Origin of the sequence: Mesorhizobium sp. M7A.F.Ce.TU.012.03.2.1 (assembly GCF_004006095.1) — a bacterium.
In the GTDB taxonomy this organism is placed as follows: Bacteria; Pseudomonadota; Alphaproteobacteria; order Rhizobiales; family Rhizobiaceae; genus Mesorhizobium.
Window position 1 is genome coordinate 778460 of record NZ_CP034779.1, and the last position, 57195, is coordinate 835654.

The following is a 57195-nucleotide window of genomic DNA, read 5'->3' on the forward strand; positions in this document are numbered from 1 at the left end:
GCCGCGAACCCATCATAAGGGGGAAAACTGTTACCTATGTATCCGGTTCAAACTGTTACCCATCTATCGGCTGGACAGCTGTCATTTATGATTTCGCCAATCACCAACGTTACAGAAATTACGCCTAGGTTGCGGCRAGCCACTTCTCCCCGTCACTATACGGGGAGAAGTGGCCGGCAGGGCGATGAGGGGCGGCGCTGACTTCGGCGATTGGGCCCTCTCCGCCGCTGGTTACAAACTTGGCCCCAAGCGACACCCTGCGATCCTAACGTGGCGCGCGCTTGGCCAGTATGCGCTGCAAGGTGCGGCGGTGCATGTTGAGCCGGCGCGCTGTCTCGGAGACGTTGCGCTCGCACATCTCATAGACGCGCTGGATATGCTCCCAACGGACGCGGTCGGCCGACATCGGGTTTTCAGGCGGCGCCGCGCGCTCGCCGGCGGTGCGGGTGAGTGCAGCGAAGATATCATCGGCGTCGGCGGGCTTGGAGAGATAATCGACCGCACCGAGCTTCACCGCGGTCACCGCGGTGGCGATGTTGCCATAGCCGGTCAGGATGATGGTGCGGGAATCCTCGCGCTTTTCGCGGATGGCCGCGACCACGTCGAGGCCGTTGCCGTCGCCCAGCCGCATGTCGACCACGGCGTAGGCGGGTGGATTGGCGCGCGCCTTGGCAACCGCCTCCTCGACGCTCTCGGCCGTCTCGACCACGAAGCCCCTGGCTTCCATGGCGCGGGCCAGACGCGTGAGGAACGGCTTGTCGTCATCGACGACAAGCAGCGAGGTGTCCTCGCCTTCAACCATTGCGCCAATATTCTCGTCGCCTGTCATAGTCTCAAAATTCCTGCTGCCTTAATTTTACGCAAATATAGTTCCTGAGCCCGATTGTCCAATTTTTAGAGGTCCTTCAAGGCTCTCAAGCGGTGTCGAACATGCTGGCCGAAGTGATTTCCGGATTGAGGAACACACCACGCGGCCACGATATCTGTACCATGGCGCCCTCGCCCAGGCCGCTCGAATTGCGGAAATCGAGCACGGCACCGGAGCGTTCGAGCAGGGTCTTGGCGATGAAAAGGCCGAGGCCCAGACCGCCGCCGGTTTCATTGCCCTGGCGCGTCGACATATAGGGCTCGCCGATGCGGTCGATGATCTCGGCCGGAAAGCCGGGGCCGTCATCTATGATCGAGAAGGTGACGGTGGCCTCGTCCCAGCTCCAGTGCACGGTGACGCTTTTGCGGGCGAAATCGACGGCGTTCTCGACCAAATTGCCGAGGCCGTAGATGACGCCCGGATTGCGTCGCCCGACCGGCTCGGGGCCGATGCGTTCGCCGGGCCGAAGCTGGATCGAGATGCCGAAGTCCCGGTGCGGCGCGGTGACCTCCTCGACCAGCGAGGTCAATGGCAATCGCGAAAGATGCGCTTCGCCCTCGGAGGACAGGCTGGTCAGCCGCTTGAGAATCTCGCGGCAACGCTCGCTCTGCGAACGCAACAGCGTTACGTCTTCCCCATATTTCGCATCCTTGCCGAGCGCCTTTTCCATCTCCTTGGCGACAAGCGCGATGGTGGCGAGCGGCGTGCCGAGCTCATGCGCGGCCGCGGCGGCCAGCCCGTCGAGTGCCGAAAGGTGCTGCTCGCGCTGCAGCACCAGCTCTGTTGCAGCGAGCGCATTGGCCAGAAGCCGGGCTTCGGCGGCCACCCGGAAGGCGTATATGGCGGTGAAGGCGATCGAGGACAGCACCGCCATCCACATGCCGGCGACATAGAGAAAAGGCATCGCCAGCGGCGCGTCCTCATGCCAGGGCAGCGGCAGATGGACAAAGACCAGAAAGGTCGCCGCCGACATGACCAGCCCGCCGAGGATGGCGGTCAGGCGCAGGGGCAGCGATGTCGCCGAAATGACGACAGGCACGGTCATCAGCAGCGAGAACGGGTTGGTGAGGCCGCCGGTCATGTAGAGCAGGCCGGCAAGCTGCAGGCTGTCGAAGATGAGGATGCCGAAGGCGGCAAGCGGCGTCAGCCGATGCGCCGCCGGAAAGCGGAAGGCGAGAAACAGGTTCATCCAGGCCGAACAGGCGATCAGGGCAAAGCAGAGGCTGACCGGCAGCGGAAACTTCAGCCCATAGGCGACGACGAGCACCGTCAGGCTCTGCCCGACAATGGCAAGCCAGCGCAACCGGATCAGCGTGTTGAGGCGCAGTCTCTGGCTCTGCTGGAAATCGGGCGAACGCAAAACGTTGATCATGGCCATGAATTACAGCCGCAGGAGGACAAGCGCTAGTAGCGGTGCGCAGTCGGCATTCGCGATTGACCGAAGCCCCCCGACGTCGTCATCCCTGGGCGAAGCAGGAGCGAAGCTCCGTCACAGAGACCCTGGAATGACGAAGTGGTCGATTTTTGCACCAAATTTTCAAGGGAATCCCTCCTGATCCAAGCGGTCCGCCCAAGCTTCCCGAGGCTAGGTGCCTCTGGGTTTTGCGCGGGCGGTGGCGGTCGCGAGCAGCGGGTTTTCCGGCCAGACATGCTTGGGATAGCGGCCGCGCATGTCGGCGCGCACATCGGCCCAGGAGCCGCGCCAGAAGCCGGGCAGGTCGCGCGTCGTCTGGATCGGCCGGTGCGCCGGCGACAGGAGTTCGAGCGTCAGCGGCACGGCGCCATTGGCGATCGAAGGATGGCGGTCGAGGCCGAACAGCTCCTGCACGCGAATCGCCAGCACCGGCCATTCGCCGTCATAGCGGATCGGCACATGGCTGCCCGACGGAGCATCGAAATGGGTCGGCGCCAGCGTATCGATCCTGCGCTGCAGATCGTGTGGCACGAGGCTGGCCAGCCCGGCCGAGACAACGCCCGCATCGATGGCGGCAAGCGATGCCGCGCCGGACAGGTAAGGCAGCAGCCAGTCGTCGAGGCACTCGATGAGGGCGTCATCCGCCATATCGGGCCAGGGCGCGCCAAGGCCGCGATGCAACCAGCCAAGCCGCTGGCGCAGCGTTTGCGCCTCCTTGCTCCAATTCAGCAGCGACAGCCCGTGCTGGCGCACCGCGTCGAGGACGGCGCGGTCGGCGTCAGCACCGATTGGCGGCGGCAGCATGCGTTCGGCAAGCGTGATGGCGCCAAGGCGCACGGTTTCGCGGACGCGCACGGCGCGCTTGTCGCGGTCGAAGCTCGTTTCACGGCGGACCTCGATCCTGTCCGCCAGCGCGGCGCGGACATCGTCCTCGCCGATCGCTGCCGCCGCCGTGATGCGCGCATTCTGTGCCTTGCCCTGCAGGTCGGCGACGACCAGAAACGGCTCGCCCGCCAGCGGATCGGCGGCGTCGAGCATGGCGCCGGAGCCGTTGGCCAGCACGAAACGGCCACGCTCGCCGCGCGCCTTCGCCACCCGATCCGGCCAGGCGTGGACGAGCAGGGGACCGGCTGCCGCAGCTTCGCTGCCCTTCGCCTCGCCAGCCTGCCTCGCCAGCCGTTCGGCGAGCTGCTTGGCGGCTGTAGCGCGTGGCGATTTTTCCCCACGAAAACGCATCAGCCGCCGCTCCAGATCGGCGCCGTCGCCACCAAGGCCGCGTTCGGTGAGCAGCACGGCAAGCATCGCCGCCTCGAAGGCATGGCCGCTGCCGGTTGCCTCGGCAACCATGTGCGCCAACCGCACCGGCAGGGCGAGCTTGCGCATCGCTGCACCCGCGTCCGTCAGGCGCCCCATGTCGTCGATGGCATCCAGCGCGCGTAGTAGCCCCCTTGCCTCATTAAGGGCCGGAACAGGCGGCGGATCGAGAAAAGCGAGCCCTGCCGGATCGGCAACGCCGAAGGCAGCGCAATCGAGCAGCAGTCCGGACAGATCGGCCTCAAGGATTTCCGGCGGCGTGAAGGCGGGGAGTGCAGCCGTCTGCTCGGCCCGCCACAACCGGATGGCGACGCCTGGCTGCGTGCGCCCGGCACGGCCGGCGCGCTGGTCGGCGGAAGCCTTGCTGACGCGCACGGTCTCCAACCGGGTGAGGCCGCTGGCCGGCTCATAGCGCGGCAGCCGCGACAGGCCCGAATCGATGACGACGCGCACGCCGTCGATGGTGATCGAGGTTTCGGCGATCGAGGTGGCCAGCACCACCTTGCGGCGGCCGGCCGGCTGCGGCTTGATCGCCGCGTCCTGCGCCTTGCCGTCGAGCATGCCGTAGAGCGGGACGATGTCGGTATCGGTGCCGACCTTGCCGGCCAGCCGTTCGGCGGTGCGCTCGATCTCGCGCTGGCCGGGCAGGAAAGCAAGCACGCTGCCGCTTTCGTCGGCGAGGGCGGCGCGGATCGCCTTTGCCATGGCGTCCTCGATGGCGATGCCGGCCGGCCTTTCGTCATAGCGGATTTCGACGGGAAAGGCGCGGCCCTCGCTCTCGATCACCGGCGCGCCCGACATGAGTTTGGCGACACGCGCGCCGTCGAGCGTCGCCGACATCACTGCCAAGCGCAGATCCGGCCTGAGCGCCCCTTGCACGTCGAGCGCCAGCGCGAGACCGAAATCGCCGTCAAGCGAGCGCTCGTGGAATTCGTCGAAGATGACAGCCGAAACACCGGGCAGTTCGGGATCGTCGAGGATCATGCGCGCCAGCACGCCTTCGGTGACGACCACGATCCTGGTCTTTGCCGAAATGCGGTTTTCCATGCGCATGGCATAGCCGACGGTGGCGCCAGGTTCCTCACCAAGCAATTCAGCCATCCGGCGGGCGGCGGCGCGGGCGGCGAGCCGGCGCGGTTCAAGCAGGATGATCTTGCCGGCGCCGAGCCAAGGCGCGTCAAGCAGCGCCAGCGGCACCAGCGTCGTCTTGCCGGCGCCCGGCGGCGCCACCAGCACGGCGCTGTTGCCATGGCCCAGCGCTTCCCTCAGCGCCGGCAGCACGGCGGATACAGGAAGCTCCGGCAGGGGTTTTGTGGTCATGGCGCCCGCATATCAGCGGTTACGGCCAAGGCGCAACCAGAGTCGGTTTAAAGCCGGGTGCGCGAAAACGGGTTCCAGCGCACGGTGCCCAGCCGCGCTTCCTCACGAACCATGGTCAAAAGGCCGGCGCCGCCAACGACCGCCAGGCCAACCAGCGACAGCCCGTCCGGATATTCCTGGAAGAACAACGCGCCGAGGATCACCGCCCAGGCGATCTGCGAATAATGCGTCGGCGCGACGCGGTTGGCGGGCGCGTATTTCATGGCCAGCAGCTGCAGGAATTGTCCACCCGCGGTGAAGGCACCGGCCATTGCCAGCCACAGCAACTGCTTTCCGCTGGGAACAGTGAAGGCGGTGGCGGCGGCACCGATGCCGTTGAACAGCAGGCCGCAACCGACCAGCACGCCGAGCATGGTGGTGCGCTTTTCCTGCTGCGCCAGCGAGCGCATCAGGATGACGCTGGTGGCCGCGAGGAAAGCAACGCCGAAGGCGGCAAGATGGCCGAGATTGAGTTCGCGAAAGCCAGGCCGCACCACCAGCATGACGCCGGCAAAACCGGCGACCACCGCCAGCCAGCGCCAGGGGCCGACCTTCTCCTTGAGGATCACCGTGGAGAGAATGGTGACGCAGAGCGGCGCCAGGAAGATCAGCGCATAGGACTCGGCCAGAGGAATGGTGGTGAAGGCGTAGACGCTGAGCACGCCGGAAGCGATGCCCGCCCAGGCGCGCGCCTGCACCGCCCATGGTCTTTTGGTGCGCCAGAAATCGCGCCAGCGTTCGCCCGCAGGTCGCGTGAAGAATAGGAAGAAGCCCGCGAACAAAGTTATGAAAAAGCCGATCTCGAAGATCGTGAGTTGACCGCCCAGGCTTTTGACAACGGCATCGCTGCCCGAATAGCTTGCGTAGGCGATCAGGGCGAGCAGGATTCCGTTCGTCACGTTGTTCCAGTTCCGGGGAGAGAGTGATTTGAAAATCCTGGCGCTCGGTGCCCATCCGGACGACATCGAGATCTTCATGTTCGGTACGATGGCCGCCTATGCCGCGCAAGGCGCAGAGCTCACTTTTGCCATGGCCACGGATGGTGCCAGGGGCGGCACGAGTGATCCCGCTGTTCTCGCTCGTGTCCGTCGCGATGAAGCAACGGCCGCGGCTGCGCTGGTAGGCGCAATGCCACGCTTCCTCGACTTTCCGGACGGCGAGTTGGTGGCCGATGCAGCGCTGATCGGAGCTCTGAAAGCACTGATTGGTCAAACCGGCCCGGATCTGGTGATCACGCATGCGCCCAACGACTATCATGCCGACCATCGCGCGCTGTCGGACGGCGTGCGCATCGCGGCGTCTTTCGCCGTCCCGGTGCTGCATGCCGACACGATGGGCGGCACCGGTTTTTCGCCGACGCACTATGTCGACATTTCCGCCCATGCCGACGTCAAGGCCGAAGCGATCCGAATGCATCAGTCGCAGGATCCCGACCGCTTCGTCGACATCGCGCGGACACAGAACGCCTTTCGCGCCGGCCAGTGCAACGGCGCGCAAGGCTCCTCGGCCGAAGCCTTCCGCTTCGAACCGTCGTTCCCGTTTGCCGATATCCGTATGCTGCTGCCGCCGGCACCGCCGATCCGGAAGGTGATGGTGAGCACCAGAAGGGTCGGTTGAGAAGCCGAGGCGACCCCACGTCCTGGTCACAATCGGCCTGAACAGCTTCGGTAAGCCGACCAGCGAGCCGCGCTTCTCCAACGTTTTCAGACATCGCGATAAGCATGCTGCGGCGCAGCAACGAATTCGCTTGCTTTGTTTAGTAAAAATTGCATCACTAAACAAATTACTAAACATCCGCAGCGTAACCGCGCAGCCATGTTTGGGCCCCTGAGGAGAGGGGTTGAGGGCTTTTTGAAACCGTCATCCGGGCGCGTTTCGCAAATGGGAGGAAGTCATGAAATCGAGCTTGAAACTGGCGTTGGGACTGACCTCGGCGATCACAGCGTCGACAGCCGTCTCGAACGTCGCGCACGCTGAAGACCTGACGCTGTGCTGGGCCGCCTGGGACCCGGCCAACGCGCTTGTCGAACTGTCCAAGGATTTTACCAAGGAAACCGGCATCGGCATGAAATTCGAGTTCGTGCCATGGACCAACTATGCCGACCGTTTCCTCAACGAGCTGAACTCGCACGGCAAATTGTGCGACCTGATCATCGGCGACAGCCAGTGGATCGGCGGCGCTGCCGAGAACGGCCATTACGTCAAGCTGAACGACTTCTTCGACAAGGAGAAGATCAGCATGGACGATTTCGTGCCGGCAACCGTCGTCGGCTATTCGGAATGGCCGAAGAACACGCCGAACTACTGGGCGCTGCCGGCCATGGGCGACGTCGTCGGCTGGACCTATCGCAAGGACTGGTTCTCCAAGCCGGAACTGCAGAAGGAATTCAAGGAGAAGTACGGTTGGGATCTCGGCCCGCCGACCACTTTCGACCAGTTGAAGCAGGTCGCCGAGTTCTTCCAGAAGCGTGAGATCGACGGCAAGACCGTCTACGGCGCCTCGATCTACACCGAGCGCGGCTCTGAAGGCATCACCATGGGCGCCATGGACGTGCTCTACAGCTATGGCTTCCAGTACGAAAACCCCAAAAAGCCCTACGAGATGGAAGGCTTCGTCAACTCCGACAAGTCGGTGAAGGGGCTGGAGTTCTACAAGGCGCTCTATGATTGCTGCACGCCTCCGGGTGCCTCGAACAGCTATATGGGCGAAGGCGTCGATGCCTTCAAATCCGGCCAGGTGGCGATGCACATGAACTTCGCCTTCACGTGGCCGGGCCTGCAGAAGGACGAGAATGTCGGCGGCGACAAGATCGGCTACTTCGTCAACCCGAAGGGGCCTGACGGCGAGCAGTTCGCCCAGCTCGGCGGCCAGGGCATCTCCGTGGTGTCCTATTCCGACAAGCAGGAAGCGGCGCTGAAATACATCAAATGGTTCGCCAACAAGGACGTGCAGGCCAAATGGTGGTCGCTCGGCGGTTATTCCTGCCTCAACGCGGTGGTCAAGGATCCGGGCTTCCCGGCCAGCCAGCCCTACGCGCAGACCTTCCTCGACTCGATGGCCATCGTGAAGGACTTCTGGGCCGAGCCGAGCTACGCCCCGCTGCTGCAGGCCTCGCAGAAGCGTTTCCACGACTATGTCGTCGCCGGCCAAGGTTCGGCCAAGGATGCGCTGGACGGCCTGGTCAAGGACTGGACGCAGGTCTTCCAGGACGACGGTAAGATGTAACTGGGGCAAGATGTAACCCGGCTCCTCCCGAGCTCGACCCATGCGTCCCGTGCCGCCCTTGGCACGGGACGCAGTTCAGATAAATTCCATGACAGAGACGACCAAGTGACCGAAGCAGGACTCACCATGCTCAATCGGACCGCGGAGAACGTTGCCCGGGCGACGCCGGAACCGTTGGCCCGCAAGGTCCGGGGCATCAGCGACAAGGGCCTCGCCTGGCTGTTCATCTCGCCGACGATCCTGTTGCTGCTGGCCATCAACATCTTCCCGCTGTTCTGGGCGATCTATCTGTCGTTCACCAACTACCGCGCCAACCGCCCGAACGAGGTGGTGAAGAACCTCGGCTTTGCCAACTACCAGCGCATCCTCGGCGACAAGGATATCTGGATCGCCATGCAGACGACGGCGCATTTCGTGTTCTGGACCATCCTGCTGCAGACGCTGATCGGCTTCACCCTGGCCTGGCTGATCGACAGGAAGTTCCGCGGCCACGCCTTCTGGACGACGCTGATCCTGGTGCCCATGATGCTGTCGCCGGCGGTGGTCGGTAATTTCTGGCGCTTCCTCTACGAGCCGCAGATCGGCCTGTTCGCCTACGCGATTTCCTTCGTCACGAGGATTCCGCCGACCGATATCCAGATGCTCTCCAACGTGTCGCTGGCGCCCTGGTCGATCATCATCGTCGACACCTGGATGTGGACACCCTACGTGATGCTGATCTGCCTCGCGGGCCTACGCTCCATCCCCGAATACATCTACGAGGCGGCCGAGGTCGACCGCGCCTCCAACTGGCGGCAATTCTGGTCGATCACGCTGCCGATGGCGCTGCCCTTCATCATGCTGGCTGTGCTGTTTCGCGGCATCGAGAACTTCAAGATGTTCGACATGGTCAATCTGTTGACCGGCGGCGGGCCGGGCTCGACCACCGAGGTCGCCTCGATAACGCTGAAGCGGCAGGCTTTCGAAAGCTGGCGCACCGGCTATTCCTCGGCCTTCGCAATCATTCTTTTCGTGGCGGTGTTCGGCCTCGCCAACATCTACGTCAAGGCGCTCAACAAGGTGAAGCAGAGATGAGCCTGACCACAGCCCATTCGGTCGTCGCACCGAGCAGCAACTCGAAACGGATCGCCGGCACGATCATCGTACTTTACGCACTGATCTCGATCGTGCCGCTGCTGTGGATCTTCGCCACCAGCTTCAAAACGCCGCCGGATTCGATCGCCTATCCGCCCAAGATCCTGTTCCAGCCAAGCCTTGAGGGCTACTGCAATCTGTTCACGACGCGGACCCGGCAGACGCCGGAATACATCAACTCGCTGGGCCCGGCGACAGGCTTCTGCGACGAGACCACGCGCAAGCGCAACATGGTGATCGCCGGCCCGTCCAACTTCCTGCCGCGCTTCGTCAATTCGCTGATCATCGCCTTCGGCTCGACTTTCTGCGCCGTCTTCCTCGGCACGCTGTCGGCCTACGGCTTCTCACGCTTCAAGGTGCCGCTCGCCGACGACCTTTTGTTCTTCATCCTGTCGACGCGCTTCATGCCGCCGATCGCCGTCGCCATTCCGATCTATCTGATGTACCGCGAGCTTGGCCTGTCGGACACGGCGCTCGGCATGATCCTGCTCTACACGGCGGTCAATGTTTCGCTGGCGGTGTGGCTGCTGAAAGGCTTCATCGACGAAATCCCGCGCGAGTACGAAGAGGCGGCGATGATCGACGGCTATACACGGCTGCAGGCCTTCTGGCGCACCGTGCTGCCGCAAGCGACGACCGGCATTGCAGCGACCGCGATCTTCTGCCTGATCTTCGCCTGGAACGAGTATGCGTTCGCGGCACTCCTGACCGCGGGCACCGCGCAGACCGCGCCGCCCTTCATCCCAACCATCATCGGCGAAGGCGGCCAGGACTGGCCGGCGGTCGCGGCCGGCACGACGATCTTCCTGGTGCCGATCCTGGTCTTCACCATTCTGCTCCGCAAGCAATTGCTGCGCGGCATCACCTTCGGCGCGGTGCGCAAATGAGCATGACCAAGCCTCAGAAACGCAAGTCGCGCTGGCCGGTCTGGGCCAGGCGCGGGCTGATGGAAAACATCGCCACGGCGCTGATCGCCATCGGCTTCCTGATGCTGTTCCAGCCCTTCGCGCTGTCGCTCTACACCTACTCCTTCATCACCATGCTCGCCGGCACCGTGATGTTCATCATCGTCTCGAAATTCCCGGAATAATCATGGCCGAAATCCGCGTCCAGCACCTGAGAAAGGCCTTCGGCGATTTCGTTGCCGTGCAGGATTCCAACTTCGTCGTCGAGGATGGCGAGTTCTTCGTCATGCTCGGGCCGTCGGGCTGTGGCAAGACGACGACCTTGCGCATGATCGCCGGGCTCGAACTGCCGACCGGCGGCCAGATCCTGCTCGGCGGCGACGACGTCACCATGCTGCGGGCACGCGAGCGCGACATCGCCTTCGTCTTCCAGCTGTTCGCGCTCTATCCGCACATGAACGTGCGCAAGAACATCGGCTTCCCGCTGTTGGCGCAAGGCATGCCTTCGGCCGAGATCCGCACCCGTGTCGAGGAAACAGCAAAACTGCTGCGCATCGATCACCTGCTCAACAAATCCGTCTCCGGACTTGCCGGTGGTGACCGCCAGCGGGTCGCGCTCGGCCGCGCCATCGTGCGGCGGCCAAAATGCTTCCTGATGGATGAGCCGCTCGGCACGCTCGACACCGAATTCCGCGATTTGATGGTCCATGAACTGCGCGAACTGCACAACCGCATCCGTGCCACGACGGTCTATGTCACGCACGACCAGATGGAAGCGATGTCGATGGCCGACAAGATCGCCGTGATGAACCATGGCGTCATCGAACAGTTCGGAAGCCCACGCGAAATCTACGACCGCCCGGCAACCATGTTCGTCGCCGACTTCATTGGCTCGCCGCCGATGAACTTTTTGGGATTTGGCGGCGGGGTCGCCAAGGGCGCCAGGGAGATCATCGTGCAAGGTGCGAAGGTCGCGGTGCCGGAGGTACGAGAGGACATCGCACCCAGCGACATGGCCCTTGGCATCCGCCCGGAGCACATACGCTTCGACGACGCCTCCAAGCTGCGCGGCGCCATCTACGGCACCGAATATCTCGGCACCACGCAGATCGTCGCGGTCGAAACGGCGGACGGTATCATCAAGGCACGCGTGCCGGCCGAAATCCGGCTGTCCACCGGCGACCATGTCGGCCTGACGCTGAGCAGCGCGCGGCTGTCGCTGTTCGAGAAGGGATCGGGCCGCGCAGTGAGAACCGCGATCCACGATGTCGCCTCGGAGCGGAGGACCCAGCATGGCTGAGGTGCACATCAAGAACGCGACCAAGAGTTTCGGCGATCATGCCGCCGTCAACGGCCTCGACCTGCACATAGCAGATGGCGAATTCGTCGTGCTGCTCGGGCCGACCGGGGCCGGTAAGACAACGACGCTGCGGCTCATCGCCGGGTTGGAACGGCCGGATACCGGCACGATCGAGATCGGTGGACACAACGCCACGACGCTGTCGCCGGCCGAGCGTGACACCGCCTTCGTCTTCCAGCAGTATTCGCTCTATCCGCATCTGTCGGTATTCGACAACCTCGCCTTCCCGCTGCGCTCGCCGGCGCGGAAAATGCCGGAGGACCAGATCCGCCGCCGGGTCGAGGAGGTGGCGAAGATGGTGCGCATCCATCACAAGCTCGCCAATCGCTCGACCAAGCTTTCGGGCGGCGAAATGCAGCGCGTTGCCATCGGTCGCGCGCTGGTGCGCAAGCCTTCGATCTATCTGATGGACGAGCCGCTGTCGTCGCTCGATGCCAAGCTGCGCGGCGATCTCAGGCTCGAGCTGAAGCGCATCCAGACCGAACTCGGCGCCACCATGCTTTATGTCACGCATGATCAGATCGAGGCGATGACGATGGCAGACCGCATCGGCATCCTCACCGAGGGCGTGCTGGTGCAGATCGGTTCGCCGCGCACCATCTATTCCGAGCCGGCAAACCTTCATGTCGCGGCAAGGCTCGGCCAACCGGCGATCAATCTTCTGCCGACCGGACTGCTGCCTGATGCCGGCGCGCCAGCCGGGACCAAGACGATCGGCGCGCGCACCGAACATCTTTCGATCGCGAAGGCTGCGAATGGTCATGCCGACGGCGTCGTCGACTGGGTCGAGCATCTCGGTGATCAGAACCATTTGCATGTGACGGTGGGGACCAAGAAACTGGTGACGCTGACCGATCCCGACACGGATCTGGCGCAGGGCGACAAAGTGGTGATCCGCTACCGGGCGCCGCTGTATTTCGGCGCCGATGGACAGCGATTGATGTGAGCGGTTTTCGGTGATTCAGCACCGGTTTTGACTTTGCCAGTATGGGACGAATTCGATGAAGCACTTTTTCAATCGCAGGGAAACGATCGTCACCGAGGCGCTCGACGGCCTGTTGCGGACCATCGGATCAGGCGATCTCGCGCGCCTCGACGGCTATCCCGAGATCAAGGTCATCCTGCGCGCCGACTGGGACAAGACGAAAGTCAGTGTCGTCTCCGGCGGCGGGGCCGGGCACGAGCCGTCCCATGCCGGCTTCGTCGGCAAAGGCATGCTGACGGCGGCGGTCTCAGGCGAGATCTTTGCCTCGCCGAGCGTCGAAGCCGTGCTGGCCGCCATTCGCGCAGTCACCGGCCCGGCCGGCTGTCTGTTGATCGTCAAGAACTACACCGGCGACCGCCTCAATTTCGGCCTGGCCGCCGAGAAGGCGCGCGCCGAAGGATTTCATGTAGAGATGGTGATCGTCGCCGACGACGTCGCGCTGCCTGATATCACCCAGCCGCGCGGCGTTGCCGGCACCTTGTTCGTGCACAAGATCGCAGGCCATCTGTCGGCGGCCGGCCACGATCTGGCATTCGTCGCAACGGCCGCTCGCGCGGCGGCGAAGGATATCGTTTCGCTCGGCATGTCGCTGTCGTCCTGCTCGATCCCCGGCCAGCCGCACGAAGACAGGTTTGGCGAGAACGATGGTGAACTCGGCCTCGGCATTCATGGCGAGCCGGGCGTCGAAAGGATTGCGGTGCAGAGTGCCGACAGACTGGTGGCGATCATGGTGGAGCGCCTCGCGGCACGGCTTGATCCCGAGGCCACCTACGCCTTGCTGATCAACAATCTCGGCTCCGTGCCGCCGCTCGAAATGTCTGTCGTCGCCAATGCGGTGCTTGCATCGCCGCTCGCCAAGACCATCAAGCTGACGATCGGCCCGGGCCCGCTGATGACGGCGCTCAACATGAACGGCTTCTCGCTGTCGCTGATCCGGCTGGATGCGGCGCGCGAAACCGCCTTGCAGGCGCCGGTCGGTCCGCACGCCTGGATGCCGGCAAAGCCGGTTGTTTCACCTGCCGTCGTGCCGATGGCGAAAGCGGCCGGACAGAGCGCGGCACGCAAGCCCAGCCAGGATGCGCGCACGAAGCGTCTAGTCGTCACGGTCTGCGAACGGCTGATCGCGCTCGAAGCGACTTTGAACGGATTGGACGCCAAAACAGGCGACGGCGACACCGGCTCGACGGTGGCGACCGGCGCGCGCAGTGTTCTCGAGCGGCTTGATGCGCTGCCGCTTGCCGAGCCGGCGGCGACCCTTGGCGCGATAGGTGACATTTTGAGCGCCTCGATGGGCGGCTCCAGCGGCGTGCTGCTGTCGATCTTCTTCACCGCCGCGGCGCAAGCTCTGGAGAGCGGCGCAAACCTGGCCAAGGCGCTGCTTGCCGGCCTCGAGCGAATGACTTTCTATGGCGGCGCAAGGATGGGGGATCGCACGATGGTCGATGCCCTGGAGCCCGCCCTCAGAGCGCTCGATGCCAGGAGCGTGGAAGAAGCGGCTGTGGCGGCCCGACGTGGCGCCGAGGCCACCGCTGCCATGGACAGGGCAAAATCCGGGCGGTCCGCCTATGTCGGCAGCAAGCTGCAAGGCGTGGCCGACCCCGGCGCCTATGCAGTGGCCGAGGTTTTCGCGGCGGCGGCCGCGCTGCATGAAGCGGCCTGATTCATGCTCCAGTTGTCGAATGAGCGTTCTTTCGATACTGCGGGCGGCATGGAAACCGGAAATGCGGGTGACATGGCGGCGTTGAACCTTGCCAGGCTGATCGCGGCCGCTGCGGATACCATTGCCGCTCACGCCCAGGAGTTGACGGCGCTCGACCAGGCGATCGGCGACGGCGACCACGGGCTGAACATGAAGCGCGGCTTCGAGGCCGTGCGCGCGGAAGCCGAAGCATTTTCGGCCAAACCGCTGCCCGATGCCTTGAAGGCGATCGGCACCAAGCTGGTGATGACGGTCGGCGGCGCCTCCGGCCCGCTATTCGGCACCCTTTTCCTGGCACTCGGCAAGGAGATTTCAGCGGCGCCTGATCGCGCCAATCTGACGGCGGCGTTCGGCAAGGCGATCGAAGCGGTGGCAGCACGGGGCAAGTCGCAGGTTGGACAAAAAACCATGCTCGACGTGCTGCAGCCGGTGCATGACGCGTTGCTGCAGGGAAAGACGGCGCCGGAAATCGCAGGTATCGCCGATGCGGCCGCCGAGGCGACCGTGCCGATGAAGGCCCGGCGCGGCCGTGCGTCGTTCCTTGGCGACCGGTCGATCGGCCACATGGATGCCGGTGCACGCTCGACCGCGCTTCTGGTGTGCACAATCGTCGAAACGCTGGAAGGTCAGCCATGAGCAATGTCGGCATCGTCATCGTTTCGCATTCGCCGCTGGTTGCCGAGGGCACGGCCGACATGGTGCGGCAGATGGTGGGCGACGAAGTGTCGCTTGCATGGTGCGGCGGAAACGGCCATGGCGGGCTCGGCACCAATGTCGAGGCGATCATGGGCGCCATCGACAAGGCCTGGTCGGAAGCCGGTGTCGCCATTCTGGTCGATCTCGGCGGTGCCGAGACCAACTCGGAAATGGCGGTGGAGATGATCGGCGAGCCACGCTCGCACAAGATCATCGTCTGCAACGCGCCGATCGTCGAAGGCGCGGTGATGGCGGCGACCGAGGCCTCCGGCGGCGCCTCGCTCCGGGAAGTGGTGGCGACGGCACATGAATTGTCGCCGTCGTGAGTGAACGGGAAGTTTGAAGACATGTCCGCATCCGCCGAAGCGACCGTTGTGATCACCCACGAGGTGGGCCTGCACGCGCGTCCTTCGGTGAAGTTCACCAAGCTGGCCAAGAGCTTTGCCGCCGAGGTGGAAATCGCGCTTGCCGCCAACGGCCCCTGGTTCGACGCCAAGAGCATCGTCAAGGTGATGGCGACCAAGGCGCCGAAGGGTACGCTGTTGCACATCAGGGCCAGCGGAGACGGCGCCAATGATGCCGTCGACGCGCTGGTCGAACTGGTGCGGCGCGATTTCGACGAAGGCGCGGACCATGCCCGAACCGCTTAGGATTAAAGGCATTTCGGCCTCGGCCGGTTATGCCGAAGGGCCGCTGTTCGACCTCGACCAGACTGTCGGCTCCTATGTCGGCAAAGAAACAGCCGACGATGAGAAGGCCGCGCTCGAAACCGCAATCGGCATTGCCACGGGCCGTCTCACTGCAATGATCGGGATGGCCGAGGGCGATGCCGCCGACATTCTCGAGTTTCAGATCGCCATGCTGCAAGACGATGCGCTGAGCAGCCCGGCCTTTACCGCGATCCGCTCCGGCCTGCCAGCGGACAAAGCATGGCGGCAAGCGCTTGATACTGAGACTGCCGGCTACGATGCTTCGGACCAGGATTATTTCCGCGCGCGCGCCGCCGACATCCGCGATATCAGGGACCAGGTGCTGCGGGCTCTGTCGGAGGTTGGCAACGTCGAGCCGCCCGCCGGCGCCATCCTCTATGGCGAGGATATCGCGCCGACGCGTTTTCTCGAAACCGACTGGAGCAGCGGCGGCGGCATCGCGCTGAGGGCGGGCAGCACCGCCAGCCATGTCGCCATGCTGGCGCGCTCGCGCGGCGTACCCATGATCGTCGGTCTCGGTGCTTCGCCGGCTCATCTCGCCGGCATCGCCCTGCTCGACGCCGAACATGGCGGCATCGTGGTGTCGCCCTCCAGGACCGAAATCGCCGCTTTTCGGCAATCCTGCGCGTCGTTCTCTGCGCGCCGCAACCGGGCCGGGACATTCCTGGCGCGGCCGGCGGTCACCAAGACCGGCAGGGCGGTGCGGGTGCAACTCAACATCGCCGACCCGTCCGAGGTCGACGGCATCGATATCGCCACCTGCGACGGGGTCGGGCTGATGCGCACCGAATTCCTGTTCGGCAAGACGCTGCCGGACGAGGGGACACAGTATCGCGCCTATCGCAAGGTGCTGGAATGGGCTGGTGACAAACCGGTGACGATCCGCACCGTCGATGCCGGCGGCGACAAGCCGGTGCCCGGCTTCACCATCGAGGAGAGCAATCCGTTCCTCGGCCTGCGCGGAATCAGGCTGTCGCTGGCAAGGCCGGAGGTGTTTCGTGTACAGATCCGGGCACTGCTGCGCGCCGCGGTGCACGGCAATCTGAAAGTGATGTTTCCGATGATCGCCATTGTGGAGGAATACCGACAGGCAGCGGCGATGTTCGCCGAGGAGCAGACCGCACTTGCCGCGCGCGGCATCGCGAGCAAGATGCCGCCGCTCGGCATCATGGTCGAGGTGCCGTCGGTGGCGATCCTGCCGGAAGCCTTTGCTGATGCCGCCTTCTTCTCGATCGGCTCCAACGACCTCACCCAATATGTCATGGCGGCTGCCCGCGACAACTCTGCCGTGGCTCATCTCAATTCGGTCCGTCATCCAGCCGTGCTGCGGCTGATCGCTGCCGTGACCGCGTTTGGCGAACAAGAAAAAATACCGGTCAGCCTGTGCGGCGATGCCGGCGGCGATCCGGCCTCGATCCCGTCACTGCTCGAGGCCGGCCTGCGCGATCTTTCCGTCGCTCCGGCGCAACTCGCCATGGCCAAGGCGGCCATCGCGGACGTTTCTGTCTAGGCGCGGCCAGCATGGTCGACATCAAACCCGAACCTGGCTCCGAGGACGCGATCCGCGCCTACAAGACGATCCTGTCGCACGTCATCGACCAGCGCCCATCCGGCATGCGCCAGCGCCTGGCCGATGCGCTCGGCAAACACCGAAGCTTCGTCACGCAGATTTCCAGTCCTGCCTATTCAATTCCGATCCCGTCTAAACATTTGCCGGCTATATTTTCGGTCTGCCATTTCAGTCCGGTTGAGCGCGATCAGTTTCTCGCCGCCTACCATCAGGCGCATCCGGGGAAAATTTCGGTCGCGGCAGGCATGCGCAAGACGCGGCATGTCTCGCTTGTGGTGCCGGATTTCGGCGACGACAAGCAGAACGCCGCACTCGACAAAGCGGTGAACGACTTTATCCAGAAGATCACCAGCATCACCGGCAAGGGTAGCTGATCGAACTCTTTGTTTTACGCAATTCCGGAAAAAACCGCGACACATTTTTCCTGGAATTGTTTGGAAGGCCTATTTCGGGAGGAGACGATCGTGAAGAAGTTCATGAACTCGGTGGACACGGTGCTGACCGAGAGCCTCGACGGTTTCGTGGCCGCCCATGCCGACATCCTGGTGCTTGGCGACGAGCACAAATTCATCCGCCGCAAGACCTTGCGGCCGGGCAAGGTGGCGTTGATCTCCGGCGGAGGCTCCGGCCACGAGCCGCTGCATGGCGGCTTTGTCGGGCACGGCATGCTCGACGCCGCCTGCCCCGGCCAGGTGTTCACCTCGCCGACGCCGGACCAGATGCTGGCGGCGTCGCAAGCCGTCGACACGGGCGCCGGCTGCCTGTTCATCGTCAAGAACTATGAAGGCGACGTCATGAACTTCGAGATGGCGGCCGAAATGTCGGAAGGCATCCTGCAGATCGTGACCAATGACGATGTCGCCGTCGAGAATTCTTCCTATACGACGGGCCGGCGCGGCGTCGCCGGCACGTTGGTGGTGGAAAAGATCGTCGGCGCGGCCGCGGAACATGGCCTGGCGCTGGCGCCGTTGAAGGCGCTAGGCGACCGCGTCAACACGGCAACCCGCTCAATGGGCGTGGCGCTGACAAGTTGTACCGTGCCGGCGGCGGGCAAGCCGACTTTCGACATCGGTGACGGCGATATGGAGTTCGGCGTCGGCATCCATGGCGAACCCGGTCGTCGGCGCGACACGTTGAAAAGCGCCGATGCGATCGCGCAGGAGATCTGTGCCGCAATCCTGGGCGATCTCGGCGACCGGGCGAAGGGTCCGGCGCTGCTGTTCGTCAACGGCTTCGGCGGCACGCCGCTGATGGAGCTCTATCTGATGTACAACAGCGCGCGCGCGATCTTCGAAAAACACGGCGTGACGGTGACCCGTTCGCTGGTAGGCTCCTACGTCACCTCGCTCGACATGGCCGGCTGCTCGATCACGCTGACCATGCTCGACCACGAGACGACCGCATTCTGGGACGCGCCGGTGCACACAGCAGCGCTGCGCTGGGGCATGTAAAGCTGGCTTCCACCCTGCTTTTCTGCAACATCTTTCCCTTTAATCGCAACATTGTCCGGGTTGATGCTGCCACCGCTTACCCCTGCCGAAGAAAAGCTGCTGCTGCGCTACGCAGATCCGGAAGCGCCGACTGTCGACGTCGATAATTTGCCGGCAAAGACGCTGATGTCGCTGCTCGACAACGCCGAATTCCATGGCGTCCTGCCGATCATGCTGCGCAAGCTCAGCGGCGACGCGCAACTGCCATCGGATCAGGAGCTGGGAGACAAACTGGAGGACCTGCGCCAGAAGGCAACGATCGCCACCGGCCAGTCGATGCTGTTGAAGTATCATGGCGACCGCATCATGAAGGGACTGGCGGCGGACAATATTCCGGCGCGGATCGTCAAGGGGCCGGTCTTCGCGCGAAAGCTCTACCGCAACGTCGCCGACAGGCCGTTCACCGACATCGACATCCTGGTCGAACCCGCCAATCTGGCCAAGGCAAATCGGGTGATCGCGGCATGCGGCTTCGAGCTTGGCAGCAACGAGGCCGAGTCCTACGAATTGCAGGAATTCAAATGGCTCGAAAAGGAGAATTCCAGCCTGCTGGTCGAACTGCATGGCGACCTCGTGCATGACACCGGCATGCGTCGGCGCCTGTCGCTGGGTTTCCCTGAATTGCGCGCCATCGACGGCGACGCGACAGACACACCGGCGGCTCTTCTGACAATCGCCATCGTGCACGCCGCCGGCGGCCACAAATTCCACCGGCTGCAGCTTTGCGTCGACGTGCTGCAAGGCGTGCGGGCGCTGCAATCACCCGAAGCGGAAGCACGCCTCTTCGACGCTGCCCGTACCACCGGCATCGAGCTCGAGTTGGCAATCGTGCTCGATGTGACCGGCCAGTTGTTCGACGAAAGCCGAGCGCTCGACCTCGCCGGCCAGATCAAGCCCGATCTCTCCATACGGCTGGCCAGACGGTTGATCACCACGAATACGCTGCTCGGCGTCAATTCCAGGGATAAGCTTGGTTCGCGCCTACGCCGCGACGCCTTCCGCTGGATCCAACGGCTGGCCAGGGCCAGAGCAATTCCAGGAAAAGTGTGAGACGTTCTCTCCCGGAAAAGCGTCGCGCCATCACCTCAGGTCGGAAAGTGATGGCGCTCTTGGCTTGACCGCTCTGAGTCTTTAGCCTGCGTCGGGAAGCACACGACGAAGGATTGAGGAATTTGGCCGATCTCAATACCCACATTGCGAATGCTGCGCGTGATCGGAGTTCCCCGCGAGTCGTCGCGGTCCTTACAACACGGAACGAAGAACGGTTCGTTGCCGGATGTCTCGAGAACCTCTTTCGTCAAGGCGTACAGGTCTACATCTGCGACAATCAGTCGACGGACCGAACGCTTGAGATTGCCCAGCGCTACTGCGGAGCCGGATTGATAGGATTCGAAACCATCCCGCATAACGGCTGGTATTGCTGGGAGCACCTTCTTCGTCGCAAAGAGGAACTGTTTCGGTCGCTCGAAGCAGACTGGTTCATGCATGTTGACGCTGACGAGATCCACCTCCCGCCGACTTCGTACTCATCGTTGGTCTCCGCCATTGCGGCAGCCGACGCACTCGGCTTCAATGCAATCGAATCTTCCGAGTTTACGTTCATTCCTACCAGGGAAGCTCCCGATCACGACAATCCCGATTATCAACACACGCTGCGCACCTACTACCCGTTCCGGCCGACCTCCCCACACTGCGTCCGTGCCTACAAGAAACAGGACGGCCCCATGGAGATTGCGTGGTCAGGCGGCCATCTCGTACGGTTCGCGGGTCCGGTGAGGCTTTACTCCGAGCGTTTTCGCATGAAGCACTATCTGTTCCTTAGCGCAGAGCACGCCGCATGCAAGTATGCTGGCCGCCGGTTTCTGAGCGAAGAGGTCATTGGTCGTGGCTGGCACGGATGGCGACCCCGCTTGCGATCAGAGGATATTCTGCTGCCGGACGCCAGCCAGGTGCGCGCCAGCGCGACGGACGACGATCTGGACGAGGCCAATCCATGGTCGGCACACTGGCTTGAGCGGTACGCCTCGTGAATGAGGTACACCTCCCCCGCGTCCTGGCGATCGCGGATCGACCCGGCTGGGCGATTGATCGCAAGACCCAAAATCTCCGGCGCGTGCTGGAAAGAAGGTTCGAGATCGTCCAACGATTTCAACATGATGTGACTGAGTCGGACGTGAACACGGCGGACATCGTGCTCATCTTCTATTGGCTCCAGATCTCGAAGCTGCCCCTGCCGGAATCGGCCCTCGCCGGGCGGTCTGACAGGCTGCTCATCGGGATCTGCAGCCACAGAGAGCTGGAGGGCGAATTCCGCGAGCCCGGGCTCGCCGCCCTGCACCGGCTGGCGCGCGCTGTCTTTGTCAACAATCGGCAGCTCGAGCACGAATACGGTCCTCTACTGCGTGTTCCGGTCCACTACACGCCCAATGGAGTCGACACGACGTTCTTTTGTCCCGCACAAGAGCCACAACCCGGTTCTGGCGAGCTCCGTGTCGGATGGGCGGGAAGTCTCGGCAACCATGGTCCAGCACATCGCGGCTTCCACGACGTCATCGAGCCCGCGGTAGCGGCCGTGCCGGGCGCGCGCCTACTGACGGCGATTCGCGAGCAACGCTGGCGTAGCCATGACGAGATGCCCGACTTCTATCGGGATCTCGACGTTTATGTCTGCGCCAGCCTCAGCGAAGGCACTCCCAATCCTTGCTTGGAGGCGGCGGCGTGCGGTGTCCCTTTGGTGACCACCCGTGTGGGAAACATGCCCGAGCTGATTCGGGATGGCGACAACGGGCTGTTCTTCGATGGAACTGCGGAGGGGCTTGCGAACAAGCTAGCCTTGTTGCGGGACACGCCATCGCTCCGGTCGAGGATGGCCGCCCGCATGATCGAGACGATCCAAGAGTGGGATTGGGGCGTGCAGGCGGAGAACTACGCGCGCATGTTTGCCTCGTTGCTTACTGCGGGCGGAGCTGTCGGGCCCATGAGATGAGCGGCTTCGGGTGTGCCCTGCCAAACCTGACCTTTGTAGCGCCATTCGAGTTTTCCCGGACCCTTGCTCTTCCGTACCTCGCGCAGCAAGGATAACGAGGCGGCGCTGCGCTTAAATCGTTGTTTTTGCGCAAAACTGCGAAGTAGAAGCACTCCGAAACACGCTATCCCCACGCCCTTGGGAACAAGGAATAGCGGCCCCACGTTGCCTGGGGTATTCAGTCCCGCGTCGTCAGAGCGGCGCTGATCAGTGCCGCAGCGTCAGCCGGGCGCGCGCCCACCTCCAACCGGAAGGTCGGCACCGCATTGACCACCCCGGCGATGGTCGCCAGCCGGCGTTTCTGCATCGGCAGCAGCCCGGTCATACCGGTGCGGACGTTGTCCACCGCCAGTGCCACCATTGCGTCAGTGCCGGCCATGGCGACGAGCCGGCTCTGGCTTCCGGCGGAACGCGCCAGGTGCAGAAGGGCCGCCACCGGCCGGGCGGATGCGTTTTCCACCCGCACGATCGCTGCCAGCCTTTCAAGCGAGACGGGCTGTTCGCCGTTGCGATCCCAGGTCTGGCCAAGGCATGGCGCAACCTGCGGGATCATTTCGGCAGTCTTTCGGTGGATCTTGACGGCGCGCGGCAGACCCCAGGCTACGACCTTGCCCGAAGTGGCATTCACGATCATGGCGTCGTCGGAGCAGAGGCCAAAGCCCTGAGTTGCCAGCGCGAGCGACGTTGTGGTCTTGCCGGTGCCGCTCGGAGCATGGATCAGCACCACCGCATCGCTGTCCGGCAACGTCAAGCCGGCAGTGTGCAGCATATGCTGGCCACCGGCGTCGAGCGCGGCGTCGAGCACCAGCATTGCCGGTGTCCACGCGGCTTTCGCGCCAGGGCGGATCCGGAGTTCGGCCCATCCCGCCACGCCGTTGATGGCAACGGTCTGACGCCCGGGAAAGACCAGATGGATGATACCACCATCCTCGAACATCCGGCAGGGACCATCCTCCGGCACCTCGCCATCGAAGACGAGGGATCCGTTGGGTGCCTCGTCCAAGGTGTCTGTCTCGGCGATCTCGAGACGAAAGTCCGGCTCGACGGGTTCCGCGATACGCAGGCTGCCCAGCATCCGGTCGAAATCCTGCCACAGCTCTGGGCGCTCGGCCGATATGCCAAGGATCAGGCCGTCGAGGCCATAGCAGGCTGAAGGTCTGGTCAAGCGGGACGCGCCTTTACGGCATCGGCATGATGACGATAGATTTCGACCATGCCGGGAAGCTTGTCGCTGACCACCGGCCTGCCATCGAGGCAGACCCAGCAATGCGCTGCCAGGCGCTGCGCTTGCATCGACTGCGGATCGACGCCGAAGCGCAGGTCCGGATCGAAGCCGGCCAGGCGCAGGAAACGATGACCTAGCAGACCCTCCCTCAGGCACCTGCGGTCACGCATCAGCCAGGGACGGCGGACGGCGCGGTTGACGCTGGCGACTATGTAGGCGGACGGCAGACCGCGATAGGGCGTCGACGAGGCGAGCGGCGCCCATTTGAGCACCTCCTCGAAGCTCCGGTTGGTGACAAGGACCGGCATCAGTCGCGCGCTTGCCCAGAGATGGCAGCGAAACAGAGCGCGCAGGAGCGGGCCGTCAGCCATCAAGCACCTGGCGCGGCGAGGATACCTTCAGAGATCAGATCCGTGGCCAGTGCCGCCATGTCCTGATCGAGCGTCCCCTTGTCAACCTCGAACTCCTCGCAAAGCAGGTCGACGATCTGGTCGAGGTTGCGCGCGCCGTCCACCTTGTCGAGAAAGGCTTCGGTCGTGCCGTTGCATGTATAAAGCTGGCCGCTGCGCGCCAAAAGCACGACTGCGCCATCGCCCACATGCTGCACCGAGGCATCCTCGGCCAGCCGCAGAACGGTTCCAGAGACTATTTCCACCACGCCCCTCCAAGCCACGCTCATCCCGGAAATCAGATAGCGCGGAGGTGGAGCGCTGTCTATCAGCCGATCATGGGAGCCCAGTGCACGGACCAACGGCTTTGCTGACGGATTCTCCGCGCCAGTCGCGTTAGAACCTGCTCGGTTGCGTCTTCCCGGCCGCACTCGTCCCAGAAATAGTTATCGATGAAACGTGACAAGCAGCGGGCCTGCCGGCAGCGGACGTTGCATTTCTTCCCCTAAGTAAGGTAAAACCTGTCCGGGTGTTGGGGAGATTGCGTATGCGTTACAATTGGGAGCGGGCTCCGACGAGCTTCGAACGTCACAGAAAAGCGCTGGCTACAGCCATTTTGATCGCTGGCGGCATTGGCCTCATGCTTGTGGCCCTGCCGATCTAGAAACAACCTTCAGACAGAGCGGCTGCCGGCGCCTGGGCGTGACCTCTCAGCGTGGCTGCCCGGTCACCGCGAGGAAGCGGCGATCGCGCCCCTCGAAACCCTGGCTGAAACGCTGCACCAGCACAACGATCACCGCCGGCTTGCCGGCCGGGGTGAGTTCGTAGGATTCCGACAGGCTGTAGGAGGTCGGGCAGTTTCTTGAGCCCGGCACGGTCTTGTCCTCGTGCAGGATCTTGATCGGCTTGCCGTCCTGGCCATGCAGCGTCAGCCGGAAGCCGAGCGCCTTGCCTGCCTTTTCACCTTGAAGTGCCTGGTCACGCTGCTGTGTCGTTGCGAAACTCGCCGAACAATCGCTCGTGCTGGCCGCCAGGATTTCGTCGAGCTGGATGGTCGAAATGCCTGTTTCGCCATGGAGCGGCGACAGCCATTTCTGCGACACCTGCTCGAGGCGAGAAATATCGTTGTAGGCAACCGTTTCGCCCGGAAACGTGAACTTGTCGGAAGCCGCCTGCTCGGCTGGGAATGTGATGGCATATTGGGCGAGAATGGGCGCCGCCTGAGCGGCGGCCTGCGCCCTCGCCTGCTCCAGCGTCAGTGTCGCCTCCTCCGTCTCGTCGACGACGAGGATCGGCTTACCGCCAACGAGCTGATCCGTGCGGGTATCGATGATGTCTATCTGCGACCAGCCAGAGTCCGAGGCGCCGGCGTCGAGCGTTCCATATTGCTCGAAGGCGAAATAAGCGCCATCCGGCGAAAAGCCGATGATGTGCCGTGCCGCGGCATCGCCAGCCTGAGCGATTCCAGCGGAGATCGCGAGCACGACACCCATGACCAATGGGAGCGCAAGGCGCCCGATGATCCGCACAGCAGCAAACATCCCCACTCCAATCTCGTATCGCAATTTCATAGCTGCTTGCCCCCAAGCGCCAGGTCGATATCGGCCGTACAATGGCGTGCATTTGCGGCCAAGGGTAGAGCGCGCTATCTGGAGGGAAGAAAATCATTCCTGGGGAGGTATGGATGGCTTCACGCTATCACGAGGTCTATGAAGGCTGGAAACGCGACCCGGAACGCTTCTGGGCGGACGCAGCCGGCGCCATCGACTGGTATTCGCCCTGGAACAAGGTGTTCGACGCCACGGCTGGCGTCTATGGCCGCTGGTTCACCGGCGCCACCTGCAACACCTGCTACAACGCCATCGACCGCCATGTCGCCGGCGGGCGCGCCGACCAGATCGCACTGATCCATGACAGCGCGATCACGGGAACGATCAGGAAGTTCACCTATGCCGAGTTGAAGCGCGAGGTGGTTGCACTCACCTCGGTGCTGAAGAACCGTGGTATTCGCAAGGGTGACCGCGTCATCATCTACATGCCGATGGTGGCCGAGGCGGCCATCGCCATGCTCGCCTGTGCCCGCATCGGCGCCGTGCATTCGGTGGTCTTCGGCGGCTTTGCCTCGCATGAGCTTGCCACCCGCATCGACGATGCCAGGCCGAAGCTGATCATTTCGGCATCCTGCGGCCTGGAGCCGGGCCGCGTCGTTGCCTACAAGCCGTTGCTCGACAAGGCGATCGAGATCTCCCGCCACAAGCCGGACGCCTGCCTGATCCTGCAGCGCGACCAGTTGCGCTGCGAGTTGAAGGAGCATTTCGACATCGACTACGCCGATGCCGTCGCTCGCGAACGGGCAGCGGGCGCCAATGTCGATTGCGTGCCGGTGCTGGCCACCGATCCGCTCTACATCATCTACACATCGGGCACGACCGGCCAGCCCAAGGGCATCGTGCGCGACAATGGCGGCCATATGGTCGCGCTGAAATGGACGATGGAAAACGAGTTCGGCGTCAAGCCGGGCGAGGTGTTCTGGGCGGCGTCCGATGTCGGCTGGGTGGTCGGCCATTCCTACATCGTCTACGGACCGCTGCTGCATGGCTGCACCAGCATCCTGTTCGAAGGCAAGCCTGTCGGCACGCCCGATGCCGGCACCTACTGGCGGGTGATAGCGGAGCATGGTGTCGTAGCCCTTTTCACCGCACCGACCGCGTTCCGCGCCATCAAGGGGCAGGACCCGAAGGGCGAGTTCATTGCTAAATACGACCTCTCGAGGTTCCGCACGCTGTTTCTTGCCGGCGAGCGCGCCGACCCGGAAACCATCAAATGGGCGGAGCAGAAGCTGAATGTGCCTGTGGTCGACCATTGGTGGCAGACCGAGACCGGCTCGCCGATGACGATCAATCCCGCCGGCCTTGGCCTGCTGCCGGTGAAATACGGCTCGCCCGGCGTGCCGATGCCCGGCTACGACATCCGCGTGCTCGACGATGCTGGCCATGAGGTGCAGCGGGGCACGCTGGGCAATGTGGTGATCAAACTGCCGCTGCCGGCCGGCTGCCTGCCGACGCTTTGGAATGCCGATCAACGGTTCCGCCAAGCCTATCTCGACGAGTTCCCCGGCTTCTACAAGACGGCGGATGCCGGCATGGTCGACGAGGACGGCTACCTCTACGTCATGGCTCGCACCGATGACATCATCAACGTCGCCGGCCACCGGCTGTCGACCGGCGCCATGGAAGAGGTGCTTTCGGCCCATCCCGATGTCGCCGAATGCGCGGTGATCGGCATTGCCGACGCCATGAAGGGCCAAGTTCCGCTGGGCTTCGTGGTGTTGAATGCGGGTGTGACGCGTGACGTCGGCCTGATCGAGAATGAAGTGGTCGGCCTTGTGCGCGAACGCATCGGCCCGATTGCCGCCTTCAAGACGGTGGTGACGATCAAGCGCCTGCCCAAGACGCGTTCGGGCAAGATCCTGCGCGGCACCATGCAGAAGATCGCCGACAAGGAAGAATGGACCATGCCGGCGACGATCGACGATCCGGTCATTCTCGACGAGATCACTGCCGCCTTGAAGGAACGCGGAATCGGACTTTGAGCCACTGAAGGGTGGGCCGCGGACGACCTTTTCGATCGGCAAGCAATACTTTTATTGTGCGACGCAGCAATGCACCCTAAAGTCGTTCGCGGGGGGACATCGACAAAGGTCGCATGGCTCAGCAGAAGATTACATTTGGTGGCGTAGACATCCTGCGCTTTCTCGCCGCCGTCATGGTCATGGTCTACCACTATGGCTTCTGGGTGTGGGCGTATCCGGACGGTGTTTCGGCGCGCGCGACGGGCGGCGTTCCCCCGCAGCCGGCAATAGGCGCCTGGGTCGAATCCGGCTGGGTCGGCGTCCAGATCTTCTTCGTCATCAGCGGTTTCGTCATCGCCTTCAGCGCCGAAAGGTCGACACCCCTGCAGTTTTTCGAAGCAAGGGTGAAACGGCTGGCGCCGGCGGTCTGGATCTGCGCACCGGTCACGGCGGTGGTGCTGCTGCTTGTCGGGCTCAGTTGGCCGACCGATGCCGTCATCAGGCTCCTACGCACCGGCCTGTTCGTTCCGTACGCGCCTTGGGTGGACAGCGTCTACTGGACGCTGGGCATCGAGATCGCCTTCTATGCCATCGTCTGGATCCTGCTCAGCTTTGGCCGCTTCCATCTGATGGAGATTGTGGCCGTCGCCATCGGCTTGGTCAGCACGCTGTTCTGGTGCCTCTACTATCCGCTCGGCTGGGCCGATCTTGCCGAAACACGCACACTCGACCTGCTGCTGGTGCATCACGGCGTTTTCTTCGCCACCGGCGTCATGCTGTGGCTGATGCGCATCAAGGCGGTGACAGGCGCCCGACTTGCCTTCTGCGCCCTGTTCCTGGCCGGTGGTGTGCTGCAGATCGCCAGTTCAGTCGACGTTCATATCCTGAAGGTCGGGCGGGATATGCCGTTCGCGCCGCCGATCCTCATCTTCCTCATCGGCATCGCGCTGATGGCATGGTCGCTGCGGCTCGACCTCTCCTGGAGCGGCTGGCGCCGGATCGGGCTGCTGACCTACCCGCTCTACCTGCTGCACGATGTCGTCGGCGCGGCCCTGCTCGGCATCCTGGTTCGCGCCGGTCTGCCACATCTGTTCTCGATGGCGGTCGTCGGCGCGACGATGATCGCGGCAAGCTGGCTGGTGGCGATCGAGGCCGAACCACGCATCCGGCTGCTGCTCGACCACACCGTTTTCCGTTATCGGCTCAAGGCAGCCTGACGACGATCCGGCAGACCGGGCCGGCCGCCGACCTAAAGCATGTCGCGCCTGAGCGATTCAGGCCCGCTTCAGGCCTTTGTTTCCACAGATCGTTTTCCCAAGACCGAGCTCATTTCTGAGCGACATGCATTGCGGTCCCGACCCGGCGGGGCTGCATTTTCCACGATTGCGGAATTCTCCGTTTCGGGCATGATAACAGGCACTTATGCCTTCCGTATGAGAGCTTGCCTCGAGACGCCCTGCACGTGAACCTGTTCCAGCGAAAACCCCGCATCGCGGCGCGTGCGCGCCTCGATATCGACATGCAGGACGCCGTCGTCTATGCGATCGGTGACGTGCATGGCTGCTACAAGGAACTCCGTGCCCTGGAGCAGAAGATCCTGCTCGATTCGCTTCGCTTCCAGAGCCGCAAGATCATCGTCATGCTTGGCGACTACATCGACCGGGGGCTTCAGTCGGCGCGGGTGCTGGATCACCTCCTGGCGCCGCCGCCGAAAGGGTTTCAGCGCATTTGTCTTGCCGGCAACCACGAAGTGGCGATGCTGAACTATCTCGACGGAAATCTGTCCCGCGAGCCCTGGCTGGCGACGGGCGGCCTGCAAACCCTGTTTTCCTATGGCATCGATCCGGCGCGCCTCGCCAGCCTCTACGGGAGCAGCGCGCAGATCGACCGACGCATAAGGGAGATCATTCCAGATGATCACGTCAGCTTCCTGCGCGGGCTGCCGATCATGGTCCGTTCGCGGAAGTTCGTGTTCGTCCACGCCGGCATCAGGCCCGGCGTCGACCTTGCGGCGCAAACCGACCACGACCTGGCCAACATCCGTTCGGACTTCTTCGAGGCAACGCACCTGCTCGACCGCTGGGTGGTGCACGGGCATACTCCGGTGGACGTCCCGAAGCTCGAAGGGCGCCGGCTCGGCATCGACACAGCCGCCTTCCAGAGCGGACGCCTGACCGCCGTCAGGATCGCCGACAAGCAAGGCAGGCTGATCTTCTCTTGACGCGCATCGATATTCAGGTGTGCTGACCTGAAGATCGATACACTTCAGAGAGGGTCCACTCGCGCAACGGTCGACGTCACACCGGCGCCTTGCCGCGCACTTCCGACTTTTCCAGATAGTAGCTCGAATATTTATCAAAGAATTTTTCCGAGCCGCCGAACGATCCGTATTTGGCCAGTTTCTTCAAATCGACCTTGTTCAGCACCGCGCCGACGATCTTGTTGGCGACATAGGGTTCGGATTCCAGCATCGACCTGACCATCGCGCGCGGGGTGCGCCCCCACTCGGTGACCAGGACAAAACCGTCGACCAACGGCGCGAAAGCCTTGGCGTCGACCACCGGTCCGAGCGGCGGCAGATCGACGACGATGTATTCGAACGTCTCCTTGGCGTTCTCGATGAAGCGTCGCATGCCGGCCGAGGAGAGAAGTTCGCTGGTATGCGAGAAGTGACCGCGCAGCACCGCCGGGATGATCGCCAGCTTCGTCTGCCTGTCGATCTTGCCGACGGACTGCCAGGTCTGGCCACTGACCACCGCTTCCATCAAGCCCTGCTCGGTTTCCATGCCAAGGCCCCGGCTGAGGCCGGGATTGCGCAAGTCGCCGTCGATCAGCAGCGTCTTGGAGCCATTGGCGGCGAGCAAGCCGGCGAGATTTGCCGCGACCGTCGACTTGCCTTCGCCGGGAAGCACCGAGATGACGCCGATGACGCGGCTGCCTTGCCCTTCCATCACGACGTCGAAGGCGATCTTGGCGCTGCGCAGCGTTTCGGAGAACATCGAGGCTGGAGAATCGATGCTGACCCGCATGCGCGCCCGCCTTTCGGCCGCCGACAGCGATTGGGTGGTCTTGGCGTCTACCTGGGTCTCGCCCGGCTTTTCGTCCTTGCCGAGCTTGCCGCCGATCGTCGGGAGATAGCCGAGGAATTTCAGGTTGACGCGGTCGCGCACGTCCTCGCCGGTCCTGAAGAAGCGTTCGTTGAACTCGTTCAGCCCACCAAAGCCGGCGCCCATCAGCAGGCCAAGCACCAGCGAAAGTCCGAGCACGACGATGGTGCGCGGGCTCGAGGCCGCCATCGGCATCGACGCGTCGGAGATGATGCGGATCTTGCCGACAGGGAAGGATTGCTGTTGCGCAGCTTCCTCATAGCGGCCGAGGAATGTCTGATAGAGCGTGGTGAGCGCCGTCGCCTGCTGATCGAGTTCACGCAGCTTGACTTGCGTCTGGTTGTCGACGGAACTCTTGCCCTGTGCGGCCGCGACGTTGGCCCGGAGCGCGGTCTCGCGTGCCTGCGCCACCTCATATTCGTTGCGATAGCTTTCGGTCAGCTGCTTCAGCTCGCCGAAAATCTGCGTCGATATGTCGGCCTTCTCCTTGGAGAGAGCCACCGCCTGCGGGTGCTCGGGGCCGAAATTCGCCTCGACGTCCTGCAGACGCTTGGCCACCGTGAGGTAGCGGGTCTTGAGCGCCGATATGACCGAGCTGCTCGGCTGGTCGCTCGATATGGCGGCATCCTTGAAGGCGTTTTCGGAGCCGCTGTCGACAATGGCTTTGTACTGCTGGTAGCGGGCGCTGGCGCGCGCGGTGTCGGCCTGCGCCACGATAAGCTGGGCGTTGAGGTCGGAAAGCTGCTTGTCGCTCATCAGCTGGCCATCGCTGTTGGCGGCCAGCCCGTGTTCGGCCCTGAATTTCTCAACCGCAAGCGAAGCTGCCTGCGAGCTCTGGCGCAGCTCCGTCAACCGGCCCTGGAGCCAGACCGCAGCCCGCTCGGTGGCATCGAAGCTGGCGTCGAGCTGATCGGCGAGATAGGCATCGGCGTAGGCCTTGGTGATCGCGTTTGCCAAAGCCGGGTCCGTCGCCTGATAGCCGAGCGCGATGACGTAGCTTCGCCCGATGCGTTCAGCACGGATCTCGTTCTGCAGTTTGAGGATCGCGTAGTCGCGGCGCGACGTGGCGATCAGCGCATCGCGGGCGGCCGGGTCGAGCTTGCTGAAGTCAGTGCCACCCGGCATGGAAGAGTTGGGGCGGACATACTGGATCAGGCCGCGGATGAGGCCTATGCCTTGGGCAAGCGCCGACTGGGGCGGATTCATGAATGTGTCGTTCTGGTCGAGCTTCAGCTTGTCGACGACCACGGCGGCAAGCCGCGTCGAGGTCAGGATCTCGATCTGGCTCAGGATCGCCGAATCGGTCTGCATGGTTGTCGACGTCGCCGAAATGTCGTCGACGATTTTGTTCAAGCCCTCATCGATCAGCACGCTGGCGACCGACTGATATTTAGGCGGCGTCGTCTGCAAATAGAGCAAGCCCAGGAAGAGACCGATGACGGCACACACGGCAACCACCTTGGCCTGCCGTGCGGCCATGCCAAGCAGCCGCTCGATATCGATGAAGTCTTCGCCGTCTCCTGCGTCCGAATTCGGCAATGGCATCCTCTTGTCGAGAGGAAAGTTGGCATAATTCATCTTCGGTCCAATTCTAGAGCCGGTCCATCGCAATGGACTCTATCTCACTGTTTCAACATGATCTTTTCCGGAAACCGGGACCCACTTTCCGGGATCATGCCTTGGCTTGCAGGCGCCTCGAAGATCGGGAGCATCGCCAGAAGCGAAGCAAGCGTCGTGCCAGACGGCGAGAACCTGCCGGCCCCTCTTCGCCGGCCATCTGACCATGCTCCCGAAAGATGGGCATTATGCGGCTTCTTCCTGGCGTTCATGCGACCGGACGAACTCCTGAAGCATCTCGAAAACCGGACCCTTCATGTCGTCGCGCGCCAGCGCGAAGGCGATGTTGGCCTGGATGAACCCTTCCTTGGAACCGCAGTCGAACATGCGACCCTTAAAAGGCTGGGCGAAGAACGACTGATCCTTCGACAGACGAACCATGGCGTCCGTCAATTGAATCTCGTTGCCGGCGCCGCGCTGCTGATTGCCCAGAAGCGCGAAAATCTCGGGCTGCAGGATGTAGCGGCCATTGATGTAGAAATTCGACGGCGCATTGGCCGGCGCCGGCTTCTCGACCATGGCCGTCACCTCGAAACCGCCACCGATCTCGGCGCCACGGCCAACGATGCCGTATTTGTTGGTCTCGCTCGGTTCGCAACGCTCGACGGCGATCACGTTGCCGCCCGTGCGCTCATAAAGCTCGACGGTTTCGGCGAGGCATCCGCGCCCGCCGAAGGACACCATGTCCGGCAGCAGCAAGGCGAAGGGCTCATTGCCGATAACCTCGCGCGCGCACCAGACGGCATGGCCGAGGCCTTGCGGCGATTGCTGGCGGATGAAGCTGGTGGCACCGGCCACAGGCAGCATGCTTTCGAGCGCCTCCAACTGGGTCTTCTTGCCGGTCTGCTCCAGGGTGCCGATCAATTCCGGATGCAGGTCGAAATAGTCCTCGATCACCGCCTTGTTGCGGCCGGTCACGAAGACGATGTGCTCGATGCCCGCCTCGAAGGCCTCGTCCACCGCATATTGCACGACAGGCCTGTCGACCACGGGAAGCATTTCCTTTGGCATCGACTTGGTCGCCGGCAGGAATCTTGTTCCAAGCCCCGCCACCGGTATCACGGCCTTCCTGATTTTCTTCATCGCAAATTCCTTCTGAGGAGATCGACTTCAGTCCATTCACAGGCCACGAAAAATCCCTCCATGTGCCTGCATCTTCACCTCCCCGCCCCAACGGCAAATTGTGCCGCCATTCTTCGCAACCGCACGGCGATCGGCATGCCCATATGCCTGACCGCCGCCGGGTCGCTGAGCGCTGTCCGGATCGCCTTGAGCGGGGACCGCGCCTTGATGTGCTGTACCAGTGACAGAAACGATGCCGCCTTGCGCAGGCTGCGGCCGCGCCGGGCGAACGCGGCCTGCGCGGCCTCATCCATCCGATGGGTTTGAGCGAACACGGCATCCGCCCTGCGCATCGCTTCGACGTGGTGAAGCTCGAGCACGCGCGAGATGGAGCCGCTGCGGATATGATAGGCATAGCCGATATCGGGCTCGACGACGCATTTTCCGCCCCTGGCCAAGGCGCCGGCAAACAGGATGTAGTCTTCGCCGATCCTCAGCTTTTCGTCGTAGCGAAGCCGGTTTTCGTTCAGGAACGCGCGCTGGAAGATCGGCTTGAGGTAGCCGAGGTTGAACTTGGATTCGAAGACGACGTTGCCGGCGATGTAGGTGGCCAGCGAAATCTCGCGCAAGCCTTCCAGATACTGCCGCGGAAACATCGCGTCCTCGATGACGCCATCCTCGCGAACGACCTGCAGATTGTCGACGGCGATCTGGGCATCCGCGCTTTCGGCACGAGCGATCATGGCCGCGAGCCGGCCGGGAAGGACCGCGTCGTCGGAATCGAGAACCGCGATCCATCTGCCGCGGGCGGCGTCGAGGCCGGCATTCCTGGCGCCGCCAGGGCCGCGGTTGCTGGCCAGGGCGACGACACGGACGATATCCCCGGGGTAGGCCCGCGCCACGTCGAGCGTCGCATCGCGCGACTTGTCGTCGACGACGATGATTTCGACGCTGACACCCTTCTGGGCGATGGCGCTGGCAATCGCCCGATCAAGGGTCGCCTCGGCGTTGTAGGCGGCAATAACGAAGGAAACATCCGGGACAGAGCTGACGTCAGGCTGCACGTTTGCCTCCCTCCTGTGGCGACGGCTGGCCATAGAGGCGAATTTCGCGGATGCCGACGAGGCCGCTGACGACACCAACATGCATAATGCCGCGCAGCACGCTGCGGTTCCTGCGGACTGGACTGACGACGACCGGAAGTGCCGAGGCGAAGCAATAGATGGCCTTTGCCGAGGCCAGGCCGACCTGCTTGACCAGGCCGATGCCGCTGGCGCTGCTGCCCAGGAGATGGCCATGCGTCTGGCCGACGCGGAAGCGGCGGCGGCCGAGCCATTCGAATGCCGCCCTTGAGCGCGGCACCACCTCGTCGACCCACGCCTCGGGCGCGAAGGCGATGCGGCCGCCGGCCTTGTGCATCTGGTCGAAGAATTCGGTGTCCTCGCCGCCGGTCTGGCCACGCGCCAGGCTGAAGCGGCGGCCGCGCAGGCTGTCCGAGCCCATCCGCAGCAGAACATTGCAGGTGTAGCCGGTGCGGATCTCGCCGCGTACCCAGACCGGCAAGGTCGAATGGAAATCGCCGCGCCGCATCCAGTCCGGCGCATCCGGGCGATAGCGCGCCCTGACCGGGCCGAGCACGACGGCGACACCGCTTTGCTGCGCCATCGCGACCAATTCGGCGAGCCATTGAGGCGTGGCCGTTTCGTCGTCATCAATGAAGGCGACGAAATCCGCTGTGCTCGCATCGAGGCAGGCATTGCGGGCGATCGAGATGTTGCGCGCCGGGGCATGCCGATAGTGGATCGGCACCGTCAATTCCCGCGACAGCGCGGCCACCAGGTCACGGGCCGTCGGGGTGTCGTCATTGTCGGCGACGATAATGCGGATATCGAATCCCGCCGGCATCTCCATCGCGTCGAGCGAGCGCAGCGTGTCAGCCAGCTCCGGCCGGCGGAACGTGCAGACGCCGATGTCGATGCTGCGGTTCTTTGCCGACACCGCCATCAGGCCACTCCGCGTCGCGAGCCGAGGCCGAGAAGCTGCAGCCAGAAGCCAACCGACCAGCCAAGATGCATGACCATGGCCGAGACACCGGCCAGCGCAACGTCAGCCTTGCGCTGGCGGATAGCCGTCACCAGTCCGTAGCCCAGGCACACTGACACCCACAGCAACAAAGGCACTGCCGCAATCCAATGCACGAAGGAGAAGGCCGCAAGAAGAACCACCGGGAAGACCGCCAGCGGCACCATCTGCCGGATCTTTGGGATGACGCGGTGCTTCAGCACATTCTTGGCACGCCCGCGACCGTAGCCGAGATACTGGAAATAGAGGCCTGAGAGCGAGGCGCGCGGATAGTAGACCATCTGCGTCTTGCCACTCATCCAGATCTTGTAGCCCGCCTTGCGCAGGCGATAATCGAGCTCGGCGTCCTCGTTATGGCTGAACGCTTCGTCGTAGCCGCCGACGGCGCCGAATGCCGATATCCGCATCAGTGCATGATGGCCGTGATCGATCCACTGTCCCTGCGAAAGATGCCGATGCTTCGAGCCGCCGGTGCCGAGCTTGGAGTTCTGCGCCGCGGCGGCCGCCTTCTGCACGGCACCGCTGCCGCTGGTCAGCATCGAAACGACAACCGAATCCGCGCCCGTGGCCAAGGCTTCCTCGACCAGCCGGTCGCAATAATCGTCGGGATAACCGCCATGCGCATCGATGCGGATGAGATAGTCGACACCATCGCCGAAGGTACCGACGGCGAGATTGATCGCCGCGCTCTGGATGCGCCGCTTGTTGTGGAGCAGGATAACCCGCGGGTCCTTGGCAATCACATCCTCGACGATGGAAAGCGTGCCGTCGGTGCTGCCGCCGTCGGCGACGATGATCCGGGCGCCAAGCCGGGCGGCCGCGGGCCGCAATTGATCGAGCAGCGCACCGATATGGGCGGCTTCATTCAGGCACGGAACGACGATCAGGCTGGATGAGGGTTTGTCCGTCTGCGTCATCAAGCTCTGTCCATCTTGCCTCTGTCCATCCTTAGCCATCCTATGCCAATGCCTCGGCGGCAAAGGAGCCGGGCACGGCCGTCAGGCTGCGCAGCCGCTCGACAAGCGCCCGGCAATCGCTGCGATCGTAGCTCCAGGTCCTCGGATTGCGGGCCAGAACGCGCTCCTTCAGCCTGGCGAAGCGATGCTCTTCCATCTTGCCGAGCACGGCTTCGAGCGCTTCGGGCGACGCCTGCGGCAACAGCACGCCGATATCCTGCTGTTTGAGGAACCGCCCGGTCTCGGTGTTGCCCATCGAGATCGGCACCGCTCCGAAACGGCAGCCTTCATAGAGCCGGTTGGGCAGAAGCCATTCGGAGTTCTGCCCCGCCTCGAAGAAATCGATCGCCCACGAAAAATGGACATGGTTGTAGATCGCCGCCATGTCTTCCGGATTGCGGTAGGGCCCGAGAAACGACAGCCACGGCTCGGCTTCGACAAAGCCGTGAAAGTCAGGGAATTCCGACAAAGCCGGACGTCCGCGCAGCACGATCTCGAAGCGGCCCTCCATGCGGCGGGAGAAATCGGCCAGCAACTCGAGTGAGCGTCGGCAACGCAGCGCACCGAACCAGCCGATCCGCCATGGCGGACCGACCGGGCTCTCTTCAGTCTGCGGAGCGCCGGGCAAGATCGTCGCGGCCTCGAAATATTTGTTTTCGACCAGCTCGATGGGTGCCGCGACCTGGCCGAACGGCTTGAAATAATTGGCGATAAAGGCAGGAGAACTGGTCACCAGCAGCTTCACATCCCTGGCCAGAAAGCGTTCGGTGGCGCGCAGCGCCTTGCCCAGGACATCGTTGCGCAGCACAAGCCGATGAATGTCGAGGCACTCGTATACGATCGGAACCGATGCACCGAAGGCTGACCTGGCGCGGCGGGCAAGCGCCAGCATTTCCAGGTTGCGCGCGATGATGATATCCGGTTTTGGCATGCCGCCCAGCTTCGAGCCTATCGAAACGGCTGCTTTGGCCACGGCCGCGAGGCGTTGGCCGAATCGCCCGTCACGCGTCGCGCCGAGGTCGATCGGGCGCAGTCCCTCGATATCCGCAATCGGATTCGCGGTGCGACGGAAGCCGGCCAAAGTGACCTGGGCCCCACCTGCCCTGAGCATCGTGATCCGCCGGCGCACCGCCGGGTCGGAAACGTCGTGCACAAGGTACAAGACATGCAGCATAAAAACTCGACCGCTGTTGGCCCACCCGAGGGAATGCTAGTACAGGTCTTGCTGCATCGCAACATTTTTGGTGCGGCGGTCCACGTTTTCTGTTGCACTGCAAAATTATTGCCGTAGTTTGTGGTCGGCGGCGGTCGTGGATTTTCGGGCTCGGAAATCCACGTAAAAAATCAGGAATCCTGAATTTGGAAGCCAATGCATTCGATCCGCCAGAAGGCTCCTTGCGCAAATCGGTTGGGCGCGGCGCGGTTGTCACGGCCATGGCGCAATCGGTGCGGGTCGCGACACAGATCCTGTCCGTCATCGTCTTGTCGCGGTTGTTGTCGCCACAGGATTTCGGCGTCGTGGCGATGTGCGCGCCGGTGCTTGCCTTTATCGCCCTGTTCCAGGATTTCGGCCTGACCCAGGCGACGATCCAGAAGTCGGGCATCCGGCATGAGGAGGTGAACTACCTCTTCTGGATCAACGTCGCGGTCAGCGCGATCCTGGCTTGCGTGCTTGCGGGTGCGGCGCCGCTGGTTGCCGCCTTTTACGGCGAGCCGCGCGTGACGGGCCTGGTGGCTGCGTTCGGGCTGCAGATCATGGCCTATGGGCTGGGCGCCCAGCATCTGGCGCTCTTGACGCGCCGCATGCAGTTCGGCCGGCTGGCCGTCGTCGACGTCGCCAGCGCCATTGCCGGGCTTGCGGTGTCGATCGCCTGGACCTTTATCGATCGCTCCTATTGGGCCCTGTTTGCCGGCACGCTGACCGGTGCCGTGCTGCCGACGCTCTGCTATTGGGCGAGCTCGCGCTGGCGTCCGGGCCTGCCGCGCAAGGTCGCCGGCATCGGCGAGCTGATTAATTTCGGCGCCGGCATCACCGGCTTCAACTTCGCCAATTTCTTTGCCCGCAACCTCGACAATGTGCTGATCGGCAAATATTGGGGCGAGGCGCAACTCGGCCTCTATGACCGCGCCTACAAGCTGCTTCTGTTTCCGCTGAGCCAGATCACCAACCCGCTGTCGAAGGTGATGGTTCCGGCGCTTTCGAGGCTGAAGGATGAGCCGGATCGCTACCGCAGCGCCTATCTGCGCGTCATGCCGCTGATCCTGCTGGTGGCGCTTCCCGGCGTCGCCTTCGCCACCGCGATGTCGGATGTGCTGATCCCCTTCGTGCTCGGCGAGCAATGGCGCGCAAGCGCCTCGATTTTCCTGGCGCTCGGCTTTGCCGGGCTGCTGCAGCCGCTCAACAATCCGGCGGGGTGGCTTTTCGTCAGCCAGGGCCGCTCCGGCGATTTCATGCGCTGGGGCATCATAACGGCCGTGACGTCGGTGCTGGCCTTCATGCTCGGCCTGCCCTATGGCGCGCTGGGCGTGGCGATCGCCTATGCGATCAGCGAATATCTGCGGACGCCGTTCCTGTGGCTCTATGTCGGCAAGAGCGGGCCGCTTCAGGCGCACCATGTACTTCGAGCGGCAACGCCGTTCGTGCTTGGCGCCCATCTGGCACTGGCCGGCATCTGGTTCATCAAGCCAGCGCTGCCGCAGCAGCATGTCGTCGCCCTGGCCAGCGGCGCCGTGCTCGCCTACCTCATCACCATCGTCATCGCACTGGCATTCGCCTCCGGCCGCGAAGCCTTGCGCGAGGCCCTCAAGATGCTGCCGGCAAGGCTGCCTGCGGCGGCGGCGCGCGAAGCGCAATAATTTGGGCGTCTTCGACTGCTACCCACATCTCCTCCAGGACCAGGTCTGAACCATGCACTACCGATCGATCTCCGATATGAACGACGCCATCGTCAGGGGCCTGCACCGGCTGCCGCGCGACATCGACCTGGTGGTCGGTGTGCCGAGAAGCGGCGTTTTGGCAGCGACGCTGGTCAGCCTTGCCGCGAACATCCCGATGACCGATCTCGACAGCTTCCTGGAAGGGCGTATCTATACGTCTGGCGTCACCAAGCGCCGTGCCGCTCTCGACCGCAAGGTTTCCGAGATGCGCAAGGTGCTGGTGATCGACGACAGCGTCGCCGGCGGCAACGCCATGCGTGACGCACGCGCCCGCATCCAGGCTGCGGGCATCAAGGCGGAGTTCACCTTTGCCGCCGTGTTCGGCCTTGAGCCCCAGCACCAGGAAACCGACCTCGTCTTCGAAGTCGTGCCGCATCCGCGCATGTTCCAGTGGAACTTCATGCATCATAAATTCCTGGCGCAATGCTGCGTCGACATTGACGGCGTGCTGTGCCTCGATCCGACAGAGGCGGAAAACGACGACGGCCCGGCCTATGAACAATTCCTCAGCGAAGCGCGGCCGCTCCATGTCGCGACCCACAGGATCGGCTGGCTGGTCACCAGCCGGCTGGAGAAATACCGCGCGCTCACCGAGGCATGGCTCGCCAAGCATGAGATCAAATACGACCAGTTGATCATGCTCGATCTGCCGAGCAAGGCGGAACGGCAACGGCTCGGCGCGCATGGCAGTTTCAAGGCCGATTTCTACCGCAAATCCGATGCCATCCTGTTCATCGAGAGCGAGCACGAACAGGCGCTGAGGATCACCGAACTGTCAGGCAAGCCGGTGCTGTGCGTCGAAACGCATATGGTCAGCTTTCCCAACACGCTGTCGCTGCCGGCACTTGGCCAGGCGGCCAGAAACCTGCCGGCAAGGCTGCGGCAGATCAAGTCGCAAGAGGGCCGCAAAAGCGCCGCCAAGACCATTGCCCGCGCGCTGCTTGGCGCCCGCGGCTACGAGACGCTGAAAAGCCGGGTCAAACGCCCGGCCTGACCTGCTCAGGCGGCGCCGTCAGGCCGCCTGCCGCGCGCGTTGCTGCATGGCCCTGTCCAGTATCGAGAAGAAGGTGATGAACTGGCGATCGGGATCGAGTTCCGGGCGCCCGGCGAAGCTGCGGGCGAGGCTGGAAAGCCGGTCATATTCCTGATTGTCGTTCCACAGCCGCCTGACGGCCGCGACCCAGTCGGCCAGCGGTGCATCATAATCCAGCACCACGCCACCGGAGCCAATCGCTTCGGGCAGACCGCCGCGCCGCGAGCCGACAACGGGGATTCCGCTGCAATGGGCCTCCGACGCGACGCGGCCCCAGGCCTCTTCCCACTTGCTGGGAGCAAGCAGGATCTTCGTGCGGCCGTAGACCGTCTTCATGTCGCTGGTGCGGCTCTCCAGGACGACATTGCCCAAGGGAGCGATCGTCTGCTCGATCCGCGCCCGGTGATCGTCGTCGAGCTTCCAGCTTTCGACGAACAGGAATGGAATTTCGCGGCAGGCGCCGGCGATCCGCACCGCGAGCTCGAACCCCTTTTCCTCATAAGGGTTGATCAGCGTGACGAACTGGCCCGTCGTCGGCGTCGAGTAGTGCGCCGGGTTGATGGTTGGCGGGATCACCACCGCCTCGATGCCGAACTCCTGTCTGTAAGTACGTGCGGTGAAGTCAGAATTGGCGATGTAAAGCGCGGAATGCAATTCGCGCAGATCGCCGCCCAGTTCATGGAACTCGACATTGCGGAGATAGACGACCAGAGGCACGCCCTCCGCCTGCAGCGCCTTGCCGATCGGAACCGATTTGTGACACTGGACCACGGCGACATCGGGCTTCAGCCTGTCGACGGCATAGCCCGCTGCTTCCCAGGGAAACCAGGCCCGCACCACCGGATAGCCGGGATAGCTGTCGACAACCGCCGGCTGCCGCAGCAGCTTCATCTTGGCGCGCGCCTTGAAGCCGAAGACACCATCACCGAACAGGGCGGCGAGCACAGCGGCTTCATGACCGTGCTCGATCAGCTGTTCGGCCAGATGATGCGTGCTCGACTGAACGCCGCCGCTGAACTCGGGCGGGTAGCCGTTGCCGCCTGCAAAGAGAACTTTCATGATCGGGCTCCTTGTCGCATCTCGTATTCCTTGCTCGGAGACAACAGGCAAAGTCCGCCGCCTCGCTTTCGACGTCAGGCAAGTTTCGGCGGCTCCAGATTGGCGAAGGGATTGGTACACGATTGCCAGCCGGTAAATCGGATCGGGTCGTTGGGCGAACTGCGCCAGGCATAGTCCGTCAGCATATGGAATTCGGCGACCACCCAGCGGTCGAAATGCACTAGATCTTCCCGCTTTCGCTCGGGCAGCAGGCGGCGTGCTGCGCCCAATTTGAGTTCCTCCACCAGCGTGACGGCGTCGCTTAGTTTTTCGCTTGGAAAGTTCCACGGATTCCTGTTGCGGAACGCCAGCACGAACTGCTGCAGATGCTCGATGCGGATGTTCAACTTGCCAAGGTATTTTTCCAGCGTGACGCGCACCAGATCCTCGTCCGAGAACGAGGAAACGGCGGCGTAGGCGACCCCTGTCGAAACCACTCCGCCAGCCATGACGGCCAGGGCCGAGCGTCTGGAAATCTCGATCATGCGATACCTCCTTTCACGCGATCCGGCTCGCCGCCCGCAAGGACAGCGCTGCCGCGGTCAGGCTCGGGTTGGCGCAGGAGCAGCTCGGATAGGTGCTGGTGCCGACGACGACCAGATTTCTGAGCTGGTGGTGGATCATGCCGCTGTCGATGACCGAATCGGCTGGGCCCGTACCCATCCTCAGCGTGCCCTGGACGTGCGATTCGCTCGGCCGAATGCCGCGGTCGAAGAGCTTTTCGACCGGCAGCGGCGCCAGAAGGCCAGGCAATTTCTCCAGAGCGCGCGCCATGCCCTTCACCGCATAGTCCGATGGCGCCTTGAAGCTGACGAAGGCATTCTCATCCTCGTCAAGCGTGACGAAGTTCTCGGGATCGAGCAAGTCCTCGGTGACCACGACAAGCGGCAGCGCCTGGCGTAGCCGCCCTTTTTCGGCACGCAGTCCGTGCTGCCAGCGGTTCTCGAAATAGACCAGTGCCGCCGCATGCTCCGATCGGTGAGGACCATCATAGAGGCCGAAATTCAGGCCGGTGGTGATGGTGCTGCCATCGAAATTGTCGACGCCGTCCAGATAGACCTCGAAATTCCAGCCGTAGGATTCATGCAGGCCGCTGCCGACGAACTCGCCGCCCAGGCCGGATCGCAGCATGATCGCCGCGCTCTGGATGGCATTGGCGCCGAGAATGAAGAGATCGCCGCTGACCTGGTATTCCTTGCCGTCATGGCGGAACGTGACCGAACGGACAGCGCCGCCGACGTGATCGAGCCGGCGGACTTCCGCACCGAGGCAGACCGAGACGTCGGGATGCTCGAAGACGTGCATCAACCCGTTGTTGACGGTGAATTTGGCGTCGACCGGGCACAGCCAGCAACGCAGATTGGCACAGCACGAGGTGCGTTGTGATGTCGGCAGCCGCGCCCGCGCGGTTGGCATGACAAAGTGCTGGCCGGGCTGCGCCGCCTTCATCACCCTGTCCGGTGTCGACATGCGATGCGGCGGTTGCGGAAACGGCTTCGAGCGGGGCAGCATCGCCGCCATGTCGGGATCGCCGGAGATCGACATGATGTCTTCCGCGTCGCAATAGAACGGCTCGACGTCGTCATAGCTGATCGGCCAGTCATTGCCGATACCGTAGGTGCTTTTCAGCCGGAAATCATTGGGATGAAATCTTGGCGTCTGCGCGAACCAGCAGTTCGTCCCGCCACCCAGTCCGATCGTGTAGTTCCACGGCTTGTTGGAATTGGTCTTGTAGGTCGTTTCGTCTTCGATGTCGGTGTTGACGTTCTGCTCGAGCTGCCATTCATGGGTGTTGTGGCGCCCCCACTCCAGCACCAGAATGCGTGCCTTTCGGCGCTTGGCGAACTCGTGCAGGAAGAAGGCCGAACCGAAGCCGGAACCGATCGCTACGAGATCGAAATGATCCTTGGTGATTTGCTCCGGCTTTACGTCCAGCACCATCGGCTACAACTCCACACAGAAATACGCGCTCAGTCCCAGCGCCCGCAGGCCATGTGCGGACCGGTATTGCATCCGTCTGCCAGGGCCTAGTCTCATGCCGCCATTCTGCCGATCGAGTGATATTCGATGCCGTGGCGGGCGATGACCTTGGGGTCATAGAGGTTGCGGCCGTCGAAGATGACCGGCGTAATCAGCGCATCCTTTACCGCGTCGAAGGACGGCGCGCGAAAGCTCTTCCATTCCGTGGCGATCAGCAGCGCATCGGCACCGCGCAGCGCTGCCTCCTTAGTGCCGCACAGAAGCAGGTCGTCGCGCAACCCGTAGATGGCCTGGCATTCCTGCATCGCCTCGGGATCATAGGCCTGCACATTGGCGCCGGCCTTCCAGAGCGCTTCCATCAGGACGCGCGCCGGCGCCTCACGCATGTCGTCGGTGTTGGGCTTGAAGGCCAGGCCCCAGAGCGCAAAGGTCTTGCCTTTGAGGTTGCCCTTGAAATAGCGGTCCACCTTGTCGAAGAGAACCGATTTCTGTGCGTTGTTGCGCTCCTCGACGGCGCGCAGCAGCTTGGCGTCGAATTTGACGCCTTCGGCGGTCTTGATCAGCGCCCGCACGTCCTTGGGGAAGCACGAACCGCCATAACCCAGACCCGGATAGATGAAATGGTAGCCGATGCGGGGATCGCTGCCGATGCCCTTGCGGACCTCCTCGATGTCGGCGCCGAGCTGTTCGGCCAAATTGGCCATCTCGTTCATGAAGCTGATCTTGGTCGCCAGCATACAGTTGGCGGCATATTTGGTGAATTCGGCGCTTCGCACGTCCATCACGATCATCTTCTCGTGGTTGCGGTTGAACGGCGCGTAGAGTTCGCGCATCACAGCCTCGGTGTCCTCGCTGTCGGTGCCGACGATGATGCGGTCCGGCTTCATGCAATCGGCGACCGCGGACCCCTCCTTGAGGAACTCGGGATTCGAAGCGACATCGAAAGCCAGGTCCTCGCGGCCTCTTTTCTTCAACGTGTCGGCAATCCTGGCCTTCACCTTTTCGCAGGTGCCGACCGGCACCGTAGACTTGCCGACGACGATCTTGGGTTTGTCCATTTCGCGGCCGATGGTCTCAGCGACGGCCAGCACATATTTGAGATCGGCCGAGCCGTCCTCGCCCGGCGGCGTGCCGACCGCGATCATCTGGATCTCGCCATGCCTGACAGCGGCGGCGGCATCGGTGGTGAACTTGATGCGGCCGGCGGCATGGTTTTCCTTAACGAGGTTTTCCAAACCGGGTTCGAAAATGGGAACCAGGCCCTGGTTGAGCCGCTCGACCTTGGCGCCGTCGATGTCGACGCACACCACCTGGTGCCCGACTTCGGCAAGGACCGCAGCCTGCACGAGGCCGACATAGCCAATTCCAAACACCGTCAAATTCATTCGGTTTCATTCCCATGCAAGGCAGCGGACCGTTTTCGGTCCCGCCGGTTCAAATCGACTTTCCCAACTACTTTACACTGCATGCCAGCGATTCCGGAAATTGACAGGGTTCGCCGAGCGCCGTGAAGGCAACCCGCTCGATCTGCAGGGAAAGCTTGCGGCCCGGATCCGCGAACGCTCCCATCCAACCCTTCATCGTATCGCTGCCCCAAAAGCTGAAGAATATCTTCTGTGCATGGCTGGGCAGCTTCGCCGGGTCGGTAATCGTGTTCACCAGCTGGCCGTTGACGTACCATCGCAAGCTGTCCTTCTGCCAGACGAAGGCGTAGTCGTTGAAGGCGTTCTCCGTGCCGCCAGGCACGTCGACCAGCTTCTCGTTCTTGCCCTTGCCCGCGATATAGGCATTGACCTGCACCTTGGAAGTGTCCTTGGTCAGCACCTCGAAGTCGATCTCGTCCCAGGGCTGCTTGTCGCTGGGACCGATATAGGTGAAGAACGCCGCGTTGAGGCCGGAGCCGGTATCGGTCTTCAGCCGTGCCTCATAGGTGCCGTAGCCGAAGCGCTGCTTGGTCTGTATCTCGCCGCAGACGTAGTCGCGATCCTTCAGCGTCTGCTTTTCGAAGCCGAGCGACAGCACATTATTCGACAGTTCGACCATGCCTTTCGACCAGGTGCAATTCTGATGGCTGCCGTTGTTCCAGCCGTCGGAAACATACCAGCGCGCGCGATCGAAGCTTTTGAAATCATCGACGAAGGACGGCGATGTCGGAATTTCCTGGGCGTAGGAAGGGGTTGCCAGGAAACCGCCGAGAGCAGCCAGCAGCAACGCACCGAGCGACCCCAGCCGTCGCCAGGCGGCTTGTCCGGTCCGATATGCGAGAGGCGGCGCGTCAATTGCCGTCGTAGGTTTCGGATTCGACTTCATATCAAACTCACCTTTGCGCTGTGTGTCCCCAACCCAAAGTCGACGTGCGAACCGCTCCTGAACGGGCCAACCTTGACCTTCCCTGTGACCCTCTCGATTGCTTCCCGCCTTGCATCAAATCTGTTGCAACAGTTCCGAGCCTTCACGTTTCAACCTCTGCCGGCGCCTGCCGGCCAGGCGAATTCCGCCGAGGCGGCCGAATCGGCGTCCTCGTCGAAGACCATATCCAGCGAATGACGGAGCTCTTTCATCATGCCGTCCTGGCGCGACAGCGCCGCAATGCGGCGTTCGCAATTCAGGATCGACTGTGTCAGTGCGCTGACTTCCGAAGACCGCTTGTCGGAAGCTGAGCCGTTTTCCATGGCTTCGACCAGGAAGGCGGCGTTGGTCGACGTTGTCCGGTAGCGATTCTCAAGCCCGGTTCTCTCGGCCTCGATCTCGGCCGCAATCTGTTCGAACAGCTTTGCCAGACGATCAAGACGTGAAACATCGGCCTGCCGGTCGCGGGCCGGATCCCTTGATCTGAAACCGAATATCGAGGCCATGAACTCAGATTCCTGTCATCGCCGGCTTGTGGGCCGGGCTTCTGGCCGATCCCCGCAGCCGGGGCTAAAAAATTCGTGTTGCGTTGTCCTGCTCCTTTTGAGGGAGAGACATCGGACCAATCCGATCGGGGGCCAGTTCGGCTGGTCGTCCACTATGCTGCACCGCAACATAGACTGCCATCGTCGGAGCCGCGAGGCAACCACCCAATTCGTAAACTCATAAATCTGGCCGAAATGGTTTGCGTGATGACGTGCTGCGAGCGGACAAATCGCAAGCACCGGGGTCCGCTCTCAGCGTTCCTTGCCCGTGCTGGTTCCGGCCATCAGAAAGCGCAGCGGCGGCACAGGCTTTTGGCTGGACATAAGGCCGACGCGACGAAACAGCGCCTCGAGCTTGTCGGAAGCCACGCCCTGGACGATGGCGACGAGGTTGGACAGGCTGGCGAAAGCGTAAGCCGCGGCCGATGCCAGCCCCCGCTCAGCCTTGACGTCAAGGAAATTGCGCAGCCGATATTTGTCGCGCACGTGCCGTTCATGCCGCCGCAGCACCGCCTTCGAGCCTTCCGGCAGACTGTCGATCGCCAGCAGCGCCAGATCCGCATCGGCCAAACGCTTCAGGTCCTGAGTCTTGTGGCGGCCGCTCAAAGAATCGGCGCGGACGACGGCGCCGTAGCCGCAGGAGCGAATGACCTTGAACCGCGCCCCGCATGCGACCGCGCGGGCGTAGAGTTCATAGTCCTCGCCCAGCCGCAGGCTCTCGTCGTAGCTCAACCCGTGGCGGTCGAGGAAGGCACGGCTGATCACCGGCTTCAAGAAGCCCAGTTCGCCCCTCTGCACGCGGCGCCTGGAGATGTTGCCTTCGACGAAGCGCTCGAAATCGAGGAATTCCGGATCGGCGGCAAATTGCGGCGCCACGATTTTCGTCGCGTCGCCCGTCGCATCATCCCTGATCAGCATGATGTTGTCGGCTGCGAAATCCCAATCGGCGCCGGCAAACAGGTTGCGAAACCGGCCTTCGAGGAAAAAATCGTCGGCATCAAGAATGCTGATGAACGGCGATTTCGAGCCGGCGATGGCTGCGTTGCGGGCAAAGGAGGGGCCGCGATTGACATCGAGGCGCATCACGGAGAGCCGCCCGCTGCCATCATCGGCGGATCGTGCGACATCGGCGGTGTGGTCGGTAGAGGCATCATCGACAACGACGACCTCCGCCACTTCCGGTTCGCGCAACGCGGATGCGATGGCGACGGCGATTGTCGCTGCCGCGTTTTTTGCCGCGATGATCACGCAGACCTCGGATTTCGTCATCGACATGGATTTGCCTCTCGTACAGGTAATATCGATTTGCCCTCGCCCCATACTCCTTCGATGCCCTACAGAATTGCCATCAACACCCAATTTGCCTTCATTCAGCGACTCCCCGGCCGCTCGAAGATGCGGCGGCTGATATCGGCGGACGCCGCCCAACCGGCTTCGGCCAGATAGCGGACCGGCGCGCGGCCGCACAGTTCCCACAGCACCGTTCGCCGCTGTGGCCACCGCAGCGACGGCAGCCATGGCGCGATGACCATGCTGAGCAGATCCTCATTGCCGATGCGCGACAGGATCCTGGTCGCGCGCTGCGACAGCAGCGTGCCACCGCCGCCGAGTAGCACATCGGCGGCGCGCAGGCCAAGCAGCAGCGTGTCGTCCAAACCTTGCACGGTTGCGGCATCGAGCAAACGCTGCTGATCCGCCTCGTCGAGGCGGGCGGCGCTGGCACCGATATCACAGACGTAGCCCGCGCAGGGTTCCCGGTTGAAAAGTGCCTTGGCGACGCTGATGCAGGACAAAAGCAAAGTATCGGCCACCGAGGTGAACGGCACCGTCGCACCGGCGATTTCGACCTGTCGCTTGCGCCGCAGGAACCCGTCCGCGTCGCGCGGGCTTGGCGAGCCGGGCTGCTGGAGGCGGTAGTGGAGATCTACCGTGGACGACCTCGGCCCGTCGTCCCGGGTCATGTGCTGTTCGCCGAGGAAGCGGACCCACCAGACGGAATTCGACTTGCCTGATACCTCATAACCGATCTGGCGAAGCGCATCACGCGCCCTGAAAAATCCGAGCGGCGAAACCAGGATGTCGACATCGCCGGACGGCTTCATGAAGTGGTCGTCGTAGAGAAGCTGCTGCTGGAACGGACCCTTCAGAAAAACAAAATCGATCTCGCTGGCGCGCAGCACATCATGGACCGCCATGGAATCCATGATGCAGGACGCGTTCATCGAAACCGTCCTCCTGCGGTAGGTGTCGAGCCATCGGAAAAGCTCAGGCGGCCTCTCAAGCGCGGGTGCGCGCGAAAGGGCCTTGAGGACAAAGGTGGCGACCTTGTTCAGCCTGGCGATGTCGGCAATTTTGGCACCGTCCAGATCACGCATCGAAATGTCGCCCGCGCCGGCGTGCGGCCCGGCGAAATACAATCGCAGGCAGGCCTGCACGCAGGCCACCTCGTCGGCACAGCCGGCGGTGCGCAATCGTTCGTATGAGCCGTCAGGCAAGGCCATTTAGCGCACAATCTCCCAAGAAAGCGGTTTGCGCGAACACTTATGCTGCATGTGCGAAGCAAACATCACCAAAAACCTCGATGCCGTAAAGCCTTTCCTTTTGCAGTGCGAATTTTTGCAACCGAAGCGCCTATCGAGATCACATCGTAAAGAAGTGAGAACCGCGGCTGAAATATCCTTGCCAAGTCTTTTAGCCGATCCCCGGCCGAATTTTCCAAACAGAAAATTCTTCCATTAGCGAAGCCTAAAAATAAGCACAAAGCAAACGACTTATGCAAGCAAAATCATATGCTTAAAGAATCAGCACAGGCGCTGCCATCATGCCCAAGGAATCGGCTAAAAAGTGACAAGTTTTAGGCATGGCCGCTCATGTCCTGACGCCAGCAACGTAATTGATTAACGGAAAGTAAAACAGTCTTGACTCATAAATGCTGCCGTGCAGCTATTGCATTGCAGCATAAAAGTGCTGACGGCACTCGACAGGCCGTTTCCAGTCCTAAATCGGAGAGTAAAATGGAACAGAATGTTGAAAAGCATGAATACGAGACACCAAGCCTGACGGTTCATGGTTCGATTGAGACCATCACCCAGGGTGGCGGCGGCAACACGGCGATCGACGCATCGTTCCCCGCGCACACGCCGATCGGCGACCTGACGTTCTCCTGAGACTTATAGCCGTTCCAGAGTGACATTTTGGGACTCTGGATTCAAAAGCAGACGTAAGAGGGGTCGGGGGGCCAGCCTCCCGACTTCTCCTGCGCCAACCGGAGATGTCGAAGCGTTTTGTCAGTGAGGTGCGGGGATGAACTGGAAGCAATCCGACCATGATCTGGCCGACCACGATAGCGTGAGTGCGACCAAGGATGCCGTGGCTTGCGAGTTCGGCGATGGCTTGGCGCTGCTCAATCTCAAATCCAATGTCTACTACAGCCTGAATGGCGTCGGCGCCTTCATCTGGGATTTGATCCAGGAGCCCCGGTCGATCGGCGACATCCGCAGCGCCGTGCTTGCGCGATATAATGTCGACCCGGTGCGCTGCCAGGCCGATGTCGACGCATTGCTGAAGGGCCTGACTGATAATGGGCTTGCGAGACGGCATCATGAGGCACTTGTCTAAGCCGGTCCAGCACAAGGCGCTGGTTTCGCAGGCCATAGTTTCGCGGACCCTGATTTCTCGGGCCACGGCTTTACGGCAGGAACCTGCGAGGGAAACAGGCTTCAAGCAGTCGAAGCGCGGCGGAAGCCGGCACGGGCTGGTCAGGATTTTCTCCCTGAGCGGCTCGGAAATGATCTTCCTTGGCCATTGCCTGCTGGTGGTGGCGACAGTTCGGCTGGGGCTGACGCTGCTGTCCTACAATCGTGTACGCAGCCTGGTGACGCGGCTCGACGCGCGGCAGTGCGCCTCGATGGGTGAACTGCGGCGTGTCGCCTGGGGTGTTGCCGCCGCGGCCCGTTTCGTCCCTTACGCGACATGCCTGACCCAGGCGCTCTCCGGCCAGTATATTCTCGCCCGCCAAGGCAATGAATCGACAATACGCATCGGCATCGAACGTGGTACGGGCGAGCAGTTGAAAGCACATGCTTGGCTGGTCAGCGACAACCATATCGTGCTTGGCGGATCGGTCGACGGCTTCGCCCATCTCGTCGACCACGGCAGCCGATGAGCGGCGTCGCCGGAATCCTGCTGCGCGGAGCACACGCACCGGCGGTCGCGGCGGCAGACATTCAGCAAATGCTGGCGCGCATGCGCCATCGCGGTCCCGACGGCGGTTCATGGTGGCTGGACACCAGCATCGCCCTTGGCCACGCCTGGCTCAACACATCGGATGAGGTCGGTCCAGGCCCTTTGTCGATGGCTGGCGACCGGCTCGCCATCACCGCCGATTGCCGGCTGGACAACCGTGACGAGTTGCTAGCCAGGCTCGGTATCCGCGACCAGTCGGTGGCCGACGCGATCGTGCTGATGCGGGCCTATCTGCGTTGGGGCGAAGCCTGTCCGGAGCATCTGCAAGGCGATTTCGCGTTCGCCATCTGGGATGACGAGCGGCAATCGCTGTTTTGCGCGCGCGATCATTTTGGCGTCAAGCCGTTCTACTACCACGCGGCGGACCGGCGTTTTGCCTTCGCGTCCGAGATCGGGCCGATCCTGGGGGTCGAAGGTATCCGCGCACGTGTCAGCGAGCGCCAGATCTCCGGCTTCCTGGCCGGGCTTCCCGACGACCCGCAGTCGACCCCCTACAGCGATATATTCAGCCTGCCGGCCCGCCACAGCCTGACCGTCACCGCGCAACAGGTGATGTTGCGTCGATACTGGCAGATCGAGCCGTCGGCGCGGCCCTTGCGGTCGGATGCATCGGAGGAATTCGCCCATCTTTTCTCGCAATCGGTGCGCAACCGCATGCGAGGGACCTCGGCAGTCGGCGCAATGTTGAGCGGCGGCCTCGATTCCTCATCTATCGCCTGTGTCGCCGGCCTGCAGAATGCCGCTGCGCGCAAGCCGAAGCTGCCGACCTTCTCGCTGGTTTTCGAGAAGGGCTCGCCGATGGACGAGCGGCCCTTCATCGATGCCGTTCTCGACCAGCAGAAGGTCGACGCGACACTGATCCCGGTCGGCAACTATGCCCCTTTCGCCGAATTCGAACGCGTGCTGGAAGAACAGGAAGGAATGTTCCTGGCGCCGGGCCTGACGCTCACCCGCGGTATCTACCGGACTGCCGGCGCCAAGGGCATCAAGGTGCTACTGGACGGCCATGGCGGCGACGAGGTCGTTTCCCAAGGCCATGGTCACCTGCACGAGCTTGCGAATGGCGGCCGATGGATGGATCTGTGGCGCGAGGTCCGCAGCGCCTCCAATACCTATGGCGACAGCACGCTTGGCCTTTATCTCCAGTTCCTGACCCTCTACGGGCCGGCCTGGCGCATCGCCAAGCTGAGGCATCTGGCCAACCGTGCCCTGAACAGTATCCGCAAGCCCGCGCACGTGCAGCGCGCGCGAAGCTGGCGCGACCTGATCAATCCGGACCTTGCCAAGCGCACCGAGCTTGTCGACCGGTTTCACCGGGCCGGCTATATGCCGCCCCGCGTTCAGGCCAGCGACGCCTTGAGCCATCGCTGGATCCTGTCGAACGGCTATGTCCCGCATGCTTTCGAGGTTCTCGACAAGGCCGCCGCCAATTTCGGCGTCGAGCCGCGATACCCATTCTGGGACAAGCCGCTGGTCGAGTTCTGCCTGGCATTGCCGGGCGAGGAGAAGCTGAGCCACGGCTTTGGTCGCTATGTGCTGCGTCGCGCCATGCAAGGCGTATTGCCGGAGGCGGTGCAGTGGCGACGCGACAAGATCGACTTCACCGCCAATCTCGTCAACGGCATGCTGCGCAATCATCGCGACCTCCTGGAACAGCTGCTGGTCTCGGATGCAGGCCGCATCGCGCCTTATGTCAATCTGCCGCAAGTGAGTGCTGCCTATGCGCGACTGCTGCGCCAGCCCGATCAGGCAGCCCCCCTGGATGTCCAGTATGTCTGGCGCTCGGCCTCGCTGTCGCTCTGGCTGCGGCAACTCCAGCACGGCGGGAGCCCCACGTGATGCCGCGCAACGAGCCGATGGCCGCATACAGTGATAATCCCCGTCCGCATGGCAGGGCCATGCGAGAACGCCGCTTCTACCGCGCCTATGGTCTGACCATCGCGTCGGAGGTGATGTTGCCCGAACTGCAGCCGGCGCCGCCCGGGGCGGCGGATGTCGTGATCGCCGTCGGCGCGATCGACCTGCCAAAGCCGGCGCCCGAAGCCGCGACCGACTTTCGCTTCGAGGCGGACCGGCAATATCTGGCCTGGCATGCCGTGGGCGCGTTCCTGATCACCGATTCCAACCGTATCGACATTGAACCGGCGCCCGGCGTCGACGACGCGCTGCTGGCGTTTCCGCTGCTCGGCCCGGTCATGGCGCTGCTCTTGCACCGGCGCGGCCTGCTTGTCCTGCATGCCAGCGCCATCGCCGCCGCCGGCACGAGCGCCATCTTCATGGGTGACAAGGGTGCCGGCAAGTCGACGACCGCAAGTGCGATGATCCGGGCCGGGCATCGACTGCTTACCGATGATGTGGTGGCGCTGGACCTCGCCAATCCGAGTGAGCCAATGACCGTTCCGGGATTTCCGCAGATCAAGCTGGCGGCCGACGCCGCGGCGGCGATCTCGCTCGGGGAAGCGGAAGTGCGGCCGCAAGTGCATCCGGCGATCGACAAGATGCAGCATCGCCTGAACGGTGACTTTTCGGGCGATAAGGTGCCGGCGACCAGGATCTATATCCTCGAGCGCGGCGAAAGGGCTGGCATCACGCCCTTGCCCGCCATTGCCGCCCTGCCGGCCATCATCAAATTCTCCTATGTGACGCGCTTCGGCCGCGCGGCCCTCCCCGACGACTTCGCGGCGGCGCATCTTCAGCAATGTTCATGGATTGCTAACCATATCGGCGTGTACCGGCTGGAAGTCCCGACGGGCCTGGACAGGATCGGCGAAGCCGTGGAGCTGATCGAAAAGGATCTGTCGGCTAGCAGCCGGCGGTCGTGAGCGCAACCATGTCGAAGTCCCCAACCCTTCGCCTGTCGCTGTTTCGAGAAATTGCCGCATTCGGCGCCGCCATTGCCCGGATCGGCGGCCGGCGAACATGGACGGCGCTTTTCTTCCTCATCCTCGGCAGCCTGACCGAGGGCATCTCCATCCTGCTACTCATCCCGCTGCTGCATCTGGTCGGACGCGCCGACCAGGATTTCGCTGTTCGGCTGCCCAACAATGATTTCGTGCGCTGGCTGGTGCCTGACGGCACGCTGCAACTGACGACCGTGCTTTGCATGCTGGTCGGGCTTGTTGCAGCGCAGGCGGCGTTCAATCGCTTCAAGTCGGTCTACATGGCCAAATTGCTGTTCGATTTCGTCAACCGCGTTCGCATGAACCTGTTCGAAAGCATCGGCAAGGCGCGCTGGGGCGTTTTTACCCGAATGCGCAGTTCCGACCTCGATCATGCCCTGACCGGCGACATCGACCGCGTCCAGGGCGCGGCGTTCTCACTGCTGATGCTGGTGCAGATCGCCGTTCTTCTGGCTGGCTATCTCCTGGTTTCCATGTTCATCTCGCCGGTCATGACGCTGTTTGCCGTCGTCATCGGCATGCTGATGTTCGTGGCGCTGCAGCCCTTCCGGACACGGGCCACTGCCTTCGGCCGTGTGCTGACCGCCAATCGACAGGATCAGTACCGGACGGTCTCGGAATTTCTCGGCGGCATCAAGGTGGCCAAGAGCCTGAACGTTGAGGACAGCTATTTCGCGCAGCTGCGGTCGACGCTTGAGAAGATGAAGGCCGACAACATCGACTATGTGCGCAACAGCACCATCGGCACCGCGGTATTCCAAGTGGCGAGCGTGGTGGGCCTGAGCCTGTTCATCTATGTGGCTTTGGTTCGCTTCAACCTGTCGCTGGCCGAGATCGTCGTCCTGCTCCTGGTCTTCATGCGCATCGCGCCGCGCTTCATGGACATGCAGACGCAAGCCCAGCAAGTGCTGATCAACCTGCCCGCCTTTACGGCAATGCGCAGCCTGCAGGCACGTTTCGATGCCGAACGCGAACCAGGCCATACCGAGTTCGCCGACGCCGGGACACTCTCCCTCAATACGGGATTGAATATTCGCGGTGTCTCCTTCGCCTATGGAGATGCTGGCGACAAGGTGGTGGTGAGCGGCATCACCTTCGGCCTGCCGGCCGGCAAGGTCACCGCCCTGATCGGCCCGTCCGGATCGGGCAAGAGCACGATCGCCGATATGCTGCTTGGCCTGCTGGAGCCCACCACCGGCATGATGCTTGTCGACGGCGTCGAGATTGATGCCAGCAATCGCCGTCGCTGGCGCGACCAGGTGGCCTATGTGCCGCAGGACGTGTTCCTCCTGCACGACACGATCGCGGCGAACCTGCGCCTTGCCGCGCCACGGGCCAGCGATGGCGACCTGTGGGCCGCGCTGCATCAGGCGCACGCCGGCGAGTTTGTCGAACGGCTCGACCTCAGGCTCGAGACGGTGGTCGGCGATCGCGGCGTGCGGCTCTCGGGCGGCGAACGCCAGCGCATCGCGCTCGCGCGCGCGCTGCTGCGCAAGCCGTCACTGCTCATCCTGGACGAGGCGACCAGCGCGCTCGACTGGCAGAACCAGTCGCTGATCGCCAGGTCGATCGACGGATTGCGCGGCACGATGACGATCCTGACCATCGCGCACCGGCCGTCGATGATTGCCTTCGCCGACTGGGTGGTGGCGATGGAAAACGGCCGTATCGTCGAGGTCGGCCAATATCAGCGGCTGAAGGAAAAAACCGGCAGCCGGTTGTCGAGGATGCTGTCGGGGGAACAGTCAGAGGGCGAACCCGCCGATGTCGCGTGAGCCGGCGACCAAGACGCGCCGAAACCGATTCACGCGGCGCCTAGTCTCTTGTTTCGAAGCATGCCTACAAACCGGGGGCAGGTTTGAGCAATCTGCATCAATGCAGGCCGCGCCTGGCACCGCCCAGCTTCTCGCTTTCGGCGACCTCTGGTGCGTTCAGTTTGCGCTCGGCGTCACGGGCTATGTCGGCAGGCGTCGGCGCGCTCCTGGCGATCATGGTGTAGATGAGCACGAAATAGCCGGCCTGAATGATCACGGCGCAGATGATGACGCGCACCAATATCGTGCCTATCGACGCTCCGCCCAGCCAGGACCAGCCGACGACGATCGCCAGAGCGAAAATCATCCCGAGGATGAATTTTGGAAGTGCCATACCCAACAGCCCATAAACCGGCTCGGGTATTATCACGATTGCCCCACCCGAGCGCCGTCCCTTGTCATGTGGGCTTGTTAAGGTCGCCCACTCTCGACCGGTTGCTTCCGGCCTTTTCCACCTGTCGTCACCGTGACAGGTATAATTTGCAATTCTATTAAGGCGAGCAATAGGCGGCAAGGGCAACTTCGGATATTTTTGATCGAGCTTTTGCGATCGACTCTGCCATGCTGCAATGCACGCAACGGGAGCTAAGCCGATCTCCTCTCCTCGGCATTTTTCAGTAAGATAGACAATATTAAGTAGTATTTTATACGGTTTTCACCAAGCATCAGGGCATGATAAAGCACTAATTTGCAGCTTGCCTTGGCAAATAGGTAGGTCCGCCTAAAAACCGCCCCACAAAGGCCTCTATTTTTTCGGCCGTGCCCATTTATTGTCACAAATGTGCTAAATACGCCGAAATTTGTGCATGACAAGCTTATTATTTAGTCAATTCATGACGTGACTATTTCAATGGGGTGGTAAATTGTGTGTTGCGCTGCAACATTTTTTTGGTATCGTGCGCTGAACCATTCGTTCAACGCATGGAGTTTACGGCATGAGGGACGTTGCCAAGTCGGCCACGGCGAGCTTTTCGCAGGCTGACATCGATTTTCCGCCACCGATCGGCGGCTTGCTCAAACGCAGCTTCGATATCGCCGGTTCACTGATTGGACTGATCGCACTCAGCCCGCTGTTTGTCATGATAGCGCTGCTGGTCAAGTTTTCCGACGGCGGCTCGATTTTCTACGGTCACAGGCGAATTGGACGCGGCGGGCGGATTTTTCCTTGCCTGAAGTTCCGCACCATGGTTCCGGACGGCGACAGGGTATTGGCAACCTATCTCGCCGCCAACCCGGACGCCAACGCGGAATGGATCGCCACCCGCAAGCTGAAGAACGATCCGCGCGTTACCCGTGTCGGAGCTGTGCTGAGGAAACTCAGCCTCGACGAGCTGCCGCAGATCATCAACATCCTGCAGGGCGACATGAGCCTTGTCGGCCCTCGTCCGGTCGTGCGCGACGAGCTGGAGATCTATGGCACGTCCGCCGTCTATTACCTGAAATCCCGCCCGGGCCTGACCGGCCTGTGGCAAGTCAGCGGCCGCAACGATGTGTCCTATGACAGCCGCGTCGCCTTCGATCGCCACTATGTCGAGAACTGGTCGCTGTTCGAGGACGTTCGCATCATCATCAAGACCGTCCCGGCCGTCTGGATGTCGCGTGGTTCTTACTGACCGGCCGGTGGCCAATGCCAGACATTGGCATCGGCCATTCAACGCAAGCTCATCGGGCGATGGGGCTATAGCGGATCGGAACGTTGAGTTGAAAACAGATTTGTTCGAAGCCTTTCGCAGCGGCCCGGATTCCGGCCGGCTGCGGCGGGCGCGTTTGCTGGCCACATGCCTTGCCATGGCGCTCGTCGTCCCGCACATCGCCGCCGCCGGCGACTATCGCCTCGGCTCGCAAGACAAGCTCACCATCCGCGTCGCCGAATGGCAGACAGTCGAAGGCACATTTCGTGACTGGTCGGCGGTGAATGGCGAGTACACGGTCGGTCCATCCGGTACGCTGTCGGTGCCGTTCGCCGGCGAGTTGCCGGCATCCGGCAAGACCACGTCCGAAATCGCGGCGGCGATCGGCGAGGCGCTGCAGAAAAAGCTCGCTTTGTCGGACCGACCGGAAGCCTCGGTCGAGATGGCGCAGTTCCGGCCCTTCTACATTTCGGGCGAAGTCCAGAACCCAGGCCAATTTCCTTATGTCCCGGACCTGACGGTGTTGAAGGCGATCAGCGTCGCCGGCGGCATCAGGCGCAACGCCGATTACGGCCCCCAGCTCGGCAAGGACCTGGTCACCGCCAAGGGCATGTTCGACATCTCCGACGACCAGCGCATCCGACTGATCGTCAGGCGCGCCCGCATCGATGCGGATATGGCCGGCAAGGCGAGTTTCGACGTGCCGAAGGAGGTCGAGGGCGATCCGAGACTGCCAGCCATCGTGGCGGACGAGATGACGATTCTGACGGCCGACCAAAAGGCGCTGAAGCTGAAACTCGAGGCGCTCGACGACCTGAAGGGGGTTTTGGAATCTGAAATCGAGTCGCTGCAGAAGAAGATCGTCAATCAGCAGCAGCAGGTCGACTTGGCGCAGCAGC

At 62.7% G+C, this 57195-nt stretch carries 53 protein-coding genes (1 of these 53 running past the window's edge); 30 read left to right on the top strand and 23 right to left on the bottom strand.

Annotated features, from left to right (window positions below; genetic code table 11):
- Nucleotides 1-265: 265 nt before the first annotated feature.
- The 4 genes from EJ079_RS03755 to EJ079_RS03770 form a co-directional block, all read right to left on the bottom strand.
- Nucleotides 266-829: an ActR/PrrA/RegA family redox response regulator transcription factor gene (locus tag EJ079_RS03755; protein WP_013528072.1), complete on the bottom strand. Its 564-nt coding sequence runs from the start codon at nt 827-829 to the stop codon at nt 266-268.
- 85 nt (nt 830-914) lie between these two features.
- On the bottom strand, nt 915-2246 hold the full coding sequence (locus EJ079_RS03760; protein WP_127808125.1) for an ActS/PrrB/RegB family redox-sensitive histidine kinase: 1332 nt from the start codon (nt 2244-2246) through the stop codon (nt 915-917).
- A gap of 207 nt (nt 2247-2453) precedes the next feature.
- The gene (gene hrpB, locus EJ079_RS03765; protein WP_127808126.1) at nt 2454-4916 is read right to left on the bottom strand and encodes an ATP-dependent helicase HrpB; all 2463 of its coding nucleotides are present in this window, start codon (nt 4914-4916) and stop codon (nt 2454-2456) included.
- Between the two features lie 47 nt (nt 4917-4963).
- Nucleotides 4964-5854, bottom strand: coding sequence for a DMT family transporter (locus tag EJ079_RS03770; RefSeq protein ID WP_127397038.1), 891 nt, complete (start codon nt 5852-5854; stop codon nt 4964-4966).
- 28 nt (nt 5855-5882) lie between these two features.
- On the opposite strand from EJ079_RS03770, the gene EJ079_RS03775 reads away from it, so the two are divergent.
- The 17 genes from EJ079_RS03775 to EJ079_RS03855 all read left to right on the top strand — a co-directional run bounded on the left by EJ079_RS03775 (nt 5883) and on the right by EJ079_RS03855 (nt 21716).
- Nucleotides 5883-6572 carry a PIG-L deacetylase family protein gene (locus EJ079_RS03775; RefSeq protein WP_127273168.1) on the top strand — a complete coding sequence of 230 codons (690 nt, stop codon included), beginning with the start codon at nt 5883-5885 and terminating at the stop codon, nt 6570-6572.
- A gap of 277 nt (nt 6573-6849) precedes the next feature.
- Complete coding sequence (locus EJ079_RS03780) at nt 6850-8181, top strand: ABC transporter substrate-binding protein (protein WP_027039732.1); 1332 nt, start codon at nt 6850-6852, stop codon at nt 8179-8181.
- A gap of 126 nt (nt 8182-8307) precedes the next feature.
- Nucleotides 8308-9255 (top strand): sugar ABC transporter permease, encoded by a 948-nt coding sequence (locus EJ079_RS03785; RefSeq protein WP_032901495.1) that lies wholly within the window; start codon nt 8308-8310, stop codon nt 9253-9255.
- Nucleotides 9252-10202, top strand: coding sequence for a carbohydrate ABC transporter permease (locus EJ079_RS03790; protein ID WP_127808127.1), 951 nt, complete (start codon nt 9252-9254; stop codon nt 10200-10202). Before EJ079_RS03785 ends, EJ079_RS03790 begins: the two co-directional genes overlap by 4 nt.
- On the top strand, nt 10199-10405 hold the full coding sequence (locus EJ079_RS03795; RefSeq protein WP_127320730.1) for a hypothetical protein: 207 nt from the start codon (nt 10199-10201) through the stop codon (nt 10403-10405). Before EJ079_RS03790 ends, EJ079_RS03795 begins: the two co-directional genes overlap by 4 nt.
- A 2-nt stretch (nt 10406-10407) precedes the next feature.
- The gene (locus EJ079_RS03800; protein WP_127398595.1) at nt 10408-11520 is read left to right on the top strand and encodes an ABC transporter ATP-binding protein; all 1113 of its coding nucleotides are present in this window, start codon (nt 10408-10410) and stop codon (nt 11518-11520) included.
- On the top strand, nt 11513-12526 hold the full coding sequence (locus EJ079_RS03805) for an ABC transporter ATP-binding protein (RefSeq protein WP_127398593.1): 1014 nt from the start codon (nt 11513-11515) through the stop codon (nt 12524-12526). Before EJ079_RS03800 ends, EJ079_RS03805 begins: the two co-directional genes overlap by 8 nt.
- Before the next feature lie 55 nt (nt 12527-12581).
- Complete coding sequence (locus EJ079_RS03810) at nt 12582-14225, top strand: dihydroxyacetone kinase subunit DhaK (RefSeq protein WP_127808128.1); 1644 nt, start codon at nt 12582-12584, stop codon at nt 14223-14225.
- A gap of 72 nt (nt 14226-14297) precedes the next feature.
- Nucleotides 14298-14900: a dihydroxyacetone kinase subunit DhaL gene (dhaL, locus tag EJ079_RS03815; RefSeq protein ID WP_127811273.1), complete on the top strand. Its 603-nt coding sequence runs from the start codon at nt 14298-14300 to the stop codon at nt 14898-14900.
- Nucleotides 14897-15286, top strand: a complete 390-nt coding sequence (gene dhaM, locus EJ079_RS03820; RefSeq protein WP_127808129.1) for a dihydroxyacetone kinase phosphoryl donor subunit DhaM — start codon at nt 14897-14899, stop codon at nt 15284-15286. Before dhaL ends, dhaM begins: the two co-directional genes overlap by 4 nt.
- A 21-nt stretch (nt 15287-15307) precedes the next feature.
- Nucleotides 15308-15610, top strand: a complete 303-nt coding sequence (locus tag EJ079_RS03825; RefSeq protein ID WP_127271907.1) for an HPr family phosphocarrier protein — start codon at nt 15308-15310, stop codon at nt 15608-15610.
- Nucleotides 15594-17180 (top strand): phosphoenolpyruvate--protein phosphotransferase, encoded by a 1587-nt coding sequence (ptsP, locus tag EJ079_RS03830; RefSeq protein ID WP_127808130.1) that lies wholly within the window; start codon nt 15594-15596, stop codon nt 17178-17180. Before EJ079_RS03825 ends, ptsP begins: the two co-directional genes overlap by 17 nt.
- Before the next feature lie 11 nt (nt 17181-17191).
- Nucleotides 17192-17614: a hypothetical protein gene (locus tag EJ079_RS03835; RefSeq protein ID WP_127328785.1), complete on the top strand. Its 423-nt coding sequence runs from the start codon at nt 17192-17194 to the stop codon at nt 17612-17614.
- 90 nt (nt 17615-17704) lie between these two features.
- The gene (dhaK, locus tag EJ079_RS03840; protein ID WP_127808131.1) at nt 17705-18691 is read left to right on the top strand and encodes a dihydroxyacetone kinase subunit DhaK; all 987 of its coding nucleotides are present in this window, start codon (nt 17705-17707) and stop codon (nt 18689-18691) included.
- A 63-nt stretch (nt 18692-18754) separates the two neighbouring features.
- On the top strand, nt 18755-19780 hold the full coding sequence (locus EJ079_RS03845; RefSeq protein WP_127808132.1) for a nucleotidyltransferase family protein: 1026 nt from the start codon (nt 18755-18757) through the stop codon (nt 19778-19780).
- A 122-nt stretch (nt 19781-19902) separates the two neighbouring features.
- On the top strand, nt 19903-20760 hold the full coding sequence (locus EJ079_RS03850; RefSeq protein WP_245481811.1) for a glycosyltransferase family 2 protein: 858 nt from the start codon (nt 19903-19905) through the stop codon (nt 20758-20760).
- The gene (locus EJ079_RS03855; protein WP_127808134.1) at nt 20757-21716 is read left to right on the top strand and encodes a glycosyltransferase family 4 protein; all 960 of its coding nucleotides are present in this window, start codon (nt 20757-20759) and stop codon (nt 21714-21716) included. The genes EJ079_RS03850 and EJ079_RS03855 overlap by 4 nt, the downstream gene beginning before the upstream one ends.
- Nucleotides 21717-21933: 217 nt before the next feature.
- Here EJ079_RS03855 and EJ079_RS03860 read toward each other — a convergent pair whose 3' ends face one another.
- The 4 genes from EJ079_RS03860 to EJ079_RS03875 form a co-directional block, all read right to left on the bottom strand.
- Nucleotides 21934-22830 carry a serine kinase gene (locus tag EJ079_RS03860; RefSeq protein ID WP_245481812.1) on the bottom strand — a complete coding sequence of 299 codons (897 nt, stop codon included), beginning with the start codon at nt 22828-22830 and terminating at the stop codon, nt 21934-21936.
- An 86-nt stretch (nt 22831-22916) separates the two neighbouring features.
- Nucleotides 22917-23351: a lasso peptide biosynthesis B2 protein gene (locus EJ079_RS03865; RefSeq protein WP_127808136.1), complete on the bottom strand. Its 435-nt coding sequence runs from the start codon at nt 23349-23351 to the stop codon at nt 22917-22919.
- Nucleotides 23351-23635, bottom strand: a complete 285-nt coding sequence (locus EJ079_RS03870) for a PqqD family protein (protein WP_013528093.1) — start codon at nt 23633-23635, stop codon at nt 23351-23353. The genes EJ079_RS03865 and EJ079_RS03870 overlap by 1 nt, the downstream gene beginning before the upstream one ends.
- A gap of 444 nt (nt 23636-24079) precedes the next feature.
- Complete coding sequence (locus EJ079_RS03875; protein WP_245481813.1) at nt 24080-24910, bottom strand: DUF2259 domain-containing protein; 831 nt, start codon at nt 24908-24910, stop codon at nt 24080-24082.
- Nucleotides 24911-25053: 143 nt separating this feature from the next.
- Here EJ079_RS03875 and EJ079_RS03880 point away from each other — a divergent pair, with 143 nt between their 5' ends.
- From EJ079_RS03880 to EJ079_RS03890, 3 genes are all read left to right on the top strand, one after another.
- On the top strand, nt 25054-26961 hold the full coding sequence (locus EJ079_RS03880) for a propionyl-CoA synthetase (protein WP_127808137.1): 1908 nt from the start codon (nt 25054-25056) through the stop codon (nt 26959-26961).
- A gap of 113 nt (nt 26962-27074) precedes the next feature.
- Complete coding sequence (locus tag EJ079_RS03885; RefSeq protein WP_127808138.1) at nt 27075-28157, top strand: acyltransferase; 1083 nt, start codon at nt 27075-27077, stop codon at nt 28155-28157.
- Nucleotides 28158-28402: 245 nt separating this feature from the next.
- Nucleotides 28403-29161 (top strand): metallophosphoesterase family protein, encoded by a 759-nt coding sequence (locus EJ079_RS03890; protein WP_127395428.1) that lies wholly within the window; start codon nt 28403-28405, stop codon nt 29159-29161.
- 76 nt (nt 29162-29237) lie between these two features.
- Here the strand turns inward: EJ079_RS03890 and EJ079_RS03895 are convergent, their stop codons facing one another.
- The 6 genes from EJ079_RS03895 to EJ079_RS03920 all read right to left on the bottom strand — a co-directional run bounded on the left by EJ079_RS03895 (nt 29238) and on the right by EJ079_RS03920 (nt 36938).
- A complete protein-coding gene (locus tag EJ079_RS03895; protein WP_127811275.1) occupies nt 29238-31625 on the bottom strand; it encodes a polysaccharide biosynthesis tyrosine autokinase in 2388 nt (795 codons plus the stop codon).
- A gap of 225 nt (nt 31626-31850) precedes the next feature.
- Nucleotides 31851-32747, bottom strand: coding sequence for a UTP--glucose-1-phosphate uridylyltransferase (locus EJ079_RS03900; RefSeq protein ID WP_127269746.1), 897 nt, complete (start codon nt 32745-32747; stop codon nt 31851-31853).
- A 74-nt stretch (nt 32748-32821) separates the two neighbouring features.
- Complete coding sequence (locus EJ079_RS03905; RefSeq protein WP_127808139.1) at nt 32822-33790, bottom strand: glycosyltransferase family 2 protein; 969 nt, start codon at nt 33788-33790, stop codon at nt 32822-32824.
- On the bottom strand, nt 33780-34730 hold the full coding sequence (locus tag EJ079_RS03910; protein WP_127321007.1) for a glycosyltransferase family 2 protein: 951 nt from the start codon (nt 34728-34730) through the stop codon (nt 33780-33782). The genes EJ079_RS03905 and EJ079_RS03910 overlap by 11 nt, the downstream gene beginning before the upstream one ends.
- Nucleotides 34730-35725, bottom strand: coding sequence for a glycosyltransferase family 2 protein (locus EJ079_RS03915; RefSeq protein ID WP_127808140.1), 996 nt, complete (start codon nt 35723-35725; stop codon nt 34730-34732). The genes EJ079_RS03910 and EJ079_RS03915 overlap by 1 nt, the downstream gene beginning before the upstream one ends.
- Before the next feature lie 40 nt (nt 35726-35765).
- Nucleotides 35766-36938, bottom strand: a complete 1173-nt coding sequence (locus EJ079_RS03920) for a glycosyltransferase (protein WP_127808141.1) — start codon at nt 36936-36938, stop codon at nt 35766-35768.
- Nucleotides 36939-37123: 185 nt separating this feature from the next.
- Between EJ079_RS03920 and EJ079_RS03925 the strand changes: the two genes are divergently transcribed.
- Both EJ079_RS03925 and EJ079_RS03930 read left to right on the top strand, forming a co-directional pair.
- Complete coding sequence (locus EJ079_RS03925) at nt 37124-38620, top strand: lipopolysaccharide biosynthesis protein (protein ID WP_127808142.1); 1497 nt, start codon at nt 37124-37126, stop codon at nt 38618-38620.
- A 52-nt stretch (nt 38621-38672) separates the two neighbouring features.
- Nucleotides 38673-39695 (top strand): phosphoribosyltransferase family protein, encoded by a 1023-nt coding sequence (locus tag EJ079_RS03930; RefSeq protein ID WP_127396117.1) that lies wholly within the window; start codon nt 38673-38675, stop codon nt 39693-39695.
- A gap of 18 nt (nt 39696-39713) precedes the next feature.
- On the opposite strand, the gene EJ079_RS03935 is transcribed toward EJ079_RS03930, so the two are convergent.
- The 8 genes from EJ079_RS03935 to EJ079_RS03970 form a co-directional block, all read right to left on the bottom strand.
- The gene (locus EJ079_RS03935; protein ID WP_127267654.1) at nt 39714-40793 is read right to left on the bottom strand and encodes a glycosyltransferase; all 1080 of its coding nucleotides are present in this window, start codon (nt 40791-40793) and stop codon (nt 39714-39716) included.
- Between the two features lie 74 nt (nt 40794-40867).
- A complete protein-coding gene (locus tag EJ079_RS03940; protein WP_127267655.1) occupies nt 40868-41317 on the bottom strand; it encodes a hypothetical protein in 450 nt (149 codons plus the stop codon).
- Between the two features lie 13 nt (nt 41318-41330).
- Nucleotides 41331-42773: a GMC family oxidoreductase gene (locus EJ079_RS03945; protein WP_127808143.1), complete on the bottom strand. Its 1443-nt coding sequence runs from the start codon at nt 42771-42773 to the stop codon at nt 41331-41333.
- 92 nt (nt 42774-42865) lie between these two features.
- The gene (locus EJ079_RS03950) at nt 42866-44197 is read right to left on the bottom strand and encodes a UDP-glucose/GDP-mannose dehydrogenase family protein (protein WP_127808144.1); all 1332 of its coding nucleotides are present in this window, start codon (nt 44195-44197) and stop codon (nt 42866-42868) included.
- 67 nt (nt 44198-44264) lie between these two features.
- A complete protein-coding gene (locus EJ079_RS03955; RefSeq protein WP_127808145.1) occupies nt 44265-45122 on the bottom strand; it encodes a family 16 glycosylhydrolase in 858 nt (285 codons plus the stop codon).
- A gap of 149 nt (nt 45123-45271) precedes the next feature.
- On the bottom strand, nt 45272-45667 hold the full coding sequence (locus EJ079_RS03960; RefSeq protein ID WP_127322326.1) for a hypothetical protein: 396 nt from the start codon (nt 45665-45667) through the stop codon (nt 45272-45274).
- A gap of 291 nt (nt 45668-45958) precedes the next feature.
- Nucleotides 45959-46981 carry a glycosyltransferase gene (locus EJ079_RS03965; protein ID WP_127808146.1) on the bottom strand — a complete coding sequence of 341 codons (1023 nt, stop codon included), beginning with the start codon at nt 46979-46981 and terminating at the stop codon, nt 45959-45961.
- A 95-nt stretch (nt 46982-47076) separates the two neighbouring features.
- Nucleotides 47077-48207 carry a nucleotidyltransferase family protein gene (locus EJ079_RS03970; protein ID WP_127808147.1) on the bottom strand — a complete coding sequence of 377 codons (1131 nt, stop codon included), beginning with the start codon at nt 48205-48207 and terminating at the stop codon, nt 47077-47079.
- Between the two features lie 513 nt (nt 48208-48720).
- On the opposite strand from EJ079_RS03970, the gene EJ079_RS03975 reads away from it, so the two are divergent.
- The 6 genes from EJ079_RS03975 (at nt 48721) to EJ079_RS04000 (ending at nt 54626) form a co-directional block, all read left to right on the top strand.
- Nucleotides 48721-48873, top strand: a complete 153-nt coding sequence (locus EJ079_RS03975) for a lasso peptide (RefSeq protein ID WP_013891488.1) — start codon at nt 48721-48723, stop codon at nt 48871-48873.
- A gap of 136 nt (nt 48874-49009) precedes the next feature.
- Nucleotides 49010-49324, top strand: a complete 315-nt coding sequence (locus EJ079_RS03980) for a PqqD family protein (RefSeq protein ID WP_127289880.1) — start codon at nt 49010-49012, stop codon at nt 49322-49324.
- The gene (locus EJ079_RS03985) at nt 49308-49871 is read left to right on the top strand and encodes a lasso peptide biosynthesis B2 protein (protein WP_127808148.1); all 564 of its coding nucleotides are present in this window, start codon (nt 49308-49310) and stop codon (nt 49869-49871) included. Before EJ079_RS03980 ends, EJ079_RS03985 begins: the two co-directional genes overlap by 17 nt.
- Nucleotides 49868-51790, top strand: a complete 1923-nt coding sequence (locus tag EJ079_RS03990) for a lasso peptide isopeptide bond-forming cyclase (protein WP_127808149.1) — start codon at nt 49868-49870, stop codon at nt 51788-51790. The genes EJ079_RS03985 and EJ079_RS03990 overlap by 4 nt, the downstream gene beginning before the upstream one ends.
- Nucleotides 51787-52773 carry a serine kinase gene (locus tag EJ079_RS03995; RefSeq protein WP_127808150.1) on the top strand — a complete coding sequence of 329 codons (987 nt, stop codon included), beginning with the start codon at nt 51787-51789 and terminating at the stop codon, nt 52771-52773. Before EJ079_RS03990 ends, EJ079_RS03995 begins: the two co-directional genes overlap by 4 nt.
- Nucleotides 52774-52781: 8 nt before the next feature.
- Entirely contained in the window at nt 52782-54626 is a 1845-nt protein-coding gene (locus EJ079_RS04000) for an ABC transporter ATP-binding protein (RefSeq protein WP_127808151.1), read from the top strand.
- Nucleotides 54627-54723: 97 nt separating this feature from the next.
- Here EJ079_RS04000 and EJ079_RS04005 read toward each other — a convergent pair whose 3' ends face one another.
- Complete coding sequence (locus EJ079_RS04005; RefSeq protein WP_023811582.1) at nt 54724-54999, bottom strand: hypothetical protein; 276 nt, start codon at nt 54997-54999, stop codon at nt 54724-54726.
- Nucleotides 55000-55600: 601 nt separating this feature from the next.
- Here EJ079_RS04005 and EJ079_RS04010 point away from each other — a divergent pair.
- Together EJ079_RS04010 and EJ079_RS04015 are read left to right on the top strand one after the other, a co-directional pair.
- Nucleotides 55601-56278 carry a sugar transferase gene (locus EJ079_RS04010; RefSeq protein WP_127808152.1) on the top strand — a complete coding sequence of 226 codons (678 nt, stop codon included), beginning with the start codon at nt 55601-55603 and terminating at the stop codon, nt 56276-56278.
- Nucleotides 56279-56378: 100 nt separating this feature from the next.
- Nucleotides 56379-57195: the 5' portion of a polysaccharide biosynthesis/export family protein gene (locus tag EJ079_RS04015; RefSeq protein ID WP_164761652.1), read on the top strand. It continues 449 nt past the right edge of the window; only the first 817 of its 1266 coding nucleotides appear in the window; the start codon lies at nt 56379-56381; the stop codon falls past the right edge of the window.

Excerpts from the sequence above, each read along its gene's own strand:
- EJ079_RS04005 (WP_023811582.1), bottom strand. The coding sequence starts at position 54,999 with ATGGCACTTCCAAAATTCATCCTCGGGATGATTTTCGCTCTGGCGATC.
- dhaM (WP_127808129.1), top strand. The coding sequence starts at position 14,897 with ATGAGCAATGTCGGCATCGTCATCGTTTCGCATTCGCCGCTGGTTGCC.
- EJ079_RS03960 (WP_127322326.1), bottom strand. The coding sequence starts at position 45,667 with ATGGCCTCGATATTCGGTTTCAGATCAAGGGATCCGGCCCGCGACCGG.
- EJ079_RS03760 (WP_127808125.1), bottom strand. The coding sequence starts at position 2,246 with ATGGCCATGATCAACGTTTTGCGTTCGCCCGATTTCCAGCAGAGCCAG.
- EJ079_RS03910 (WP_127321007.1), bottom strand. The coding sequence starts at position 34,730 with ATGGCGGTGTCGGCAAAGAACCGCAGCATCGACATCGGCGTCTGCACG.
- EJ079_RS03985 (WP_127808148.1), top strand. The coding sequence starts at position 49,308 with ATGAGGCACTTGTCTAAGCCGGTCCAGCACAAGGCGCTGGTTTCGCAG.
- EJ079_RS04000 (WP_127808151.1), top strand. The coding sequence starts at position 52,782 with ATGTCGAAGTCCCCAACCCTTCGCCTGTCGCTGTTTCGAGAAATTGCC.
- EJ079_RS04010 (WP_127808152.1), top strand. The coding sequence starts at position 55,601 with ATGAGGGACGTTGCCAAGTCGGCCACGGCGAGCTTTTCGCAGGCTGAC.
- EJ079_RS03825 (WP_127271907.1), top strand. The coding sequence starts at position 15,308 with ATGTCCGCATCCGCCGAAGCGACCGTTGTGATCACCCACGAGGTGGGC.
- EJ079_RS03970 (WP_127808147.1), bottom strand. The coding sequence starts at position 48,207 with ATGGCCTTGCCTGACGGCTCATACGAACGATTGCGCACCGCCGGCTGT.
- EJ079_RS03885 (WP_127808138.1), top strand. The coding sequence starts at position 27,075 with ATGGCTCAGCAGAAGATTACATTTGGTGGCGTAGACATCCTGCGCTTT.
- EJ079_RS03800 (WP_127398595.1), top strand. The coding sequence starts at position 10,408 with ATGGCCGAAATCCGCGTCCAGCACCTGAGAAAGGCCTTCGGCGATTTC.
- EJ079_RS03945 (WP_127808143.1), bottom strand. The coding sequence starts at position 42,773 with ATGGTGCTGGACGTAAAGCCGGAGCAAATCACCAAGGATCATTTCGAT.
- EJ079_RS03785 (WP_032901495.1), top strand. The coding sequence starts at position 8,308 with ATGCTCAATCGGACCGCGGAGAACGTTGCCCGGGCGACGCCGGAACCG.
- EJ079_RS03865 (WP_127808136.1), bottom strand. The coding sequence starts at position 23,351 with ATGGCTGACGGCCCGCTCCTGCGCGCTCTGTTTCGCTGCCATCTCTGG.
- EJ079_RS03790 (WP_127808127.1), top strand. The coding sequence starts at position 9,252 with ATGAGCCTGACCACAGCCCATTCGGTCGTCGCACCGAGCAGCAACTCG.
- EJ079_RS03900 (WP_127269746.1), bottom strand. The coding sequence starts at position 32,747 with ATGAAGAAAATCAGGAAGGCCGTGATACCGGTGGCGGGGCTTGGAACA.
- EJ079_RS03845 (WP_127808132.1), top strand. The coding sequence starts at position 18,755 with ATGCTGCCACCGCTTACCCCTGCCGAAGAAAAGCTGCTGCTGCGCTAC.
- EJ079_RS03880 (WP_127808137.1), top strand. The coding sequence starts at position 25,054 with ATGGCTTCACGCTATCACGAGGTCTATGAAGGCTGGAAACGCGACCCG.
- EJ079_RS03950 (WP_127808144.1), bottom strand. The coding sequence starts at position 44,197 with ATGAATTTGACGGTGTTTGGAATTGGCTATGTCGGCCTCGTGCAGGCT.
- EJ079_RS03980 (WP_127289880.1), top strand. The coding sequence starts at position 49,010 with ATGAACTGGAAGCAATCCGACCATGATCTGGCCGACCACGATAGCGTG.
- EJ079_RS03810 (WP_127808128.1), top strand. The coding sequence starts at position 12,582 with ATGAAGCACTTTTTCAATCGCAGGGAAACGATCGTCACCGAGGCGCTC.
- EJ079_RS03875 (WP_245481813.1), bottom strand. The coding sequence starts at position 24,910 with ATGTTTGCTGCTGTGCGGATCATCGGGCGCCTTGCGCTCCCATTGGTC.
- EJ079_RS03755 (WP_013528072.1), bottom strand. The coding sequence starts at position 829 with ATGACAGGCGACGAGAATATTGGCGCAATGGTTGAAGGCGAGGACACC.
- EJ079_RS03835 (WP_127328785.1), top strand. The coding sequence starts at position 17,192 with ATGGTCGACATCAAACCCGAACCTGGCTCCGAGGACGCGATCCGCGCC.
- EJ079_RS03955 (WP_127808145.1), bottom strand. The coding sequence starts at position 45,122 with ATGAAGTCGAATCCGAAACCTACGACGGCAATTGACGCGCCGCCTCTC.
- EJ079_RS03940 (WP_127267655.1), bottom strand. The coding sequence starts at position 41,317 with ATGATCGAGATTTCCAGACGCTCGGCCCTGGCCGTCATGGCTGGCGGA.
- hrpB (WP_127808126.1), bottom strand. The coding sequence starts at position 4,916 with ATGACCACAAAACCCCTGCCGGAGCTTCCTGTATCCGCCGTGCTGCCG.
- ptsP (WP_127808130.1), top strand. The coding sequence starts at position 15,594 with ATGCCCGAACCGCTTAGGATTAAAGGCATTTCGGCCTCGGCCGGTTAT.
- EJ079_RS03930 (WP_127396117.1), top strand. The coding sequence starts at position 38,673 with ATGCACTACCGATCGATCTCCGATATGAACGACGCCATCGTCAGGGGC.
- EJ079_RS03805 (WP_127398593.1), top strand. The coding sequence starts at position 11,513 with ATGGCTGAGGTGCACATCAAGAACGCGACCAAGAGTTTCGGCGATCAT.
- EJ079_RS03795 (WP_127320730.1), top strand. The coding sequence starts at position 10,199 with ATGAGCATGACCAAGCCTCAGAAACGCAAGTCGCGCTGGCCGGTCTGG.
- EJ079_RS03780 (WP_027039732.1), top strand. The coding sequence starts at position 6,850 with ATGAAATCGAGCTTGAAACTGGCGTTGGGACTGACCTCGGCGATCACA.
- EJ079_RS03895 (WP_127811275.1), bottom strand. The coding sequence starts at position 31,625 with ATGAATTATGCCAACTTTCCTCTCGACAAGAGGATGCCATTGCCGAAT.
- dhaL (WP_127811273.1), top strand. The coding sequence starts at position 14,298 with ATGGCGGCGTTGAACCTTGCCAGGCTGATCGCGGCCGCTGCGGATACC.
- EJ079_RS03935 (WP_127267654.1), bottom strand. The coding sequence starts at position 40,793 with ATGAAAGTTCTCTTTGCAGGCGGCAACGGCTACCCGCCCGAGTTCAGC.
- EJ079_RS03975 (WP_013891488.1), top strand. The coding sequence starts at position 48,721 with ATGGAACAGAATGTTGAAAAGCATGAATACGAGACACCAAGCCTGACG.
- EJ079_RS03965 (WP_127808146.1), bottom strand. The coding sequence starts at position 46,981 with ATGTCGATGACGAAATCCGAGGTCTGCGTGATCATCGCGGCAAAAAAC.
- EJ079_RS03990 (WP_127808149.1), top strand. The coding sequence starts at position 49,868 with ATGAGCGGCGTCGCCGGAATCCTGCTGCGCGGAGCACACGCACCGGCG.
- EJ079_RS03920 (WP_127808141.1), bottom strand. The coding sequence starts at position 36,938 with ATGCTGCATGTCTTGTACCTTGTGCACGACGTTTCCGACCCGGCGGTG.
- EJ079_RS03860 (WP_245481812.1), bottom strand. The coding sequence starts at position 22,830 with ATGCTGGGCAGCCTGCGTATCGCGGAACCCGTCGAGCCGGACTTTCGT.
- EJ079_RS03915 (WP_127808140.1), bottom strand. The coding sequence starts at position 35,725 with ATGACGCAGACGGACAAACCCTCATCCAGCCTGATCGTCGTTCCGTGC.